Origin of the sequence: Serratia inhibens (genome assembly GCF_003591175.1) — a bacterium.
Classification (GTDB): domain Bacteria; phylum Pseudomonadota; class Gammaproteobacteria; order Enterobacterales; family Enterobacteriaceae; genus Serratia; species Serratia inhibens.
Map to the genome: position 1 here is coordinate 1 of NZ_QYYG01000003.1, position 57,671 is coordinate 57,671.

A 57,671-nucleotide genomic window follows, 5' to 3' on the forward strand; every position below is an offset into this window, starting at 1 on the left:
GTGGAAGCTGTGTTTACCAAGGTCGATACCAATCAGCGTAACGTTTTGCATGATGATCCCCTTCAGAAAGAAAAACACCCTGTCAGCGTACGCCTCACAGGGTGGGGGTGACCATCTCATTAGGGCCCGGCATGCCGGGCCCCTACGTCGTATGACGGGTATCGTTATTTGAAGCCTTTCTCGCGCTTGATCAGGTCATATGCTGCCTGAATTTCCTGCGCTTTCTGCTTGGCCATTTCCATCATTTGCGGCGGCAAACCTTTCGCCACCAGTTTATCCGGATGGTGTTCGCTCATCAGCTTGCGGTAGGCGCGCTTGATGGTGGTGGCGTCGTCACTGCTGCTGACCCCCAGCACTTTGCAGGCATCATCCAGCGTTGGCCCGCGCTGCGCTTGCTGATAGCCGCCCTGCTGACCGCCGCCAAACTGGCGCCCGCCTTCCATCATGCTGAGGAACTGATCGAACTGCGCACGCGAAATTCCCAGCTCTTCGGCGATCACATACAGCACCTGACGTTCGTTCGGATGCAACGAGCCGTCGGCAAATGCCGCCTGGATTTGAATTTCCAGAAACATCCGAATCAGGTCAAAACGGCCGAAACAGATGCTGCGGAACTGCTGCAGCGTCTCTCTCAGCGGGAACTGGCTCTGTTTGCCTTCGCGAAACGCCTGCTGCGCCGCCGTACGGGCTTCACCGTGCAGTTGCAGACGATCCATAAACAGGCTGGCGATCTGAATATCCGCCTCGGTAACGCGCCCTTTTGATTTGGTCAGGTGACCCATCACCTGAAAAGTGGTGCGGAAAAACAGCGTTTGCCGCGTTTGCTGGTCGGCGAAAAAGCCCCGGCTGCGCTTGTTGCTGCGCGCAGTGTCGATCATATGACCGACAATCAGCCCCAAAACTACACCCCAGAATCCCGCGCCAGCCCAAATGGCAACGATGACCCCGAGCAGTTTTCCCCAATACTGCATATACTCCTCAATTATCATGCCGAAAGCCGCCGGCTCCCTTCTGTCTTAGATAAGGGTTAAGGCGATTTTTCCCAGGATTTGGATTATCATACCTGTCATTTATCTTTGCGCCTAACGACGACGCAAGTAAACGGCAGGATTTAACACTAGCGCAACGCAGATGAGTGATATAGTCTCTGACCGTTTGCCGGACATGACGCCTCTGATGACGGAACACCAAAACCGCGTATGAAAAAAAGTTTCCCAACACTGCTGGCCACAATGATTTGGACGGCACTCTACAGTCAGCACGCGCTGGCTGATCTGGCCGAGCAATGCATGCTTGGCGTTCCTGTTTATGACAAACCGCTGGTCAGCGGCGACCCGAACAGCCTGCCGGTCACCATCCATGCGGATGACTCCAAAGCAGACTATCCGAAAAGCGCCCTGTTCACCGGTAACGTGAATATCGAACAAGGCAACAGCACCCTGACTGCCAAGCAAGTGGAACTGAACCAGACGCAAAATCCGGGGCAGACCGAACCGGTTCGCACCGTGACTGCAACCGGTGATGTTCACTACAGCGACAATCAGATCAAGCTAAAAGGCCCGAAAGCCTGGTCGAACCTGAACAATAAAGATACCGACGTCTATGAAGGCGACTACCAAATGGTAGGCCGTCAGGGGCGCGGCGACGCCGACAAGATGAAGATGCGCGGCGCCAACCGTTACACCATTCTGGAAAACGGCACCTTTACCTCTTGTTTGCCTGGCGACAACAGCTGGAGCGTCGTCGGTTCAGAAGTGATCCACGACCGCGAAGAGCAGGTCGCTGAAGTCTGGAACGCCCGCTTCAAAATCGGTGGCGTACCGGTGTTTTACAGCCCGTACCTGCAATTGCCGGTCGGCGACAAACGCCGTTCGGGCTTCCTGATCCCGAATGCAAAATACGGCAGCAACAATGGCTTTGAGTTCATGTTGCCGTATTACTGGAACATCGCGCCAAACTTCGACGCCACTATCACACCGCACTACATGTCCAAACGTGGCCTGCAGTGGCAGAACGAATTCCGCTATCTGTTGCAACCCGGTTTGGGCCTGATGGAGTTCGATTGGTTGCCGGACGACAAGGAATACAGCAAGGACAACCCTGACGACAGCACCCGCTGGTTGTTCTTCTGGCAGCACAACGGTGTGATGGATCAGGTGTGGCGTTTTAACGTTGACTACACCAAGGTCAGCGACTCCAAATACTTTACCGATCTGGATTCGAAATACGGCTCAACCACCGACGGTTACGCAACGCAGAAATTCAGCGTTGGCTACGCCGTTGACAACTGGGATGCCACCTTAAGCTCCAAGCAGTTCCAGGTCTACGACGACACCGATCGCGCCAGTTCCGAATCCTATAAAGTGCAACCGCAACTGGACCTGAACTACTATAAAAACGATCTCGGTCCGTTCGATTTGCGCATTTACGGCCAGGGTGCCAAGTTCACCAGCGTCAACCCGTACAGCCCGGACGCCACCCGTTTGCACCTTGAGCCAACGCTCAGCCTGCCGTTGACCAACGGCTGGGCCAGCCTGAACACCGAAACCAAACTGCTGGCCACCCATTATCAGCAGGATATTCCTGACGGCTTTGCCAACAACTACAAGAGCCGTACCGGCAACGATGCGCCAGACCTCGAGGATTCGGTCAACCGCGTGTTGCCGCAGTTCAAGGTCGACGGCAAAATGGTGTTCGACCGTAACATGAACTGGTCGGAGGGTTACACCCAAACCCTGGAGCCGCGCGTGCAGTACCTGTACGTGCCGTACCGCGATCAGAGCAACATCTATACCTACGACACCACCCTGCTGCAAACCGACTACTCCGGCCTGTTCCGCGACCGCACTTACAGCGGCCTGGATCGCATCGCTTCGCAGAACCGTGTTTCCTCCGGTTTAACCACGCGAATTTATGATGACGCGCTGGTTGAACGTTTTAACGCTTCCGTGGGTCAAATCTACTACTTCAGCCGTTCGCGCACCGGCGACCAGACAAGCGGTTACGATAACAATGACGATACCGGCAGCCTGGCATGGGCCGGCGACACTTATTGGAAGATTGATGACCACTGGGGCCTGCGTGGCGGGCTGCAGTACGATACGCGTCTTGCCAGCGTCTCATTGGGTAACGGCGTGCTGGAGTACCGTCAGGATGCAGAACGCGTTCTGCAGTTGAACTACCGCTACGCCACGCCGGAATATATCCAGACGGCGCTGAACACCGCACAGGTTCCCGCCTATCAGGACGGGATCTCTCAGGTGGGCGTAACCGGCAGTTGGCCGATTGCCGATCGCTGGTCAATCGTGGGCGCTTATTACTACGACACCCGCGCGCAGCAATCCGCCGATCAGTTGCTCGGTCTGAAGTACAACACCTGCTGCTGGGCAGTGACTCTGGGCTATGAGCGCAAGATCACCGACTGGAACAACAGCAACCAAAGCAGCGTTTATGACAACAAAGTTTCATTCAATATCGAACTGCGTGGCCTGAGCAGCGATCACAGCCTGGGCTCCGCGGAAATGCTGCGTTCCGGCATTCTGCCTTACCAGCGTGCATTTTGATACTTTGTAACACTTTGAAAACGAGAACTTTCACCCGCATTTGCGGATTACAGAATGGGAAATGTATGAAGAACTGGAGAACGCTTATTCTCGGATTGGTGGTTTGCGCCAATACCGCGTTCGCAGCACCCCAAGAAGTGGATAAAGTCGCCGCCGTCGTGGATAACGGCGTAGTGCTTGAGAGCGACGTGAACAGTCTGTTGCAGTCGGTGAAACTCAATGCGCAACAGGCCGGCCAGCAATTGCCGGATGACAATACGCTGCGTCACCAGATCCTTGAGCGTCTGATTACGGATAACATCCAGTTGCAGATGGCCAAGAAAATGGGGATCACCGTTTCCGACGCCGATCTGGACAAAGCCATCGGCAATATCGCCGCACAGAACAAAATGAGCATCGATCAGATGCGCAGCCGTCTGGCGTACGAAGGGTTGAACTACAACACCTACCGTTCCCAGATCCGCAAGGAAATGCTGATTTCTGAAGTGCGCAACAACGAAGTGCGCCGTCGCGTCACTATCCTGCCTCAGGAAGTGGACGCGCTGGCAAAACAGGTTGGCGCCCAGAACGGCAGCGATACCGAAATGAACATCAGCCACATCCTGATCCCGTTGCCGGAAAACCCGTCGCAGCAGCAGGTTGACGAAGCAGAAGCCATGGCCAAAAAGCTGATGGGTGAAATCAACGGCGGCGCCGATTTCGGCAAGCTGGCGATCTCCTATTCTGCCGACTCCCAGGCGCTGAAAGGCGGCAACATGGGTTGGGGCAAGCTGCAAGAAATCCCTACCCTGTTTGCCGAAAGACTGGTTAACGCCAAAAAAGGCGATGTGGTCGGCCCAATCCGCTCCGGTGTCGGTTTCCACATTCTGAAAGTGAATGATATCCGCGGTGCCAACCAGTCCGTATCCGTGACCGAGGTTCATGCACGCCACATTCTGCTGAAGCCTTCCGTGGTGCTGACCGACGATCAGGCGCGCGCCAAATTGCAGGCAGTAGCCGAAGCGCTCAAGAGCGGCAAGGCCAAGTTTGCTGACGAAGCCAAACAGCTGTCTCAGGATCCTGGTTCTGCACTGCAGGGCGGCGATCTGGGCTGGGCTTCTCCGGACATTTACGATCCGGCCTTCCGCGACGCATTGATGAAGCTGAGCAAAGGCGAAGTCAGCCAACCCGTTCACTCTTCCTTCGGCTGGCACCTGATTCAGTTGCTGGATACGCGTCAGGTGGACAAAACCGACGCGGCGCAGAAAGATCGCGCTTACCGCATGCTGTTCAACCGCAAGTTTGCTGAAGAAGCGCAGACCTGGATGCAGGAACAACGTGCTCAGGCTTACGTGAAGATCCTTGACGGTAATGCACAACAATAATCGCATAGTCATCACCCCCGGCGAACCCGCCGGGGTTGGGCCGGATTTAGTGGCAGCGCTGGCGCAACAGGATTGGCCTGTTGAGCTGGTGGTGTGCGCGGATCCGGCCTTGTTGCTTGAACGCGCCCGGCAGTTGAACCTGCCGTTGCAGCTTCGCGACTATCAGGCGGGTCAACCCGCCCAGCCACAGCGTGCAGGTACCCTGACGGTGCTGCCGGTCGCCACCGCTCATGCGGTGGTGGCGGGCGAGCTGAACGTGGGCAACAGCGCCTACGTGGTGGAAACCCTGGCACGCGCCTGCGACGGTTGCCTGAACGGCGAGTTCGCCGCGCTGATCACCGGCCCGGTGAACAAAGGCGTGATCAACGACGCCGGCGTGCCCTTTATCGGCCATACCGAATTCTTTGCCGATCGCAGCGGTTGCGAGCGCGTAGTGATGATGCTGGCGACCGAAGAACTGCGCGTGGCGCTGGCGACCACTCATCTGCCGTTGTTGGCGGTGCCTGGTGCCATCACACGTCAAAGCTTGTTCGAAGTCATTCGCATCCTCGACAACGATTTGAAAACCAAATTTGGCATCGCCCAGCCGCAGATTTATGTCTGCGGACTGAACCCGCACGCAGGGGAAGGCGGCCATATGGGGCGCGAAGAGATCGATACCATCATCCCGGCGCTCGATGCGTTGCGCGAGGAGGGCATCGGTCTTATCGGCCCGCTGCCGGCGGACACCCTGTTCCAGCCCAAGTATCTGCAACATGCCGATGCGGTGCTGGCGATGTATCACGATCAGGGTCTGCCGGTGCTAAAATACCAAGGGTTCGGCCGGGCGGTAAATATCACCCTCGGTTTGCCTTTTATTCGTACCTCGGTCGACCACGGTACCGCTCTGGAACTGGCCGGCACCGGCACCGCCGATGCAGGCAGTTTCAAAACGGCCTTGAATCTCGCCATTAAAATGATAATTAATTGTAATGAATAATAAAGTCCACCAAGGGCACTTTGCCCGCAAACGCTTTGGACAAAACTTTTTAACCGATCAGTTTGTCATCGATAGCATTGTCTCCGCCATTCACCCGCAGCCGGGCGAAGCGGTGGTTGAGATCGGCCCCGGTCTGGGCGCACTGACCGAGCCGGTCGGCGCACGCATGGACCGCATGACGGTGATTGAGCTGGACCGCGATCTGGCGGCCCGCCTGGCAAACCACCCGCAGCTGAAAGACAAACTGACCATTCACCAGCAAGATGCCATGACGGTGAATTTCGCCGAGATGGCCGAGCAGGCCGGCCAACCGCTGCGCGTGTTTGGCAACCTGCCGTATAACATTTCGACGCCGCTGATGTTCCACCTTTTCAGCTATACTCAGGCCATTCGCGACATGCACTTTATGTTGCAAAAAGAGGTAGTCAACCGTCTGGTTGCCGGCCCGAACAGCAAAGCCTACGGGCGCTTGACCGTGATGGCGCAGTACTACTGCAACGTGATCCCGGTGCTGGAAGTGCCACCAACCTCGTTCACTCCGGCGCCGAAAGTGGACTCCGCAGTGGTACGTCTGGTGCCGCACCAGGTGAACCCTAACCCGGTGGGCGACGTGCGTATGCTGAGCCGCATTACGACTCAGGCATTCAACCAACGCCGGAAAACCGTTCGCAACAGCCTGGGCGATCTGTTCACCCCAGAGCAGTTGACGGAATTGGGTGTCGATCCGACGTTAAGAGCAGAGAATATTTCTGTGGCGCAATACTGTAAGCTGGCTAACTGGCTTTCAGCCAATCCCACGCCGCAGCAATAAGGAGTAGTGGTCATGATTGATTCGCCCCGTGTATGTATTCAGGTACAAAGTATCTACGTGGAATCACAGTCGATACCTGAGGAAGAACGTTACGTCTTCGCTTATACCATCACCATCCGCAATCTGGGGCGTTTCAACGTACAGCTGCTGGGCCGTTATTGGTTAATTACCAACAGCAATGGCCGCCAAACCGAAGTTCAGGGCGAAGGCGTGATCGGCGAACAACCGCTCATCCAGCCCGGCGGCGAATTCCAATACACCAGCGGTGCGGTCCTTGAAACGCCGCTGGGCACCATGGAAGGCCATTACGAGATGGTTGATCATCAAGGTCAACCGTTCCGCACCGCTATTCCCGTGTTCCGCTTAGCTATCCCAACGCTGATTCACTAACTATGTCGACATATCTTATCGGCGACGTTCATGGCTGTTTTGATGAACTGCAGTCGCTATTGGCTCAGGCTGCCTTCGATCCACAAAATGACAGGCTGTGGCTGACCGGCGATCTGGTCGCCCGTGGCCCCGGTTCGCTGGACGTGTTGCGCTACGTACGTTCGCTCGGCCCCGCGGTGCGCATGGTGTTGGGCAACCACGATCTGCATCTGCTGGCCGTCTATGCCGGCATTAGCCGCAACAAACCCAAAGATCGCATCACTCCGCTGCTGGAGGCCCCGGATGCCGATGAGCTGATCAACTGGCTGCGCCGCCAACCGGTGCTGCAGGTGGATGAAGAGCTCAAACTGGTGATGGCGCATGCCGGCATCACCCCACAGTGGGACATCGAAACCGCCCAACTGTGCGCCCGCGAAGTAGAAGCGGTACTGAGCAGCGACAGCTATCCGTTGTTCCTGGATGCCATGTACGGCGATATGCCGAACAACTGGACCCCGGAACTGAGCGGATTGGCGCGCCTGCGTTTCAGCACCAATGCACTGACGCGCATGCGTTACTGTTTCCCGAACGGCCAGCTCGACATGATCTGTAAAGATGCGCCGGGCACCGCCCCTGCGCCGCTGAAACCCTGGTTTGAATTGCCGCGTTTAGTGGATCCTGAATACAGCATTATTTTTGGTCATTGGGCATCGCTGGAAGGTAAAGGCACGCCAGAGGGTATTGTGGGTCTTGATACCGGCTGTTGTTGGGGAGGCGATCTGACCATGTTGCGCTGGGAAGACCAACAGTACTTCACTCAGCCTTCGAACCGCCGCGACATACTCGACGGCGCGAATACGCTGGCAGCGTCATAATAAAACCGGGGCGGTTCGACGCTGCCCCGGCCTGTTCTGCTGTTAAACTCAAGCGCCAATCACCCCGCCATCCTCACGCGTAATCATCAATACTGACGAACGCGGACGCGGACTGTTGTTCGGGAAATGAGAATCGCCTTCTTCACCCGGGTGCTGCACGTTGACGAACATCGTCTTGTAATCCGGCGTAAAGGTGATGCCGGTCAGCTCGCACGACTTCGGCCCAACCATAAAGCGACGGATTTCACCGCTCAGCGGGTCCCCCACCAGCATTTGGTTATTCCCCTGCCCGGCATAATCGCCCTTGTTGCTGTACTTGCCGTCGGTGAGGATCCACAGGCGCCCTGCCTTATCAAAACCTAACCCGTCCGGGCTGTTAAAGGTGTTATCTGCGGTGATGTTCGGCGTACCGCGATTGACCCCCTCCGGGTGCGCGATCGGATTGCCGCACAGCGCATAAATATCCCAGGTAAAAGAGGCTGCGGTGGCGTCGCCGCCCTCATCCCAGCGGATAATCTGGCCGTAAACATTGTTCGGTCGCGGATTGGCGGCGTTCAGCGGCATTCCTTCTTCACCGCGCTTGCTGTTATTGGTCAGCGTGCAATAGGCACGCCCGTCATGAGGGTTCACGGCGATCCATTCAGGGCGATCCATCCTGGTTGCCCCCACCTGCGCCGCTGCCTTGCGCGCGAAGATCAACACCTCCGCCTCATCGCGGAAGCCGTTTTCCGGCGTCAGGCCGTTTTTGCCGAACTCCAGCGCAATCCAGCGCCCTGTCCCCTTCAGCGGCGTGCCGCCGGCGTCACCGTCAAACTGCGCCACATACAGTGTGCCTTCATCCAGCAGGCTGCGGTTATTGGCCGGATTGGCGATATCGACCAAGCCTTTGGAGACGTACTTATAGATATGTTCGCCACGCTCGTCGTCACCCATGTACACCACCAGACGCCCGTCCTTGGCGACGGTCACGGCGGCATTTTCGTGCTTGAAACGGCCCAGTGCGGTGTGTTTGATTGGCGTTGACGTAGGGTTCATCGGGTCGATTTCGACGATCCAACCGTGACGGTTGAATTCATTCGGGTTCTTCGCCACGTCAAAGCGATCATCATAGTCCGGCCAGTTGCGCTCCGGTTCGCTGACCTTCAACGTATAGCGCTTCTGTTCAGCCGTGGTCTGGTAATCGGCCTGGTGGGTACCGAAATAGGTATCGAAATTCTCTTCGCAGGTCAGATAGGTGCCCCAGGGGGTTTTGCCGTTAGCGCAGTTGCCGAAAGTGCCCAGCACCTTGCGTCCGGTGGGATCGGCCGCGGTTTGCAGCAGCGGATGGCCGGCAGCCGGGCCGCTGAACTGCATCTCGGTGTTGGCGGTGATACGGCGGTTATAGCGCGAAGGACGTTCCACTGCCCAGCGTTGGCTATCCCCGGCGCGCTTTACCGCCACGATGGACACGCCATGCGCCGCCTGGGATTTACGTACGTCCTCCAGGCTGGTGGCCTTGCTGCCACCGTGGGCGAACAGATACTGCTCGTTAACGTATTCGTTGTTGATGGCCATCACGCCGTGATTGTCATCAATCGGGAAGAAACTCATGCCGTCATTGTTGTCGCCAAACTGCTTTTCCTGATCGGCGGCGCTGTTGTTGCCCTGGGCGTCAAATGCGGCGGCGCCCTCCACCAGCGGCTCCCCCCAGGAGATCAACACCTCGGCGCGATACCCCGGCGCGATCACCACCTCATCCGCGGTGGAGGCCGCAATGCCTTTAAAACCCAACAGCTTGTTCGGTGGCAAATCCTCGGCCAGCGCCTCGGCGGAAACCGTCCAGATGCCGCCGCCAAGGAAACCCGCCAGGCCCACAGCGCCTGCGCTGCCGAGCAGCAGTTTGCGACGGGTAGGATCGGTCAGGCGGTCGGCGTCTAATTGCTCAATTTTGCTCGTCATGGTTTCATTTCCTTTTTTAATGGCGCCGCGATCAAAATTCACCAGAGTTGCCGGGCGCTCGAAGTTGAGCTTCATACTAATCAGGAAGTGTGACGAAAATGTTACAACCGAAGGGGGGGCAGAAACGACAAAGGGCACAATCTCTTGTGCCCTTTGGGAAGAGGTGACTAACGCCCGAAAATCAACGGCGTTCTAAAATCTCAAAGCAGTAGCTGTGGGAGTTCAGTTCGTCAGCGTCATGGAATTCGCTGAACGAAGTTTCCCACTCGTCCGGCTCATAGTCCGGAAAATGGGTGTCGCCACCGACTTCGGCGTCGATATGCGTCAGATACATGCGGTTAGCACGCGCCAGGAACTGGGTATAGATATGCCCGCCCCCCATTACCATCACTTCTTCGACATCACCGGCCGCAGCCAGCGCTTCGTCCAGAGACGTAGCCCAGGTCACCCCGGTTTCACTGCCGGGACGGCTGCTTAAAACGATGTTATGGCGGCCCGGCAGCGGACGACCAATGGACTCGAACGTTTTACGGCCCATAATAACCGGTTTATTCAGCGTGTTACGTTTAAACCACGCTAAGTCCGCCGGCAGGTGCCACGGCATGGCGTTTTCCATGCCAATAACGCGATCCGCCGCCAAGGCAGCGATCAGGCTGATAATCATTGTTAAACCCTGTGTAGGCAGCAAAATTGCTCACACTATACGTAAAGGCCTATCTGCCGTCGATAGGCTAATCAAGCAAGATGAATATATAAGATAGCTCTTATCAGCATACCTAATAACCAGCGTTTACGGCCGCCGGATTTCATACCCCGGGACGTTTTCGATACAGCCACAACCCCGGCAATGACAGCCCTATCGATAACGCACCAACGATAAAACACGCCTTGAGAAAATGGGTCATCATGGTGGCCATCAGCGCCTCGCTGTAACCCAGGTGTGAAATCTCCACTACGGTGATCATCGCGGTATAAGCGGAGATGCCCGGAAACATCGGGATCACCGCCGCCACGGTAAACACCTTCGGGTGCGCCAACAGCCAGCGCGACCAGTAAATGCCAATCATGCCGATCAAAATCGCCGCCAGAAACGACGCCCATTCGATGTTCATGCCTGCATGGATCATCAGCATGCGCGAACCCCGGCCGACTGCGCCGAGCAGGGCGCAGTAGCGTAGCGCGCGCAGCGGTACATTGAACAACATGGCGAACCCCAACGCCGGTACCGCCGCCAGCAGCATCTCTTGCAGCAAAGCCCACAACAGACTCATGACCACCCCCGTAAATCCCACAACGACATCGCCATCACCACGCCGATACAGGTAGCCAGCGTCAGCAGACTGGCCATCGCCCAACGTGCCAGGCCGGTATTGACGTGGCCTTTGAACATATCCGCTACCGCGTTAATCAGCGGGAATCCCGGCACCAGCAACAGCACGCTGGCGGCCATCGCCACGGTGGAGGTTTCGCTGAACGCCGGTAGCCGCAATAACAGGCCGGAAACCGAGGTGGCGACAAACGCCGTGAGGCAAAAGTTGATCAGCGGATTCATATGGCGGGCGGTGAGCATCTGGCGCACCCACATCGCCAGGCCGCTGGCGATGAAGGTCACGGCGAACGCCTTGTTGTCGCCGCCATTCAGCATGCTGAAACAGCCACACGACAGCGCCACCATCAATACCACCAGCCAGCGCGGATAGCGCAGTGGGTGAATTTTCGCGAAGCGCCGGGCAACATCGTGCGCATCCGCCAGCCGATGCTCCGCCAGAATGACGATATGCTGCACCTCGGTCACCATCTGCATATTGATGCCGCGATCGATATTCTTGCGCGTGGTGGTCAGGCATTCGCCATGGCTGATGGTGGTCAGCACCACCGCGTTGGCCGAAATGGAGCTTTCCACGCTGTCCATACCCAGCGCCATGCCCAGCCGGGTCGATAACTGTTCCACTACCATGCTTTCGGCGCCGTGCTGCAACAACAGCAAAGCGCATTGAATGCACAGGCGGGTAATTTCACGTTGTTGCCGGTGCGGCTCCGGCATTTCGATCGTTGTGGTTTGATTCATAGTGTCCCGTGGTGCGCCCTGAATAAAAGTTCATCATATTGCCTAACGGGACCCCAATGGGTTGATGCTAATCAGGGGAAGCGGCGTTATTATCAGCGCAATTACGTTTTTTGTGCAGAGACGCCAACCATGCTTGAAACTTCGCTGTTCGTCGCCGGCCTTGCCGCGCTGGGTATGCTGTCGCCCGGCCCGGATTTTTTCCTGGTGATCAAGAATGCCACCCGCTATCCGCGCCCGGCGGCCATGATGACCGCCTTCGGCGTAACCTGCGGCGTCGCCACCCACATGTCTTACTGCGTAGCCGGGTTAGCGGTGGTGATCACCACCACGCCGTGGCTGTTCAACGTGCTGAAATATGCCGGTGCGATCTACCTGATCTGGGTGGGCATTCAGGCGCTGCTGTCGCGCGGGGGCGGCAAGTTGAACGTCAGTAACCTGCCGCAGCAGCAGGTGAGCCTGACCAGCGCTTTTGTACAGGGCTATCTGTGCAACCTGCTAAACCCCAAAGCCACGCTGTTCTTCCTGGCGGTATTCACGCAGGTGCTGCAGATCGACTCCGGGCTGGGCGAAAAACTGTGGTACGCGGGAATTATCCTGGGCCTGTCCGCCGTCTGGTGGCCGGTGCTGGTGTTATTGTTTCAAAGCGTGCCGGTACGTCGCGGATTGGAAAAAACGCAGAAGGTGGTCGACAAACTACTGGGCGGTATGCTGATCGCGCTGGGTATCAAGGTTGCGCTGAGCTGATGCACAAAAAGGGCGCAGTTCACTGAACTGCGCCCCCGGCGTTAACCTTTGGCTTCCACCACTTCGTCTTCCGGTGCCTTGCCGTCAATACTGCCGCGCCAGCCGGTTTGCTGCACCCGCGCCAACCGATTCTGATCCTGTTCGATAGCCGCGCTGAGCATTTCCTTAGCCCGCTGCAGGCTGGCAATGCGGAACTCGGTATCCTGGTAATTCTCCAGCGTGTTTTCCAGCATCTTCAGGTTGTAACGCCGGAAAGTATCCGCTTTCTCACGCGCCTCGTAGGCGTCCAGCCCCAGCAGCTCCAGCGCCTCACGGCCAATGCGCAGCGAACTTTCGAAGGTTTCGCGTTCCGGGCTTTCCACCCCTAACTGCCGCAGCTGATACCAGTGATCGACATCGCGCGCGCGCGCCACGATTTTCAGGTGCGGGAAGTGCCGCTTGGCCAGTTCAGTCAGTTGCAGGTTGGCTTCCACATCGTCGATGGCGTTAATCAGTACCTTGGCGTGCGCGGCACCCGCCGCTTCCAGCAGATCGGCACGAGTTGCGTCGCCGTAAAACACTTTGGTACCGAATTTTCGCAGCGTTTCAATGTGGTCAGGATCGTGATCCAACACCACGGTGTGTACACCGTTGGCCAACAGCAAACGGCCGGCAATCTGGCCGAAACGGCCGAAGCCGGCGATGATCACGCTGGCGTTTTCTTCATCAATCACATCCGCCGGGCGTTCGTCCTTCGGCGCATTTTTCTCCAGCCTTGTGGCCACCACCAGTAACAGCGGCGTCGCCGCCATCGACAAGGCTACCGCCAGCGTCAGCGATTTGGCCCAGTCCGGTGGTAACACGCCGGCCAGCTGTGCGGCGCCAAAGATCACGAAGGCAAACTCACTGCCCTGCCCCAGCAAAATGGCAAACATGCCGCGCTGGCGTTTTGGTACGCCCAGCCACGGCCCAATCAGCCACAGCAACGCCGCCTTGATCAGCATAAAGCCCAGCAACAGCGAGGCAATCAGTAACGGATGATGGAACAGGGTGCCGAAGTCGATCGACATACCGACACCGATAAAGAACAGCCCAAGCAACAGGCCCTTGAACGGTTGAATGTCGCTTTCCAGCGCATGACGATATTCCGAACTCGCCAGCAGTACCCCGGCGAGGAAAGCGCCCATCGCCATCGACAGCCCGGCCATTTCCAGCAGGATGCCAAAACCGAACACCAGGAACAGCGCCACGGCGCTGAACACTTCACGCATGCCTGAACGAGCGACAAAGTGCAGCAACGGACGGGTGACATAGCGCCCAAGCAGCACCACGATCGCCAGCGCACCTACTACCTTCGCCGCCGACAGCGCGAACGCGCCCAGGGTAGTGGTCGCGCCGCTGCTGGCCAACAGGGGGATCATCGCCACCAGAGGGATCGCCGCAATATCCTGGAACAACAGCGCCGCGAACGAGCTGCGGCCAATCGGTGCCGGCATCAGATTACGCTCGCTCATCGCCTGCATGGCGATGGCGGTTGAAGACAGCGCCAGCGTCAGACCAATCAGCAACGCCACCTTCCAGTCCAGCCCGAGGAAATAACAGAACGCGCTCAGCGCCAGCCCACAACCCACCATCTGGATACTGCCGCCGCCAAATACCGAGGCGCGCAGCGTCCACAGCCGTTTAGGATCCAGCTCCAGACCGATGATAAACAGCATCAGCACCACGCCAATCTCGGCGAAGGTCAGAATAGACTCTGCGTCGGAGACCAGCTTCAGCCCCCAGGGGCCGATAATGCAGCCGGCGATCAGGTAGCCGAGCACCGAGCCCAGTCCGAGACGCACTGCAATAGGTACGAACAGCGCGGCCGATCCGAGATAGATCAGCCCCTCAATCATCATGTTGTGATTATCCATGGCCGACTCCCTGATCCGCAGGCTCACTGTGTTCCATCAGATACTCTACCAAACGCTGGCGGTAGGCCTCGCCGGCTGCAACCAGCGCCGGCTCGTTGCAGGTAAAGGTATTATGCACGGCAAAGTAGGGTTGCCAGTTCATGCCGCAATAGATCGCGGTTGCCTGCAGCGGCTGTGCCAGCACGGCGAAGTTCGGGAAGTCTCCCAGTTCGAAGTGATGCTCATCACCGCCGCTGGTCACCGCCCACAGGCAGTCCTTGCCCACCAGCGCATCGCCGTCATGGCCGTAGGCCCAGCCGTGCTCCAGCACCTTGTCGATCCACAGTTTCAGCAGCGGCGGCAGGCTGTACCACTGCATGGGATGCTGGAACACCACCATGTCGGCGCGCGCCAGCGCACGCTGCTCGGCGTTGATGTCGATGTTGAAGTCAGGATACAGCTCATACAGCGAGCGGACTTCCACGTCAGGAATGTCTTTTACCGCCTGCAGCAGACGGTGATTGGCATGCGAATGCCGGGGATACGGGTGGGCGTAAATAATCAGAATCATGGGGGTCGTCGTTCCTTCGTTCCGTGCCAATACATCAAGCATATACCAATCATACAGCGTGACAGTTTGCTGAATGATTGATAGCGGAAATTTCTAATTCAAGGCAACAAATTTGCTGAACAAGATAAAAAATAAGGGCGCTGCATATGCAGCGCCCTCAGGCATTACGGCATCACTGAATTACTTGGTGATACGAGCGTGCAGCTCCTGCACCGAGGTAACCTGCTCGGTCGGATCCGCCTTCAGCGCCATCGCGGTGGCAAAACCGCCGTTCAGGGTGGTGTCGTAATGCACCTTGTACTGCAACGCGCTGCGGCGAATCAGCTTGGAATCTTCAATCGCCTGGCGACCGGCCGTGGTGTTCACGATGTAGGTGTACTCGCCATTCTTGATACGGTCCTGAATGTGCGGACGGCCTTCATGCACCTTGTTGACCAGACGCGGGTTAATGCCCGCCTCGCCCAGCACGACCGCAGTGCCGTGGGTCGCGTCCAGCTCGAAGCCCTGTTTCAGCAGGCTTGCCGCCAGATCCACCACGCGGGCCTTATCGCCTTCACGCACCGACAGCAGCGCACGGCCTTGTTTCTTCATGCCTGACTGGCTGCCGAGCATCGCCTTGGAGAAGGCTTCCGCGAAGGTGCGGCCAACGCCCATCACTTCCCCGGTAGAGCGCATTTCCGGCCCCAAAATCGGGTCGACGCCAGGGAACTTGTTGAACGGCAGCACCACTTCTTTCACTGAATAGTAAGGCGGGATAACTTCTTCCGTTACGCCCTGCTCGGCCAGCGTTTTGCCCGCCATGACCCGTGCGGCAACCTTGGCCAGCGGCACGCCGGTGGCTTTGGAAACGAACGGCACGGTACGCGCGGCACGCGGGTTGACTTCAATCAGGTAGACTTCGTTGTTCTTCACCGCGAACTGTACGTTCATCAGACCGCGCACCTGCAGTTCGAACGCCAGTTTTTCAACCTGTTGACGCATCACGTCCTGAATCTCTTTGCTCAGGGTGTAGGCCGGCAGTGAGCAGGCGGAGTCACCGGAGTGCACGCCCGCCTGTTCGATATGCTCCATGATGCCGCCAATCAGCACGCGCTCACCGTCGCAAATGGCATCGACGTCCACTTCTACCGCATCATCCAGGAAGCGGTCCAGCAGCACTGGCGCGTCGTTGGATACGCTGACGGCGTTCTGGAAGTAACGGCGCAGGTCGATTTCGTCGTAAACGATCTCCATCGCACGGCCGCCCAGCACGTAGGAAGGACGCACCACCAGCGGGTAACCGATACCGGCCGCTTTTTCTACCGCCTGTTCGATGGTGGCAACGGTGGCATTGGCCGGCTGTTTCAGGCCCAGACGGTGTACCGCCTGCTGGAAACGCTCACGGTCTTCGGCACGGTCAATCGCATCCGGGCTGGTGCCGATAATCGGCACGCCGGCGGCTTCCAGCTCACGCGCCAGTTTCAGCGGAGTCTGGCCGCCGTACTGCACGATCACGCCTTTCGGCTTCTCGATGCGCACGATTTCCAGCACGTCTTCCAGCGTCACCGGCTCGAAATACAGGCGGTCGGAGGTGTCGTAGTCGGTGGAGACGGTTTCCGGGTTGCAGTTGACCATGATGGTCTCATACCCGTCTTCACGCAGCGCCAGCGAGGCGTGTACGCAGCAGTAGTCGAATTCGATGCCCTGGCCGATACGGTTCGGGCCGCCACCCAGCACCATCACTTTCGGACGGTCGTTGGTCGGGTTGGACTCGCACTCTTCTTCATAAGTGGAGTACATGTAGGCGGTGTCGGTGGCGAATTCCGCCGCACAGGTATCCACACGCTTGTAAACCGGGTGCAGGCCATAACCGTGGCGCAGCTTGCGGATTTCGCTTTCGGCTACGCCGGCCAACGTGGCCAGGCGCGCATCGGCGAAGCCTTTACGCTTCAGGGTACGCAGGAATTCCTGGGTCAGGCCGTTGATGCCGGATTCGGCAACCTGCTCTTCCAGGCGCACCAGCTCTTCAATCTGCACCAGGAACCAGCGATCGACGTTGGTCAGGTTAAACACGCCGTCTACCGACATGCCGGCACGGAACGCATCCGCGATGTACCAGATACGGTCACAACCGGCATCTTTCAGTTCGCGACGGATTTTGGTCAGCGCTTCCGGATCGTCCAGGCTCACTTTCGGGTCGAAGCCGGTGGCACCCACTTCCAGACCGCGCAGCGCTTTCTGCAGCGATTCTTGCTGAGTGCGGCCAATCGCCATCACTTCGCCGACGGATTTCATTTGGGTGGTCAGGCGGTCGTTGGCGCCGGCAAATTTCTCGAAGTTAAAGCGAGGAATTTTGGTAACCACGTAGTCGATGGACGGCTCAAACGACGCCGGAGTGCGGCCGCCGGTGATGTCGTTCATCAGTTCGTCCAGGGTATAACCCACCGCCAGCTTGGCGGCGATTTTGGCAATCGGGAAGCCGGTGGCTTTTGAGGCCAGCGCAGAAGAACGGGACACGCGCGGGTTCATTTCGATGACGATCAGGCGACCGTTTTTCGGGTTAACCGAGAACTGCACGTTGGAACCGCCGGTTTCCACGCCGATTTCACGCAGCACCGCCATCGAGGCGTTACGCATGATTTGGTATTCTTTGTCGGTCAGCGTTTGCGCCGGTGCCACGGTGATGGAGTCACCGGTATGGATGCCCATGGCGTCGAAGTTTTCGATAGAGCAGACGATGATGCAGTTATCGTTCTTATCGCGCACCACCTCCATCTCGTACTCTTTCCAGCCGATCAGCGATTCGTCGATCAACAGCTCTTTGGTTGGCGACAGATCCAGTCCGCGCTCGCAGATCTCTTCGAACTCTTCGCGGTTGTAAGCGATGCCGCCACCGGTGCCGCCCATGGTAAAGGAAGGACGGATGATGCACGGGAAACCAACGTCGGCGGCAACCGCCAGCGCTTCTTCCATATTATGTGCGATGCCGGAACGCGCAGTATCCAGGCCGATTTTCTTCATCGCCACGTCGAAACGGCGGCGGTCTTCGGCTTTATCGATAGCATCGGCCGTGGCGCCAATCATGGTCACGCCGAACTCGGCCAGCACACCCTGACGCTCCAGCTCCAGCGCACAGTTCAGCGCGGTCTGGCCCCCCATGGTCGGCAATACCGCATCCGGGCGCTCTTTTTCGATGATTTTGCGCACAACTTCCCAGTGAATCGGCTCGATGTAGGTCGCATCGGCCATTTCCGGGTCGGTCATGATGGTGGCCGGGTTGGAGTTCACCAGAATGACCCGGTAACCCTCTTCGCGCAGCGCTTTACACGCCTGGGCACCCGAATAGTCGAACTCACACGCCTGGCCGATGACAATCGGGCCAGCGCCGAGGATCAGGATGCTTTTTATGTCTGTACGTTTTGGCATTTTTTTACTGCTCCTGATTATTTGGCGTTAGAACGGTAAGTCTCGATCAGTTCGATAAAGTGGTCGAACAGCGGCGCGGCGTCGTGCGGGCCCGGGCTGGCTTCCGGGTGGCCCTGGAAGCTGAACGCCGCTTTGTCGGTACGGTGAATGCCCTGCACCGTATGGTCGAACAGCGATTTGTGCGTTACGCGCAGTTCGGCCGGCAGGTTATTTTCGTCAACCGCAAAACCGTGGTTCTGTGCGGTGATCATCACGCAGTCGTTATCCAGATCTTTCACCGGGTGGTTGCCGCCGTGGTGGCCCAGCTTCATCTTCACGGTTTTCGCACCGCTGGCCAACGCCAGCAACTGGTGGCCGAGGCAGATGCCGAACACCGGAATGTCGGTTTCCAGGAACTGTTTGATGGCGGTGATGGCGTAATCGCAAGGCTCCGGGTCGCCCGGGCCGTTGGACAGGAAAATGCCGTCCGGATTCATCTTCAAGACTTCATCTGCCGGAGTCTGCGCCGGCACTACCGTCAGGCGGCAGCCGCGATCCACCAACATGCGCAGGATGTTGCGCTTGGCGCCGTAGTCGTAAGCCACCACGTGGAACGGCAGATCGGAGGCCGGCTTGGCTTCCGGCAGGTCGCCTTCAAGCGTCCAGCTACCCTGCTGCCAGCTGTAGGCTTCTTTGGTAGTCACTTCTTTCGCCAGATCCATGCCTTTCAAGCCCGGGAAACCCTGCGCCTTGGCCAGCGCCAGCGCGGCGTCCGGCGAGTCGGCGGCGATGATGCAGCCGTTCTGTGCGCCTTTCTCGCGCAGCAGGCGGGTCAGCTTGCGGGTATCGATATCGGCAATCGCCACGATGTTGTGACGCTTCAGGTATTCAGACAGGCCTTCTTCGTTGCGGTAGTTGCTGGCAATCAAAGGGAGATCACGAATGACAAGGCCTTGGGCGTGTACCGCGGAGGATTCTGCGTCGGAAGCATTGGTGCCGACATTGCCGATATGAGGATAAGTAAGAGTAACGATCTGGCGAGAGTAGGAAGGATCAGTGAGGATTTCTTGATAGCCGGTCATCGACGTATTGAAGACCACTTCCCCCACTGCCGTACCCTCTGCCCCGATGGCCCGACCGTGGAATTGGGTTCCGTCTTCCAGAACCAATAGCGCTGACTTAATCAAAACACCCTCCGAGGAATAATCAATCACAATATTTGCATATTAATTCAGATATCGCGATCTAAATCAATGCAAAAACCGCCCTCAAGGCCAATTTTTGGCAAATTGGGCGCATTTTAATGATGAGTGCTCCTCTTGTCTACCCAAAGCGCCATTTTTTCTCTTATTTTCGCACTTCTCAACGTTTAATAGGGTCAGCAGCCATAAAAACCCAGCTAAACTCGGGTGAGTAAACGGTTGCGAGGAATAATGACGAAAAAGTGCGTTTCCAAAGGCTCATTCCTGATTGAAAAACATCGAAAAGGGAAATTCATGACAAAAAAACGCAAGAAAACCATAAAAAACAAGCAACACAATAATAAAATCGAAAAAATGAATCATTTTTAATGTTAAAAAAAAGGACAATAAAATTATTGTCCGTTAATCATAGCGTTATGATCAATACAACCACATCACGATGGTATTCAAATCGATTATAACCGGTCCAGACCGAGCACGTCGCGCATATCAAACAGGCCTTTATCGTGACTATGCAGCCAAGAAGCGGCCCGAACCGCACCACTGGCAAAAGTCATGCGGCTGGAGGCTTTATGGGTGATTTCCACCCGCTCTCCGATGTCGGCAAACATGGCGGTATGCTCCCCGACGATATCGCCGGCACGAATGGTGGCAAAACCTATGCTCTTGGGATCGCGCTCGCCGGTATACCCTTCGCGCGCATAGACGGCGCACTCTTTCAGATCACGCCCCAGCGCACCGGCAATCGCTTCGCCCATCGCCAACGCAGTGCCCGAAGGTGCATCCACTTTATGGCGGTGGTGCGCTTCAATAATCTCAATGTCGGTGTAGTCGCCCATCACCTGAGCGGCCTTTTCCAACAGTTTCAGGACCAGGTTGACGCCCACGCTGAAATTGGCGGCGAACACGATGCCAATCTGCTGAGCGGCGGCGCGGATGGCCGCTTTGCCTGCATCGTCAAAACCGGTGGTGCCGATCACCACCGCCTTGTTATGTTCGACACAGAAAGCCAGGTACGCCAGCGTGCTTTCCGGGCGGGTGAAATCGATCAGAATATCGAAGTCATCGACCACCTTTTCCAGGCTGTCGCTGACGGTAACGCCCAGCGCGCCCACACCCGCCAGTTCACCGGCATCGGTGCCGATCAGGCTTGAGCCCGGGCGCGACACCGCAGCCCCCAGCACGACGCCCTGCGCCTGATGTACCGCCTGGATCAATTGGCGCCCCATGCGGCCGCCGGAACCCGCAATCGCAATGCGGATTTGTGAATCAGTCATGCTTGCTCTCTTCTTGATTAGACGCCTACTCCATAGGCTATAGGTTTAGGGTAACTGCCCCACAGGATCACCGCCAGAAGATTCATTTCATAATTAGAAAATTATGATATCCCCCGCTTTTCATCAGTAATGTTGTCAATAGGTTAACAACCGGTCAAATAAAACCCATTTTTCAAATGTACATAATCATGCAAATTTGATGAGAAAAACCTGCATAAAAAAGGCGCCGCAGAGGGCGCCCAAAGGAACTCGATTACGGCTTTCAGCCGGTTAAGGCTGCCACCTCTTCGGCAATCGCCGCCAATGCATCATGGCGGGCATAGTCGGCCTGTACCAGCGCCGCGCGCTGCCGATAAACCGGCTGCGACAGGATCTGCTGCACGGCCTGCCGCAGTTGCGCCTCATCCGGTTCGCTGGTGTGCAGGTTAATGCCGCAGCCCGCAGCCACCACCCGAGAAGCCGCCTCGAGCTTATCCTCACCGGTACCGGCGACAATCAAGGGCACGCCATGATCCAGCGCGTAGTTGATCGAGCCATAACCGCCATTGGTGATCAACAGCGCCGCCTGCGGCAGCCAGTGCTCGAAAGAGATAAACTGCCGTACTCTGGCGTTGTCCGGCAGTTGCGCCGGCACTCCGTCAACCGAGCGGCCACCGGTAGTCGCCAGCACCCGCACCGGTAACCCGGCCAATGCTTTTAGCGTCGGAACAATCAACTGGCGCAGATCGACATTCGCCAACGTCCCCTGCGTCACGATAACCAGCGGCCGAGGATCCGCTTCATCCCACTCGCACCCGCCTTGCCGTGCCGCCACGGCACCGCGCAACGGGCCGATAAATCGCACACCTGCGGGCAGATCCTCGCGCGGATACTCCAGCGCCGTGGTTGCCAGTTGCAAAAAGCGATCGCAGCCGCCTATCAACGCATCCGTGAACGGCTGTTGCAACGGCCCGCCACCGGATTGCACCATCGCGGCATTGAAACTCTGCTGTACCTCATCGATCAACACGCGAGTGGCTTCGTCCACCAGCTGTTCACGCGGCAGTTCGAGCGGCAACAGCGCCGGGGGAATGCGCGGACCGTAGAAGATGGCATCGCGTGAAGAATACGACAACGGCGTCACGCCAATACCGATCACCGGCAGACGGTCAGTGGCCTGCAACAACGGCAATACCCCGTAAAAGCAATTTTCCACTATCAGCAGATCCGTCGCCTCGGCGGCTATCGCCGCCCTGAGTTGCCGGTCCAGCAACGGGATCGGCGCAGCGAAGAAATCTTTCAGCGCCAACGCCATCTGCGCATTGCCCGGCGGCAGCGCGGCGCGTTCGGGAAAATGCCGCTCCAGATAGCGATAGTCGAAATCCACCTGCGCATCGAAGGGTACAAACTGCGCACCCACCGCTTCGGCGCGTTCTCGGAACAGCGCACCGGTCATCACCCGCACCCGGTGGCCCTGCGCAATCAGGTAGCGGGCAATCCCCAGCATCGGGTAAACATGTCCTGGGGTGGCGACCGCTGCCATCAGTATCCTTGCCATAATGTTCCGTTATGCCTCTGCGTTGGCCGGCTTCAGCGCCAGGTTGGCGCACACCGGGTTGCTCTGAATATGCACGCGCTGCAGATGACGAGCGGAGCGGGCGGTGAAACCTTCACGTCCGTGCAGCAGCGAGAAGTTATCCGCCACCACCACATCGCCCTGCTGCCACTGGTGGGCGTAATAATGGCGGGGATCGTAGAGATGCTGCTGCAGAGTCTGATGGAAAGCCTCTTGCTCTTCTTGCGGCACGCCATGATATTCAAGCGCATGCTGGTTAAGGAACTTCTTGCCCTCCGTCGGCGGTTCGTTGTAGCGCATGATCAACCCGCTGCCGCTCGGATGCGTCACCACCAGCGGCGAACAGACCTCGCCGCCATAGTGAACCACTTGCTTGATTCGATAAGAAATGGACACCTTCAGCCACTGCGCCAGCAGCGACTCATCGGCATTGGCCAGTAGCCGCGTAGTATCGACAAAGGTGGTGCGGCCACCTTCATCCTGCGACGGTGCCGCCACGCAGTGGAATAACTGAAACTCCGGAATGGTCGGTTTGTACATGCCATCCCAGTGCAACGGGACGTAGCTGCTGTCGAAGATATGATCTTTGGCGTCCGGGTGCTCCTTCACGTCCAGCACCGCACCGAACGGCCACATCATGATCTCTCCCCAACCGCCGGCATAGCGGGCCAACACCTGAGGATCGGTAAAGCCGGAGTCGAAACCGCGCAGCACCAGCAGATGGTGCCTTTGCGCCAACGTCCGCAGCGCCGCTACCGGCAGTTCGCCGATCTGTTGCCCGGGGTGTTGCGGGGTCAGCACTGCGCCAAACGGGGTATTCAGTTCAATGCGGCAATTCAGTTGTTGATTATCCATCGGTGACTCTCCTTGAAGCGAATTTGCTGCTCACACGGCAACCGTGCCGTTAAAACACGCCCGCCAACATTGCGGGCGTAACCTGGCGAGTTACGCCACCTGAGGCGGTTCGATCAGGTAATGGCTTGGCGTGCCGCGGATCGCCACCAGCTCACCCGCCAATTGCTGAGCGTCTTTGCGCTTCATCAGCACGAACTGGCCGTTGACGTTTGCCGCCACACCGTGCCACGGCGTCAGCCAGTCGTCTTTGGTCGGCATCATATGGATGCCCATTTTCAGGCTGTCAGCGGGTTGCGGGTGGATCGACAGGCGTATCGCCGCCGGGAAATGTTGAGCCAGCAGGTTGCCCCAGGCCCAACTGCGCTGTATCACGCCGCAGGCGCGCTGTTTGGCGTCTTTCTGCAACGCTGCGTTGGAGCCGCTGTACCCCGGCAACTGGCTGTCTTCATACAGAAAACGGGTAATGGCGCGATACAGCTGCAGCCCCTGTTCGTCCTGCATCAGTTGCTGCTTGATGACCTCCTCAGGCTCGGCATAGCCGTCGACCAGCAGTTGACGCAGCAGGTCGTAGTCGTCGGTATGTTCCGCCAGCCCTTCGACGTCACCCAGGTTGAACACGCTCAGGTGCGTCGCCCCCACCTCGTGCAGCAGGTTTTCAATTTCGCGCTGATAATGGTTGATGGCATCGTCGCTGACGCGGATCAAATCGCCGAACACATGGCCATCGGAGCAGATCACGATATGCGCTCCCGGTGGGTAATAAAGCTGGATACGCTGACAGAGAGAATTGAGGAATATCAGCGATAGCCGTTCCGCCATATCGGGAACCGCGCCGATCACTTTATTGGTATTGGGCGATTTTGTCGGGAAGGCCGGCAGCACAAATTCGAGACGCTGATTGTTTGCAATGAATGCCCGAATACGCGGCAATTGCACCTGAGAAACAACTCGCTCCTCCTCAGTATTTGACGCTTCCAGGCCGGGAAAACGACGCCGATATTGTAATAGCTCATGCAAAATTTTTAATGACACGGTTTCAATATGGGCATTATCCACAATTAACTCCTGTTCAGATGTGGCGTAAGAAACTTATTCGCAAACGCAATAAGACTTATCAAAAAGAGGAATGACGCACCGGCAATAAGTCTCACCGTGACGTTTATCTGCTTCAGGAAATATAGAAGAGATAATGCTATATTATTAGCCCTTATAATTTGCAATCTTGGTTAAGTTGTACTTAACAAACTATGAGTAATATTCTAAAACGCATGGCTATTTTTTCTAAAGTTGTCGATTGCGGCGCGTTCAGCATGGCAGCCAAAGAATTAGGCATTACCACCTCAGCCGTCAGCCAGCATATCCGCCAGCTGGAAAACGAGCTGGGCATTCAATTACTTCTGCGCTCGACCCGTTCACTGAGCCTGACCGAGGCCGGTCTGTGTTTTTATGAGGATTGCGTGTTGATGATCCATGCCGCCGAGCGGGGTCAACAGCGTATTGCCGCACTGCGCGGCGAACTGGCCGGTGAACTGCGCGTCGCCACCTCCACGGAGTTCGCCACCCATTATCTGGTGCCGGCGTTGCAAAGTTTCCTGGATGAACACCCGCGCATCACGCTACGCCTGGAAATCCATGACGAAAAAATCGACCTGATAGGTCAGCGGATAGATTTGGCGATCCGCGGCGGTGTGCTGGCCGATTCCAGCTACGTCTCCACCCGCCTGGCGCGCTTTCGCGAAGTGTTGTGCGCCTCTCCAGCCTACCTAGCCGGCCACGGCGTTCCGGAGACGCCACAGGCGCTCACCCGCCATCAATGGGTCACTTTCACCCCTTTGGGAAACCCGCAATTTGTCAGGCTGATCCACGCGAACGGTGACGAACACCGGTTACGCATGACCGGGCGCTTATTTACCAACAACGGTATGGCGATGAAAGAATTGGCGCTGGCCGGCAAGGGGATTATCCGTAATTTCTTTGTCAATGTTGAACGTGAATTGCGCAGCGGTGATTTGGTGGAAGTGTTGCCTGAATGGCGATTGCCGGAGATTAATTGCTATGCGATTATGCCACGCCGGGACAGCCAACCATTAAAGGTTCGCCGTTTACTGGAGCATATGAAAATCCATTTAAAAGAGAAAGAGAAAGAGAAAAATTCCGTAGACCAGCTACGTACTTAATTAAATAAGAAGTATCTGTAACGCTAATTAATTTAGTTTTTTAACTTTTCAGCCGATTGCTGACCAGCACCAGCGCGTTTTTTAGATTGCAGCCTAATGATATCATCTTTAATAACTTTATTTCCGCCAATATAAGCGTTTATCCAAGAATAATTCAAATAGTCAGAACGAATATGGCTTTAAGTAACAGAAAATTTGAATCAACTTATCTCTATTTCCAAACTCTGCTATTTTCCCGCTGCTTATCCCCTAAATGCAAAACGGGGAGCTGATAGCTCCCCGTGGTAACACTTTTGCCAAAGGGCTTATTCGACCTGTCTGATATCAACACGCAGCTCTTTCGGCACTTCGAAGACGATATTCTCTTCACGGCCGCTGACTTCATGCACATCCACACCGCCCATCGCTCTCAGGCGGCTGATGACATCCTGAACCAGCACGTCCGGCGCCGAAGCCCCGGCGGTCACGCCGATGTTGCTGGCGTTTTTCAGCCAGGCTTCCTGAATATCCGCCGCGGAGTCGATCAGGTACGCCGGCTTGCCGACGCGCTGAGCCAACTCGGCCAGACGGTTGGAGTTGGAAGAGTTCTTCGACCCGACCACCAGCACCACATCCGCATCGCCGGCCAGGTTGCGCACCGCTTCCTGACGGTTAGTCGTGGCATAGCAGATATCGTCCTTGCGCGGCCCGATGATGCTCGGAAAACGCTGGCGCAAGGCATCGATCACTTCTGAGGTGTCATCCACCGACAGCGTGGTCTGCGTCATAAAGCACAGGTTGCTTTCGTTCTTCACCTGCAGCTTCCACACGTCTTCCGGCGACTCCACCAAATACATGCCGCCTTTCGGGTTGCTGTACTGGCCCATGGTGCCTTCCACTTCCGGATGGCCGGCATGGCCAATCAGGATCGCCTCGGTACCCCGGCGGCTGGCTCGCGCCACCTCCATATGCACCTTGGTCACCAGCGGGCAGGTCGCGTCAAACAACATGGTCAGATCACGGGCTTTGGCTTCTGCCCGCACCGCCTGGGAAACCCCGTGCGCCGAGAAGATCAGAATCGACCCGTCCGGCACTTCGGCAATCTCTTCGATGAACACCGCCCCACGCTCGCGCAGGCTGTCCACCACGTAGCGGTTATGTACCACTTCGTGACGCACGTAGATAGGCGCGCCGTAAATCTCCAGCGCGCGCTCAACGATACTGATCGCACGATCAACCCCGGCGCAAAAGCCCCGTGGGTTAGCCAGCAATATTTGCATGCGTCTCCTCCTGTTGCGGGTCAATCTCCAGCACTTCGATATCGAAGCTCACCGGATGGCCCGCCAACGGATGGTTGAAATCAACGGTAATCGAATCTTCCGCTACTTCACGCACCACACCCGGCATTTCGCTGCCGTCGATGGCGGTAAACAGCATGATGGTGCCTACGTCCGGTACCCCGGTTTCCGTGAAATCACGGCGTGAGAAAAACTGGACCAGATCCGGATTCTCTTCGCCGAACGCCGCTTCCGGCTGCAGGGTAAAGGCGCATTTGTCGCCCGCGCGCAGGCCGAGCAGCTGCTCTTCCAAGGGTGCCGACAAACTGCCGTCACCCAGGCGGAACAACGCCGGTTTACCGTTACCGCGGGTCGACTCTGCCGTTGAGCCGTCTTCCAGTTTCAGCGTGAAATGAACCAGTACGGCGCTGTCACCGTTAACCTGAGCCGTCATATTACTCACCTTTACTCTTTGCGCCTTTGCTCGCCGGCGACAGGAAACCTTCCAGCACAATCATCGCCGCCCCCACGCAGATAAAGCTATCCGCCAGGTTGAAGGTCGGGTAATGCCAGTTGCCCACATAGAAATCGATAAAATCGACCACGAAACCGTGCCAAAGACGATCAAACAGGTTGCCGAGCGCACCGCCGATGATAAAAGCATAGGCGATGTTGTTCAGCTTCTGTTGCGCCTGGCTGCGATACATCATCACCAGCAGCACCGCCACGATGGCAATGGCGATGCCGGCGAAGAACCAGCGCTGCCAGCCGCCGTGATCGGCGAGGAAGCTGAATGCGGCACCGTAGTTGCGCGCATAGAACAGATTGAACGACGGGATCAACGGCTGGGACTGGCCCAGCACGAAGTTACCGAGGATCCACTGCTTGCTGGCAAAATCCAGCACCAGCACCACTACCATCACCCATAGCCAACGCAGGCCGGTCGAACAGATTGGTTTACTCATCAGGCACTTGTTCTCAGGCGTAGTTACGCTTTTCGCCGTCGCCGGCTACGTTGATCACACAGCGGCCGCAGATGTCTGCGTGATCCGCCACCAGGCCGATGTCAGTAGTGTAATGCCAACAACGCGGGCATTTCTCGCCTTCTGCAGTGCTGAAGGCAATTTTCAGACCTTTCACCAGTTCCGATTCCTGCGCGTCCGCCGGTGCATCCACCAGAGGTGCAACCTGTGCCGCCGAGGTCAGCAGCACGAAGCGCAGCTCGTCTTGCAGGCTATTAAGGCGCTCGGCCAGCTCGCTGTCGGCATACAGCGTTACCGCCGCCTCCAGAGAACCGCCAAGGCGTTTATCGGCTCGCGCCTGCTCCAGAACCTTGTTCACTTCGCCACGCACTTTCAGCAGCTCGGCCCAGAAGGCATCGTTCATGCTCTCGCCTTCGGCCAGGCCGAACAAGCCGTCATACCACTCTTCAGTGAACACGTACTGCGCACGTTTACCCGGCAGGAAACCCCAGATTTCGTCAGCGGTGAACGACATGATCGGTGCCATCCAGCGCACCAGCGCTTCTGCGATGTGGAACAACGCGGTCTGGCAACTGCGGCGGGCGACGCTGTCGCTCTTCGCGGTGTACTGACGATCCTTGATGATGTCCAGGTAGAAGGAGCCCATCTCGACCGAACAGAACTGCATCAGACGCTGCACCACTTCATGGAAATCGTAGTTGGCGTAAGCCTGCTCGATATCCTGCTGCGCCGCCAGCGCACGGCCGACCGCCCAGCGATCCAGCACCACCATGTCTTCCGGTGCCACGCAGTCGGTGCTCGGCTCGAACCCGTTCAGGTTGGCCAGCAGGAAGCGCGCGGTGTTGCGGATACGGCGGTAAGAATCGGCGGAGCGCTTCAGAATTTCATCGGAAACCGCAATCTCGCCGGTGTAATCGGTCGAGGCCACCCACAGGCGCAGAATGTCGCCACCCAGCTTGTTCATCACGTCCTGCGGACTGACGGTGTTGCCGATCGACTTGGACATCTTGCGGCCTTGGCCGTCAACGGTGAAACCGTGAGTCAGCACTTCTTTATAAGGCGCCTTGCCCTTCATGGCGGTGGAGATCATCAGTGACGACATGAACCAGCCGCGATGCTGATCCGAACCTTCCAGATACATGTCGGCGCCGTGGCCGTTAAACTCAGGGCGTACGTCCACGACCGAAGAGTGGGTTGAACCTGAGTCGAACCACACGTCCAGGGTATCAGGTACTTTCACGTAGTCGGCAGCGTCGGCACCGAGGATATCGGCCGCGTCCAGATCCCACCAGGCCTGAATGCCGTCCTGCTCAACGCGCTTGGCGACTTCTTCCATCAGCTCTACGCTGCGCGGGTGCAGTTGCTCAGTGTCTTTGTGCACGAACAGCGACATCGGCACGCCCCAGGTACGCTGACGCGAAATGCACCAGTCCGGACGGTTCGCCACCATCATTTCAATGCGCGCCTGGCCCCATTCAGGGATCCACTGCACGCCCTTGATCTCTTCCAGCGACTGCTGACGCAGGCCTTTCTGATCCATGCTGATGAACCATTGCGGGGTAGCGCGGAAAATGATCGGCGTCTTGTGGCGCCAGCAGCATGGGTAGCTGTGAACCAGTTTCTCCACGTGCAGCAGCGCACCTTTCTCACGCAACAGTTCGACGATCAGATCATTGGCCTTGAACACGAACTTGCCATCCAGCAGCGGGTAGGTGCCGGTCAGGTAGCAGCCGTTCGGCCCCACCGGGTTGGCCACTTCCAGGCCGTATTTCTGGCCAATCACGAAGTCGTCCGGGCCGTGGCCAGGCGCGGTATGCACCGCACCGGTACCGGCGTCCAGCGTGACGTGTTCGCCGAGGATTGCCGGCACGTCGAAGCCCATGAACGGGTGTTCGAAGCGCAGCAGCTCCAGATCGGCACCTTTGCAGTTGCCCAACACGGTCCATTCGCTGATGCCGGCGCGTTTCATCACGCTCTCGACCAGTTCGGCCGCCAGGATCAGGCACTGACCTTCAACCTGCACCAGTTGATAAGCAAAATCAGGGTGCAGCGAGATAGCGCGGTTAGCCGGCAGCGTCCACGGCGTCGTGGTCCAGATCACCAGAGAAACCGGGCCGTTAAACTGGGTCACGCCAAATTTGGCCGCTACGGCAGCCGCGTCAACCGCGTGGAAAGCCACATCGATAGACGGCGAGGTTTTGTCGTAATACTCAACTTCCGCTTCCGCCAGCGAAGAGCCGCAGTCGGTACACCAATGCACCGGCTTCGCGCCTTTCAGCAGATGGCCGTTGCTGATGATTTTGCCCAGCGCGCGGATGATGTTGGCTTCGGTTTTGAAGTCCATGGTCAGGTACGGGTGATCCCAATCGCCCAGCACGCCCAGACGAATGAAGTCTTTCTTCTGACCTTCAACCTGCTCGGCGGCATACTCGCGGCATTTCTGACGGAATTCCGCCGGGGTAAGCTTCTCGCCCGGCTTGCCGTACAGCTGCTCTACTTTCAGTTCGATCGGCAGGCCATGGCAGTCCCAACCCGGAATATAAGGCGAGTCGAAACCGGACATCCCTTTAGACTTGATAATAATGTCTTTGAGAATCTTGTTAACCGAGTGACCAATGTGAATGCTGCCGTTCGCATACGGAGGGCCGTCATGCAGAATGAAGGATTTTTTGCCCTTTTTGGCAGTACGAATCATCCCGTACAGATCCTGCTCATACCAACGTTGCAGCATGCCAGGTTCACGCTTGGCGAGATCGCCGCGCATCGGGAACCCTGTTTCCGGCAAGTTCAGGGTATTCTTGTAGTCACTCATTAGATTCTCGGTTCCGTTTTCGGCTATAGAGATTAAACCGGTGTCTGTAGCCCGAAGAACTTTCGGGCCGTCACCACATCATTGGCGATTTGCTGCTTCAGCGCATCGAGCGAAGCAAAACGCTGTTCATTGCGCAATTTCGCGCGGAGCACCACGTCAATATGGCGCCCGTAAAGATCCATCGTGACATCCAGCAGGTGGACTTCCAGCTGCTGTCGCACGCCGGCAACGGTTGGGCGCGTGCCAATATTGGCCACGCCCGGGAGCGGTTCAGGGCCCAGGCCATAAACATCCACTGCGTAAACCCCTTTCACCGGCGCAACCAGGCGCTTCAGCGGCAGGTTGGCGGTCGGGAAGCCAATGGTGCGGCCCAGTTCATCGCCGTGCACCACCCGGCCAGAAATGCTGTACGGATGGCCCAGCAGCGTTTCTGCCTGCGCCAGGTCGTCATCGCGCAGCGCATTGCGAATGACCGTGCTGCTGATGCGTTGATCGCCTTCACGGAAGGTCGGCGTGCTGATCACCTCGAAGCCGTATTCTTCCCCGGCTTTCTGCAATAGCGGAAAATCGCCCTGGCGAGCTGCGCCAAAGCGAAAATCATCCCCGACCATCAGGAATTTTACGCCAAGCTTTTCCACCAGCAGTTCGGCGACGAACGCCTGGGCGGTGTTGGCGGCGAAACGCGGGTCAAACTTGACGCACAGCAGGTAATCAACCCCCGCCTGCGCCAGGTATTTGGCCTTGTCACGCAAACGCGTGAGGCGGGCCGGCGCCTTGTCCGCTGCAAACATTTCCAGCGGCTGCGGCTCAAAGATCATGACCATCACTGGCAGCCCGAGGCGCTGCCCTTCTTGTTTCAGCTGCTCCAGCAACGCCTGGTGACCGCGGTGTACGCCGTCAAAGTTGCCGATGGTGAGCACGCAACCATGGTGACGTGCCCGGATATTGTGAACGCCGCGAATTAGCTGCATAGCTGGCTCAAAACAGTGGAAATCGCCGGATTATACCTTGTACAGCGGTTAAGGTTAACCCGCGATTGGTGCCTTTATGTAATAGACATACCATACCGGAGATAATCGGCAGGTGAAACGCCCCGGCCGCAGTTTATCCGGCGCCATAAACGCGATTACCGACTACGGCCAATGGCTTGCGACCACGGCGACAAATCATTGGCGAATTTTCTCGCGAAAGACTGTATTCCCATGACCGAAGCTGGTAAAATCCTGCGCCATCACAACGTAGCAAGTGCCGCCCGTACAAACGGCGCTTATTTGCACAAATTCATTGACAAACGCAGGCCAAAAGGGCATATTCCTCGGCCTTCGAATTGTCCTCAATAGAATATATTTGGGAGTTGGACCTTGGCTAATATCAAATCAGCTAAGAAACGCGCCGTACAGTCTGAGAAACGCCGCAAGCATAACGCTAGTGGTCGTTCAATGATGCGTACCTACATCAAGAAAGTAGAAGCGGCAATCGTAGCTGGCGACAAAGAAGTAGCACAAAACGCATTCAACGTAATGCAACCAATCGTGGACCGCAAGGCTGCTAAAGGCCTGATCCACAAAAACAAAGCAGCACGCCATAAGTCAAACCTGTCGGCGCGCATCAACGCAATGCAATAAGCATCGTGTTGTCTGCTTGATAAAAAAAACCGGCTCAGGCCGGTTTTTTTACGTCCGCAATCCCCGGTCTAGTAAGCAAACAGCGCCGAGAAATCCTTGTTGCACACCCTTTGTACCGCCGGATGCTGGATCATTCGCTCGGCAAAGATGATGTAGTACTCTTCCTGTACGCTATCAATACGCCCAATCTCCACCACGTCATCATCGTTATAAGTGTCCTGCGCATACAGAGTCGGCGCAACGAAGATCGCGTTGTGGTACATGCCAAATGTCTTCATCAGTGCGGCATCATCAAACTCGCCCAGAATCTCCACCTGAATGCCCTGGGTGTTAAACCAGTTGAGCAGTTTACGCCCCAGCATCGAACGACGGCCGGGTATCAGCAGCTTGCGCTGCTCCAGACAGGCGGGAAACGGCAGATCCGGTGCCGGCTGGCGACAAAAGAAGCTAATGCCGCACTCACCCAGCTTGAGCGAAAATAACCCTTCCTGCTGGCTGGAATCCACCGGGCAGTCTGACAGGATCATATCCAGCTTGTGCTGGCTGAGCTGTTCCAACAGCATCTCATGCGTTGATTCAAAGCAACGCAGGTGAATTTGCTCGTTATCCACCACCACCGCCGTTTCCAGCACCTGGCTCACCAGGCGTTTGGAAAGCGCATCCGCTACACCCACGTCGAACAGCAGGTTAGATTCTTTGCGGTAATTGACGATATCCAGCATTTCCTGGCTGAGCATAAACATCTTGTCGGCGTAACGGAAAACCAGTTGCCCCAGCTCTGAAGGCACCAGCCCACGCCCCTGACGCTTGAACAGCTTGCCGTCCAAACGTTCTTCCAGCGCTTTGATCTGGCCAGTAATGGTCTGTGGCGTCAGAAACAACGCTTCGGCGGCGCCGACCACCGAACCTTCTTTGCAGACCTGCCAGAAGTAGTAAAGGTGATTAAAGTTGATATGCGACATCCTCACGAGGTGCTCTCCTTAACGTTTCGCATCGGCAAAAGGTCTGCCGTGATGAGCGATTAATATCCTTGCTTTGTTTCAGACAACCTGTTGCTGCATTCGTCCCAAACAGAATGGTCGAAGCTGAACATATTTTATACTGAACAGCTCCGACCAGCTATTGTAGTGTGTCCCCGTCAACAGGGGATCCCCTGAAGGAGTTATCTGACTCGCGGTAACGACAGGCGCAACAGACCGTATCCCACTACCGCCGCGGTGGTGGAACCAATCAGGATCCCAAGCCGCGAGTAGGTGCTTAATGCAACATCGGCATCGCCAAAGGCCAGCGAAGCGATGAAGATCGACATGGTGAAACCAATACCACAGAGCACGGAAACAGCAAACACCTGTTTGAAACCAATTCCTTCAGGCAGACGGGCGATACCCAGCTTCACCGCCAGCAGGCTAAAAGTGAAGATGCCCAAGGGCTTACCGATAAACAGGCCCGCTGCAATTCCCATTGGCAACAGCGAGGTCAGCCCGCTCAGCGACACGCCCTGCAATGAAACGCCGGCGTTGGCAAAAGCAAACAGCGGCAGTATCAGGAACGCCACCCAGGGGTGCAGTCCATGCTCCAGCGTCTCTGACGGCGACGGCCCCTTCTTCACATGCAGCGGTATCATAAAGCCGACGATCACCCCGGCCAACGTGGCATGCACCCCGGACTTCAGGATCGCCACCCACAACACCAGACCGACAAGCATATAGAGCGAGGTTTTCCCCACGCCGCGCCAGTTCATCAACGCCAGTGCGGCAATGGAAGCTGCCGCCACGCCCAGCGCCGCCATCGACACTTCATGGGTATAGAACAGCGCGATAATCACAATCACGCCCAGGTCGTCGATAATCGCCAACGCCAACAGGAACACCTTCAGGCTGGTGGGTACCCGGTTACCCAACAACGCCATGACCCCAAGGGCGAACGCAATGTCGGTAGCCGCCGGGATAGCCCAGCCCTGACGGGTGACCTCATCCGCGCCGTTGAACATCAAATAAATCAGCGCCGGCGCCAGCATACCGCCCAACGCGGCGATCGCCGGGAATACCGCCTTGTCACGCCCGGCCAACGAGCCTTCCATCAACTCGCGTTTAACTTCCAGCCCGACCACCAGGAAAAAGATCGCCATCAGGCCATCGTTAATCCACAACAGCAAGGGTTTGCCAATCTCCAGCGAGGAGATTTTCACCATGACGGGTAAATTGAGAAAAGCGTGATAAATCCCCTGAACCGGGGTATTGGCCATGATCAACGCGATAATCGCGGCCACAATCAGGATAATGCCGCCTGCGGCTTCCTGACGTAAAAACTGACGAATAATGTTGGTCACACTACGTCTCTCCACAGAATTGCGGGACAGAAAAAACACCCCCGCAGACAAAGTAATGGAATGAGTATAGACGCCGTTTCAGCTCGAAAAAACACGTTTATAAATGCTATAAAGATCGCAAAAACCGAGTAATTGAAGATGTGAATCACATTTAAATCAGGGGTCAGAGAAAGGCCTGAGGCAATAAAAAAACCCCGGATTCGATACCGGGGTTTCATGCAACAGGCTAATGAAAACAGTAAATTAACGCGTCAAATCGTCAAAAAACTTTTTCACGCCGTCGAAGAAGCTCTTCGAACGCGGGCTGTTTTTGTCGCCGGATGGGCCACCAAGGCTCTCTTCCAGCTCTTTCAACAACTGCTTCTGCTTGTCGTTCAGGTTAACCGGAGTCTCCACCACCACGCGGCACAGCAGGTCACCCTGGCTGCCGCCACGCACAGATTTTACACCCTTGCCGCGCATGCGGAACAGTTTGCCGGTCTGGGTTTCTGCCGGTACCTTCAGCTTCACGCGGCCATCCAGCGTCGGCACTTCAATCTCGCCGCCCAATGCCGCCATCGCGAAGTTAATCGGCACTTCACAGTACAGGTTATTGCCTTCACGCTCGAAGATCGGGTGCGCTTTCACCTGAACCTGAACGTACAAATCCCCCGCCGGTGCACCATGCTCACCCGCTTCACCCTCACCCGCCAGGCGGATGCGGTCACCGGTATCTACGCCGGCCGGGATTTTCACCGACAGCGTTTTGGCTTTCTCTACCCGGCCGTGGCCGTGGCAGCTGTTGCAAGGGTCTTTGATGATCTGACCGCGGCCATGGCAGTGCGGACAGGCCTGCTGTACGGTAAAGAAGCCCTGGCGCATTTGCACCTGGCCCTGGCCATGACAGGTCGGACAGGTGACCGGCGAGCTGCCGGGCTTCGCGCCGCTGCCGTGGCAAACGCCACACTCTTCCAGCGTCGGGATACGGATCTCTTTGGTAACGCCACGAACCGCTTCCTCGAGGGAAAGCTCCATGTTGTAGCGCAGATCGGAACCGCGGCTGGCACGCTGACGGCGGCCACCACCGAAGATATCGCCGAATACGTCGCCAAAGATATCGCTGAAGTCGGCACCACCGCCGCCAAACCCGCCGCCGCCGCCCATGCCACCCTGTTCAAAGGCGGCATGGCCGTATTGATCGTAGGCCGCACGCTTTTGCGCGTCGGTCAGGACCTCGTAGGCTTCCTTGACCTCTTTAAATTGGGCTTCGGCGTCTTTCTCCTGGTTGCGGTCAGGATGGTATTTCATCGCCAGGCGCTTGTACGCCTTTTTTATCTCACGCTCTTCCGCCGTCTTGGAGACGCCGAGAATCTCGTAATAGTCTTTCTTCGCCATTATTTCTCTTACCCTTAACATGCGTGCACGGGCGTAGAGTTGCCTCGACGCCCGTGCTGGTTTCCGGTAACGGCCTGGCGGCCGTTCCGTGCCCGCTTAAGGGCGATTATTTCTTGTCTTTGACTTCTTCGAACTCAGCGTCAACCACGTCGTCGTCTTTCTGCGCCGCGTTGTCAGCACCGGCATCAGCACCTTGCTGCGCCTGAGCCATTTCCAGCAGCTTGCCGGAAACCTGCACCAGCGCCTGGGTCTTGGCTTCGATCTCGGCTTTATCTTCGCCTTTAACCGCCACTTCCAGATCTTTCAGCGCCGCTTCGATAGCCGTTTTGTCTTCCGCCGGCAGTTTGTCGCCTGCTTCTTCCAACTGCTTACGGGTGCCGTGGATCAGGTGATCGGCCTGGTTACGGGTCTGCACCAGCTCTTCGAACTTACGGTCAGCTTCAGCGTTCAGTTCGGCATCGCGCACCATTTTCTGGATTTCTTCTTCGTTCAGACCAGAAGAAGCCTTGATGGTGATTTTCTGCTCACGGCCGGTATTCTTGTCTTTGGCGGACACGTGCAAAATACCGTCGGCGTCGATATCGAAGGTCACTTCGATCTGCGCCATACCGCGTGGAGCAGCCTGGATGCCGTCCAGGTTGAACTGGCCCAGCGACTTGTTATCGTTAGCTCGTTTGCGCTCACCCTGCAGCACATGGATGGTTACCGCAGACTGGTTGTCTTCAGCGGTAGAGAACACCTGGCTGTGCTTGGTCGGGATGGTGGTGTTTTTGGTGATCAGCGGGGTCATCACGCTGCCCATGGTTTCGATACCCAGCGACAGCGGGGTAACGTCCAGCAGCAGAACGTCCTTCACATCACCGGCCAACACGCCGCCCTGTACCGCAGCACCCACCGCAACGGCTTCGTCCGGGTTAACGTCTTTACGCGGTTCTTTACCGAAGAAGTCAGCGACTTTCTTCTGAACCATTGGCATACGGGTCTGGCCGCCCACCAGGATCACGTCCTGAATGTCGGAAACCGACAGGCCTGCGTCTTTCAGCGCAACTTTCAGCGGCTCGATGGAACGCGCAACCAGATCTTCGACCAGCGACTCGAGTTTGGCGCGGGTCACTTTGATGTTCATGTGTTTCGGGCCGCTCGCGTCTGCCGTGATGTACGGCAGGTTGACGTCGGTCTGCTGAGCGGAAGACAGCTCAATCTTCGCTTTCTCTGCGGCTTCTTTCAGACGCTGCATCGCCAGCGGATCTTTACGCAGATCCATGCCCTGTTCTTTCTTGAATTCTTCAACCAGGTAGTTGATCAGACGGCTGTCGAAGTCTTCGCCACCCAGGTGGGTATCACCGTTGGTTGCCAGAACTTCGAAGGTTTTTTCGCCGTCAACGTCGTCGATTTCGATAATGGAAATATCGAAAGTACCGCCGCCCAGGTCATAAACCGCGATGGTGCGGTTACCGACTTCTTTGTCCAGGCCATAAGCCAGAGCTGCAGCAGTCGGTTCGTTGATGATGCGTTTTACTTCCAGACCTGCGATACGGCCGGCGTCTTTGGTCGCCTGACGCTGTGCGTCGTTGAAGTAGGCAGGTACGGTGATAACCGCTTCAGTTACCGGTTCGCCCAGGTAATCTTCCGCCGTTTTCTTCATTTTCTTCAGCACTTCAGCAGAAATCTGCGGAGGCGCGATTTTCTGGCCTTTCACTTCGATCCAGGCGTCGCCGTTATCCGCGGCTACAATTTGGTACGGCATGATGTCTTTATCACGCTGTGCTTCTTCGTCCTGGAAACGACGGCCAATCAGGCGCTTGATCGCAAACAGGGTATTTTGTGGGTTAGTCACAGCCTGACGCTTAGCCGGCTGACCAACCAGAATCTCACCGTCTTGGGTGTAGGCGATAATAGAAGGAGTTGTGCGGTCGCCCTCGGCGTTTTCCAGCACGCGCGCCTTACCACCATCCATAATTGCTACGCAGGAGTTGGTAGTCCCCAGGTCGATACCAATAATTTTGCCCATCTAAACGTCTCCACTAATAAATTCATAATCGGTCAGGTTGCTAACCTATATGCGGGCGATTTTTTGCTTTTCAACTGCCCGCTATCTCAGTCTTTCCCGCGGTCAGCAACTGCGGTTGCAAATAAGATGGGGCCATCCGACTCAGCATCAAGGGGCAAGGTGAAAAAAATTTCTTTTTTATCGACACTCAGATCATTGTTTCCTGCTCAGGGGATCATTATGATGCCGCGCGCTCTGATGGAAGTTACGGGTTTTTCGGCCATTCAGACCATTTATGAATTTACTTAGCTATTTCCGTTAATTTTCTGTTATCGCAGAGGACATATGCACACCAACAAGTTGGCAAATCCCGGCCCTCTCGGCCTGATGGGCTTCGGGATGACCACCGTCTTGCTGAACCTGCACAACGCGGGCTTTTTCCCACTGACTTCCGTCATCATCAGCATGGGGATTTTCTTCGGTGGCCTGGCCCAGATTATGGCCGGCCTGCTGGAATACAAGAAAGGCAACACCTTCGGTATGACTGCCTTTATTTCCTACGGCAGCTTCTGGCTGAGCCTGGTCGGCATTCTGCTGCTGCCGCGCCTGGGCCTGGCCGAACCGACCGACGCTACCGTATTGGGCGTTTATCTGGCGCTGTGGGGCGTTTTCACCCTGTTTATGTTCTTCGGCACGCTGTGCGCCAACCGTGCGCTGCAGTTCGTATTTGCCAGCCTGACGCTGCTGTTCGCCCTGCTGGCGATTGGCAACATCACCGGCAACCACGCGCTGCTGACCTTTGCCGGTTATGAAGGGGTGATCTGCGGCGCCAGCGCCATTTACCTGGCAATGGCGGAAGTGCTCAACGAGCAGTTCGGCCGTACGGTGCTGCCGATTGGCGAAGTGACGACCAAACGTGCGGAGCCCGCTCTGGCAACGGCGTAATTGCCTTTGGCCTGAAACAAAAAACCCTGCATCGCAGGGTTTTTTGTTAGCTGTAGGAACCGGCGCGCCGCACCTTGGTTTCACTGTTTAAATCGCGGTGCAGGTAGATGCCCAGCAACAGGCCGATGCCGGACAACGCCAGCACGTAGTAAGCAGGCGCTAACGGGGTTAACTTCATGATCAACGTGACAAATATTGGGGTTAAACCGCCAAAAACAGCGTATGCAACATTGTATGAGAACGAAATCCCGGTAAAACGCACTTCCGCCGGAAAAGCCCGCACCATCACGTAAGGCACTGCGCCTACGACCCCAACGCTGAAGCCCACCAGAGCGTAACAGGCAAACAGCATTTCCGGGTGTACCCCCACCGTCCGATAGAACAGCCAACTGCAGCCGGCCAGCAATAAGCTGCCGACGATAAAGGTTTTACTGGCGCCAAAGCGATCCGCCGACAGCCCGGCGGCAATGCATCCGGCAATCAGCATGATGGTGGCAATGCTGTTGGCCTGCAGCGACAGCGCCGGGGCAATGCCAAACTGCTTTTGCAGATAGGTTGGCGTCATCAGAATGACCACCACGATACCGGCGGACAGTAGCCAGGTGAGCAGCATAGAGACCGCCACTTCCTTGCGATGATTAAGCACCACGGATTTTAGCGGCAGTTCCTTCGCCAGCGCTTTGCGCGCCTGCATCTCGACGAAGATGGGCGTTTCTTGCAGCCAGCGGCGCAAATACATCGCCACCAGCCCGAAGATGCCACCGAGCAGGAACGGGATGCGCCAGCCGCCGCCGAGAATGGTTTGTTGGCTCAATGTGGTGTTGAGCACCGTCGCGACCAGCGATCCCAGCAGGATGCCGACGGTCAGGCCGGCGGTCAGCGTGCCGCAGGCGAAGCCGATACGGCGGCGCGGCACATGCTCGGCGACGAATACCCAGGCGCCCGGCACTTCACCGCCAATCGCCGCCCCTTGCAACACACGCATCAGCAACAGCAGCAGCGGTGCGGCAATGCCGATATTGGCGTAGGTGGGCAACAGGCCCATCGCCAGGGTCGGCAACGCCATCAGCAGAATACTCAGGCTGAACATTTTCTTGCGGCCAACCCGATCGCCGAAATGCGCCATCACGATGCCGCCCAGCGGCCGGGCCAGATAACCGGCGGCGAAGATACCGAAGGTCTGCACCTGTCGCAGCCATTCCGGCATGTCCGCCGGGAAAAACAGCTCGCCCATCACCGCGGCAAAGAAGACGAAAATGATGAAGTCATAAAACTCCAGCGCACCGCCGAGGGCTGCCAACGTCAGAGTTTTGTAGTCTTGCCGGTTTAACCGGCGATTATTATCGTGAGGCATAGGGTACCGTCGGAAAAGGCTGTAGAAGTAAAAGCCGCAGGCTTTCTGTAAACGAATTCTTACTATAGCGGCAAATTATTTTCACACCAGACGGACTGAAGCTAATCTCACAGATTGCTGAAATTTAGAGGTTTATCTCGCGGCGCGCGTTCTTCGGGCGAAATGCTGCTACCACCGCCTCCTGCGTCTCCACATAAGGCCCTTCGAGCAGTTGAATGCAATAAGGCACGCTGGCGAAAATGCCGTGCACCACCGTCTTGCCCTGCTCATCCTTCACCCCTTCCAGCGTTTCCTTGATCGACTTCGGCTGCCCGGGCAGGTTGATGATCAGCGCCTGTTTGCGGATCGCCCCCACCTGGCGTGAAAGAATTGCCGTTGGCACATAGTGTAGGCTGATTTGCCGCATTTGCTCGCCGAAGCCGGGCATCACGCGATCGGCTATCGCCAGAGTGGCGTCAGGCGTCACGTCGCGTCGCGCCGGGCCGGTACCGCCGGTGGTCAGCACCAGATGGCACCCCATCTCGTCCACCAGCTCACACAGGGTCTGTTCGATAAGCGTCTGCTCATCGGGGATCAGGCGGGTTTCCACTTTAAAGGGTGAGACAAGTGCGGCGGTCAGCCACTCTTCCAATGCCGGAATGCCTTTATCCTGGTAAACGCCGCCGGAAGCGCGGTCGGAAATAGAAACCAAACCAATACGTAATATGTCCATGCGTAACCTCTACAGCCTGATGGGTTCACTTCCCATCCTGTTATTAATCCTGAGAGTATAAAGTGTCTGCCCTCCGCCGGGCGTGGCGGGCATAAAAAAAGGTGGCCTGAGCCACCTTTTTCGCGCTGATTGCGGTAATTACAGCAGATCGGCGATCATTTTTTCCAGCTTGCCCTGGTCTACGGCAAACTTGCGGATGCCGTCGGTCAGTTTCTCAACCGCCATTGGATCCTGGTTGTGCTGCCAGTAGAACTCAGGCTCGGTCAGCGCAGCAGGGCGCGCTTTCACTTCGCCGGTGTAAGCCAGTTTACGCTCCAGTGCGCCTTCGCTCTCTGCCAGCTCTTTCAGCAGCGCAGGGGCGATGGTCAGACGGTCACAGCCGGCCAGTTCGATGATTTCGCCCACGTTACGGAAGCTGGCGCCCATCACCACGGTGTTGTAACCGTGCTCTTTGTAGTACTGGTAGATCTCGGTAACGGAAACCACACCCGGATCTTCGTTTGGCGCGAACTCTTTCTTGTCGCCATTGGCTTTGTACCAGTCGAGGATACGGCCAACGAACGGAGAAATCAGGAACACGCCGGCTTCAGCGCAGGCACGCGCCTGAGCGAAGGAGAACAGCAGGGTCAGGTTACAGTTGATGCCTTCTTTTTCCAGCTGTTCCGCTGCGCGGATGCCCTGCCAGGTAGAAGCCAGTTTGATCAGGATGCGATCGTTGCTGATGCCGGCATCGTTGTACAGTTTGATCAGGCGCTTGGCCTTGGCAACGCTGGCTACGGTGTCGTAGGACAGGCGTGCGTCCACTTCCGTGGAGATACGGCCCGGAACCAGTTTAAGGATTTCCAGACCAATGTTGACGGCCAGCTTGTCGGCGGCATCGGCGATCTGCTGTTCGCGATCGCTGCTCTGCTCGCGCGCCCAGGCAACGGCTTCGTCAATCAGTTTACGGTATTCAGGAATTTGCGCTGCATTGAGGATCAGCGAAGGATTGGTTGTGGCGTCTTGCGGTTGATACAGCTTCATTGCCGCGATATCGCCCGTGTCCGCAACCACAGTAGTGAGCTGGCGCAGGGAAGTTAATTTATCGGTCATGTTGGCATTATCTCATCGTTTGTGCATGAACTTTTGGCATCGTTCAACCATGCCCTGCCTTGATAATAACATGCGCAAGGCCCGGTGCAAGGCTGGAAAATCGCGGCCAGACGGCGTTGGTTTTTTCCTTGGGCGAGCAACCGTTTACGCAGATATCTTTCGTTATTTCCGAACCAATGAAAAGGCAATAACGTGCTATCGATGAAATGAATTATGTTAAATTCGCGCGAAATCAGGCGATAGAACCGAAGAGATGAGAAAAATCTCAATTCATCTGAACCCGACGATGCTCAGCTAAGCTCTTGTAAAAACTCGCCCAAGGTATTTTCATCCGCAGCGGATGCGGTGCGGTGCGCAATAAATTTCAACGAGGAGGGATCCGTGACGGACCTGATAGACTTTATAAACGCCGTTTTGTGGGGGTCGGTACTGATTTATTTGCTGCTGGGTACGGGCATTTATTTCACCCTGCGTACCCGCTTTATTCAGGTCCGCCATTTCAGCCACATGTTTTCGGTACTGAAGCACAGCAACAAAAGCGACAGCGCAGGCATCTCTTCTTTTCAGGCGTTGTGTACCACTCTGGCGGCGCGCGTCGGTACCGGTAACCTGACCGGCGTCGCGATAGCCCTCACCGCCGGCGGCCCAGGGGCTATCTTCTGGATGTGGGTTGTGGCGTTTATCGGCATGGCAACCTCGTTCGTTGAAAGCAGTCTCGCCCAGCTCTACAAAACCAAAGACGATCAAGGTAATTACCGCGGTGGCCCGGCCTACTATATGGAAAAGGGTCTGGGCATGCGCTGGATGGGCGTACTGTTCTCCCTTTTCCTGATCATCGCCTTCGGTCTGGTGTTCAATGCCGTCCAGGCCAACTCCATCGCCCAAGCCTCCGCCGTCGCTTTCAACGCGAAGCCGCTGCATGTGGGGATCGGTCTGGTGTTGCTGAGCGGTATCGTGATCTTCGGTGGCATCCGTTCCGTCGCGCGCGTGGCCGAACGGGTGGTGCCGCTGATGGCCGGCGCCTATCTGCTGCTGGCTTTCTGGGTGATTGGCCACAATATTGAGCAGATGTCGGCGATCCTCACGCTGGTGGTCAAGAGCGCCTTCGGGCTGCAGGAAGCGGCGGCCGGAGCCGTCGGCTATGGCATTTCGCAGGCAATGACCCAAGGCGTTCAGCGCGGTCTGTTCTCCAATGAGGCCGGCATGGGCTCCGCGCCCAATGCGGCGGCCTCCGCGTCACCTTATCCGCCGCATCCCGCCTCGCAGGGTTACGTGCAAATGCTCGGGGTATTCATCGATACCATCGTTATTTGCAGCGCCACGGCCGCGATCATTCTCTCCTCCGGCGTGCTGGATCAGCCGGTAGCCAACATCAGCGGCATCGATATGACCCAGCGGGCCCTCTCCGCCGCCGTCGGCAGTTGGGGCGCACCGTTTGTCGCCGTCGCCATTTTCTTTTTCGCTTTCACCTCGATCATTGCCAACTACGCTTACGCCGAGAGCAATCTGGTGTTCCTTGAGCACAACCACCCGGTCGGGTTGACGATTTTCCGCTGCGCGGCGCTGGGTATGGTGATGTTTGGCGCTCTGGCCGAGCTGCCGGTGGTGTGGAAAATGGCCGACACTTCGATGGCGCTGATGGCGATCACCAACCTGACGGCGATCCTGCTGCTGTCGCGCGTGGCGCTGAAACTGGCCAACGACTACCACCGTCAACACAAATTGGGGCAATTGCCCACTTTCGACGCGAACCGTTTTCCCGAGCTGAAATCCCAGCTTGAACCTGGCGTATGGGATAAAGGTTAACTTTTGCGGGCGCGTTTCGCCTATCAGACCCATTGCCCCTTTTTCTCGCGCTTTTTGCTACAGTACCCGTTCTTGGATAAACAGGATTTGGCCATGCTCGTTATTATTTCACCTGCAAAAACCCTTGATTACGAAAGCCCGCTGGCGACAGAACGTTTCACGCAGCCCGAATTGCTGGACAAGTCGAAGCAACTGATCAAAATCTGCCGCGAACTGACGCCGGCACAAATATCCAGCCTGATGGGCATCAGCGATAAATTGGCCGGTCTGAATGCCGCTCGCTTCAGCGACTGGCAGCCTAAATTCACCCCAGACACCGCCCGCCAGGCGTTATTGGCTTTTAAAGGCGATGTGTATACCGGCCTGCAGGCGCAGGACTTCAGCGAAGAGGACTTTGATTTCGCTCAGCAGCACCTGCGGATGCTGTCCGGCTTATATGGCGTGCTGCGCCCGCTCGATCTGATGATGCCTTACCGGCTTGAGATGGGCATCAGGCTGGAGAATCCGAAGGGCAAGGATTTGTACGGTTTCTGGGGCGAGCAAATCACCAAAAAGTTGAACGAAGCGCTGGAACAACAGGGTGACGACGTGGTGGTCAATCTGGCTTCAGACGAGTACTTCAAGTCGGTGAAACCGGCCAAACTGCACGGCACGCTGATCAAACCGGTATTTCTCGACGAGAAAAACGGTAAATATAAGGTGATCAGTTTTTACGCCAAAAAGGCGCGTGGGTTGATGAGCCGCTTTATCATCAAAAATCGCCTGACGCAGCGCGAGCAATTGGTTGATTTTAATCTGGAAGGCTATGTCTTTGACGAAGCCGTTTCCCAGGGCAATGAACTGGTGTTCAAACGCCCCGAACAGTAAAAAAGAACGCAAAAAAAAGCCGTCGCAATGACGGCTTTCGTTTTTTAGGCTGAGCGGTTTCAGGCCGGCAGAGCCATCAGGAATTTACGCAGCTCGGCGAAACCGGCCGGCAGGCTGTGGGACAGCAGCGGCAAATCGGCACGCAGCGCCAGCGCCTTCGGCAGCGGCAGCTCCTGGCCGAGGATCTCTTCTACGCTCTCCTTGAACTTCGCCGGATGCGCAGTGCCGAGGAATAGACCAAACTCCCCTTCTTGCAACTGATCGCGCAGAGCGCGGTAAGCAATCGCAGCATGCGGTTCTGAGAGATACCCCAATTGCGCCAGTTCCCGCATGGTGTCTTTGGTGGTTTCATCGCTCACCGCTGCACGGCCCAGCTCTTTCAACTGCCAGATTTTACGGCGGAACAGCTCCTCCACGCGCGGCCAGTTGTTCGGCTGGCTTACGTCCATCGCATTCGACAGCGTAGCGACCGTAGCGTGCGGCTGCCACTGACCATTGGTCAGGAAGCGCGGCACGGTGTCGTTGGCATTGGTGGCAGCGATAAAACGCTTCACCGGCAGGCCCAGCGACTTGGCCAGCAGGCCGGCGGTCAGATCGCCGAAGTTACCGCTTGGCACCGAGATCACCAGTTGATTGCGCGCTTCCTGCGGCAATTGCGCCACCGCTTCGAAGTAGTAGCAAATCTGCGCCAGCAGCCGGCTGATATTGATGGAGTTTGCCGAGTTCAGGTGCAGCGCCTCTTTCAACTCCTGATCGTCAAAGGCCTGTTTCACCAGCGCCTGGCAAGCATCGAAGTCACCGTCGATCGCCACGGTGTGGATATTGCCACCCAGGGTGCAGAACAGTTTTTCCTGCAGCGGGCTGATTTTGCCCTGCGGATACAAGATGACCACGCGTACGTTCTTCAGGCCGTAGAAAGCGTGCGCCACGGCGGCACCGGTATCGCCGGAGGTCGCCGTCAGGATAGTCACCGGCTGATCGCCCGCCACTTCCGCCAGCATCTGCGCCATAAAGCGACCGCCGAAGTCTTTGAACGCCAGCGTCGGACCGTGGAACAGCTCCAGACAGGCAATGTCGTCTTCTACTTGCGCAACTGGCGCAGGGAATTCAAACGCCGCCGCCACGCGCTTATACAGCGCCTCTTCCGACACTTCATCGCCGATAAACGCCGACAGGATGCGGGTGCTGCGGGTGACGAAGTCCTGCTCCAGCAGGTGATCGATTTCGGTCAGTTCGAACTCCGGCAGTTCCAGCGGGAAAAACAGCCCTTGCTGTTTGCCCAGGCCCTGTTTGATCGCCTGTGCGAAGCTGACCTGCTCGTTGTGATCCTTAAGGTTATACAGTTTCATGCGTTATCCCAGTAGTCGTGCGCCTGCGGTATCCAGACGGCAAATATGAACAAAACCTTCGTCGTTTTGCAGATAGTGATTGGTCAGCCAGTCGGCCATGCGTTGTGCGGTGGCACCGTCGTCACAGACGGCGAACAGCGTCGGGCCGGAGCCGGAAATGCCGCAAGCCAGCGCACCGATGTCCTGCGCGGCCTTGCGCGCGTCGGCAAAGCCCGGCAGCAGGCGAGTGCGGTACGGCTCGGCAATCACGTCCTGCATCAGTTTGGCTGCCAAACGCGGCTGCTGAGTGTGGCAGGCATGGATAAAGCCCGCCAGATAGCGACCATGGCTGATGCAGTCCTGACGGCGGTACTGCGCGGGCAGGATAGCGCGCGCTTCGGCGGTGGACACCTTGATGCCGGGGTAGGCCATCACCCACAACCAGTCTTTAAAGCAGGGCACTTCCTGGCTGATGAAACCTTCTTCTTCCAGCATCAGTTGCAGGCCGCCCAGGTAGCATGGCGCTACGTTGTCGTAATGCACGCTGCCGGAGATACGGCCTTCCAGCTCGCCCATCAGGCTCAGCAGCGTCATTTTGTCCAGCGGACGATTGCAGAATTCATTCATCGCCATCAACCCGGCGACCACCGAACAGGCGCTGGAGCCCAGCCCTGACCCGATCGGCATGTTTTTCTCAAGCCGCATCGCCACCGGGATCTGCCGGCCTATCTCCTGGCAAAAACGCTCCCAGCATTGATAGACGATATTTTCTTTCGGATCGTCGGGCAACTTGCTGACAAAGCGGCCGGCGTTCTGCAGGCTGAACGTTTCGGCGGCTTCCACGCTGACGCAGTCGCCCAACAAGGTGCCGTCGATTGGCGACACCGCCGCACCCAGAACGTCGAAGCCGACGCTTACGTTGCCAATTGAGGCCGGTGCATACACCTTAACCATATTAAACTCCCAACTTCCATGACAGTGTGCGCAACAGGTCGGCAAATACCCCCGCCGCAGTCACATCATTACCGGCGCCGTAGCCGCGCAGCACCAAGGGTAATGGTTGATAATAACGGCTGTAGAAGGCCAGGGCGTTCTCACCGTTCTTCACTTTATACAACGGATCGTTGCCGTCTACCGCATCAATGCGAACCTGACAGCGGCCATCTTCGATCACGCCGACATAGCGCAACACCTTACCCTGCTCGGCGGCGTTAGCCACGTTGCGGGCATATTCTTTATCCAGCTCCGGCAGGCGTGCCAGGAAGGTTTCCACATCGCCGGAAGCGTCAAAGGACGGCGGCAGTGCCGACTCGACCTCAATGTCCTCCAACTCCAGTTTGTGACCCGCTTCGCGGGCCAGGATCAAAAGCTTGCGGGCAACGTCCATACCGGACAGATCGTCGCGCGGATCCGGCTCGGTGTACCCTTTGGCTCTGGCCTCCAGGGTCGCTGCCGACAGCGACATGCCTTCGTCCAGCTTACCGAAAATAAACGACAGCGAACCGGACAGGATGCCGGAGAAACGCGTCAGCTCATCGCCGGCGTTCAGCAGATTTTGCAGGTTCTCAATCACCGGCAAGCCCGCACCGACGTTGGTGTCGTACAGGAACTTGCGACGTGAACCGGCAGCAGCGGTGCGCAGCTGTTGATAGTAGTTCATCGACGAAGTGTTGGCCTTCTTGTTCGGCGTCACCACGTGGAAACCATCGGCCAGGAAATCCGCGTACTGGTCGGCAACCGCCTGGCTGGAGGTGCAGTCGACAATTACCGGGTTCAGCAGGTGGTACTCCTTCACCAGACGGATCAGGCGGCCAAGATTGAACGGTTCTTTAGCCGCGGCCAGTTCCTCGTTCCAGCTGTCCAGAGCAATGCCGTGCACATTGGTCAACATGGCTCGGGAATTGGCGATACCGCAGATGCGCAGATCGATATGCTTTTGCTTCAGCCATGGCTGCTGGCGATAAATCTGCTCGATCAACGCACCGCCGACGCCACCGACGCCGATGACAAACACTTCAATCACCTGATCGGTATTGAACAGCATCTGGTGGCAGACGCGAACGCCGGTGGTGGCGGAATCGTTGCTGACCACCACCGAGATGGAACGCTCCGACGAGCCCTGAGCGATGGCGACAATGTTGATATTGGCGCGCGCCAGCGCGGAGAAGAAGCGGGCCGAGATGCCGCGCAGGGTGCGCATGCCGTCGCCCACGACCGAGATAATCGCCAGCTTTTCCATCACGTCCAGCGGCTCGAGCAAGCCGTCTTTCAGCTCAAGGTAGAATTCGTCTTCCAGCGCACGGCGCGCACGCTGCAATTCGCTCTGCGGCACGCAGAAGCTGATGCTGTACTCGGAAGAGGATTGGGTAATCAGCACCACCGAAATACCGGTGCGCGACATCACGGCGAACACCCGCGCGGCCATGCCGACCATCCCCTTCATCCCCGGCCCGGAAACGTTGATCATCGCCATGTTGTTCAGATTGGTGATGCCCTTTACCGGGGTATCGCTATCCACATTTTCACCGCCGATCAGCGTGCCGGGGGCCTGCGGATTGGACGTGTTTTTGATCAGGCAAGGGATTTGGAACTGGGCAATCGGGGCGATAGTACGGGGGTGAAGCACGCTGGCGCCGAAATAGGAAAGCTCCATCGCCTCCTGGTACGACATCGATTTCAGCAACCTGGCGTCCGGTACGGTGCGCGGGTCGCAGGTATAAACGCCATCGACGTCGGTCCAGATCTCGCAACAGTCTGCACGCAGACAAGCGGCCAGCACCGCGGCAGAGTAGTCGGAACCGTTACGGCCCAGCACCACCAGCTCACCTTTGTCATTACCGGCGGTGAAACCGGCCATCAGCACGATATGATCCGCCGGGATAGCCGCTGCGGCGATGCGCAACGTGGATTCGGTGATATCTACAGTCGACTCCAGATAATGCCCTTGAGCCAACAGCTTCTCTACCGGGTTGATCACCGTCACCGGGAAACCTTTGGCGCGGAATACGCCTTCCATGATGGCGATGGAGAGTTTCTCGCCACGGCAGATAATCGCCGCGTTCACACTGTCCGGGCACTGCCCCAGCAGCGCTACGCCGTGCAGCACCTGCTTCAGTTGGGCGAACTCCTGATCGACCAGGGTCTTCAGGCGATCGTATTCAAAACCTGGCAGAGCCTGCGCCAGGCCGCTCAGCAGATCTGCGAAGATACGCTCCGCATCGCTCATATTTGGCAGAATGTCTTGCCCGGCCACCGTTTTTTCAATCATCGCCACCAAGTGATTGGTGATCTTTGCAGGCGCGGACAGTACCGTGGCTACCTGTCCCTGACGTGCGTTACTTTCCATGATGTCGGCAACGCGCAGAAAACGTTCTGCATTCGCTACCGAGGTTCCGCCAAATTTCAGCACTCGCATTTCTGATCTCTCCCGAATTTAAGCCGAAAAAAAAGCCCGCACTGGTTAGGTGCGGGCTTTTTTCTTTTGTTTCCTGTACGCGTCAGCCCGCCCCGTTACCTGTGGTTTCGGTGGTGGTAATAATTGTGATAATCAGGCTGATGTTTCGCATTTTTCTGTCTGTCTCATTAAATACTCTGTCCCCTCTATTGGTTAAAGCAATCGCTTTCCCAAGTCAAATTATTTCTTGTTTTTGCTCATTGGCCGCCCCACCTGGCGGGTGAGGAATGCGATAGCAGAAAAACCAAATGACAGAACAAAAAAATAACCTGAAGGCACTTTTGTAGTGGATCATACTGCTTAATGGCCAGCACTTGCGGGTATCACTTTGTGAGCTTTTTTTCGATGTCATGCAGCAAAGTATGCAACATCGCCGTATCCCGTTGTGGCAGCGCACCCAGCCGCTGATGCAGCCAATCGCGCAATTTTTGGTCATCACTGACCCCCAGCGCGCCCAATAATCCTTCGGCGCGCTGACGTAACGCGCGCAATTGCCCCTCATTGGCCATCGTCTCCTGCGGCGCGCTGACGTTCATCAGTTCCGACAACTGGTAGCAATACACCATTACCGCCTGACCGAGATTCAGCGAAGGGTAGTCCGCCTGCATAGGTACGCCGGTCAGCAGATCGGCCAGTTCCAGCTCTTCATTGGTCAGGCCAGAATCTTCGCGACCAAACACCAGCGCCGCCTGGTTCACCCACTGGCTGCGCTCGCCCAACTGCCCCAACAGTTGTTGCGGTGTACAGTAATAATGGAAACGCGCGCGGCTGCGGGCAGTGGTGGCTACGGTGAAGTCCACGTCCGCTAACGCCTGTGCCAGGGTGGGATAAGTTTGCACGCCGTCGAGGATATCCCCCGCCCCATGAGCGACCCAGCGCGCTGCAGGTTGCAGGTGCGCTTCGCTGTCGACGATGCGCAACGAGGTGAATCCCATGGTTTTCATCGCCCGCGCCGCTGCGCCGACATTTTCCGGCCGTGCCGGAGCCACTAAAACAATATGAAGCTGCATCAATACTCCACAGAAAGAGGAATCGCGAGTTTTTGACTGTTCGGGCTAGTCTGATTATATTTACAACTGCGCAACAAAAATCCCGGCAATTGCTACAGAAATGTGTAAATGGGTTATTGAACAGATAAATTGGGTGTAATAGATATTATTACTACTTATGTTTTACTGTTCTTATTAATCAATATGTTAAAATAACGACCTCATCAATAAGCGCATAATTGTAACCCATTAAGCGTAACAATGCTGAATCGTAGACAGAATTTATGGTTCTGTGACTTAAGCTGGCAGTTCTGTAAGTGTTTTTCACAAAACTGTTAACGTGCTACAATTGAATTTGATATATGTCAACAAAGCGTAGTTTTGTTGGGTGATGAATTCGGCACGCACTGTTATATTGCTGTTAATAGGGTTAGGATAACCGCCGTTTTGGCACCTTTGGGGCGTAGGGAATAGCCGCTCCACCAAGCTAGCGATCTTGTTGACATTAGATGGAAAGTGCATCAAGAACGAGTTTACGTACTTTAGTCATTTGGTAAGAGGGAACGTGAGCGCTATCTCTGCCCTCGTCTAAGAAAACAAAGACTTCTGTACTTCCTATTTTCTATTTTGTTGGCAATTTTAGGTAGCAAATATGCAGACCCCGCACATTCTGATTGTCGAAGACGAGTTAGTCACTCGTAACACCCTGAAGAGCATTTTCGAGGCGGAAGGCTACGTTGTTCATGAAGCCAATGATGGTGCAGAGATGCACAACATCCTGTCTGAAAATGATATCAATCTGGTTATCATGGACATCAATCTGCCAGGCAAAAACGGCCTGCTGCTGGCGCGTGAACTGCGCGAACAGGCCAGCGTTGCGCTGATGTTCCTGACCGGCCGCGATAATGAAGTGGATAAAATCCTCGGATTGGAAATCGGCGCTGATGACTACATCACCAAGCCGTTTAATCCTCGCGAATTGACCATTCGCGCACGTAATCTGCTGTCTCGTACCATGAACCTGGGCAGCGTCGGCGAAGAACGTCGACTGGTAGAAAGCTATAAATTCAACGGTTGGGAGCTGGACATCAATAGCCGTTCACTGATCAGCCCGGCGGGCGAGCAGTACAAGCTGCCGCGCAGCGAATTCCGCGCCATGCTGCACTTCTGCGAAAACCCGGGCAAGATCCAATCCCGTGGCGAGCTGCTGAAAAAAATGACCGGCCGTGAGCTGAAACCGCATGACCGTACCGTAGACGTGACCATTCGCCGTATCCGCAAGCACTTCGAATCAACCCCGGATACGCCGGAAATCATCGCCACCATTCACGGTGAAGGCTACCGTTTCTGCGGCGATCTGGAAGAGTAATCATTCCTCCCGCTCTAAAAACATCAGGGGTTCAGTTGAACCCCTGATTTTATTTCGCCTCACCCCAAGGGATGATTGGCACCGCGCTCAACGCATTCTTCGGTGAACCATCCACCACACGGTCTGAATAGCTCAGATAAATCAGCGCATTGCGGGTAGCATCGTAAAAACGCACCACCTGCAGCTTTTTGAATACCAGCGACGTCCTTTTCTGGAACACCACCGTCCCTTCCGCCTTGCCGTTTTTAATTTTATCGGTCAGGGTAATCGGCCCCACCTGTTGGCAGGAAATAGCCGCATCCGCGGTATCTTCCGCTAATCCCAGGCCGCCTTTGATGCCGCCGGTTTTTGCCCGACTGATATAACAAGTTACATTTTTAACATCCGGATCGTCGAACGCTTCCACCACAATTTTGTGGTCCGGACCAAAGAGTTTAAATACCGTATCGACCGATCCCACCTGTTCAGCCTGCGCGCTATTTACCGTTGCGCAAACTAAACCAAACAAAAATATCCATCCTTTTTTCATTCACTTAACTCCAACAGCTACCGCCTGAAAAAACAGGCACAGCGATCAATATTGTTTATGTTTTAGGTCACAGAATCGGGATTTTTCTGGTCCGCACCGATCTTTTTAGCACAGAGCGTGAAAAAAATCTTTGAGAGTCTCGGAGGAAAAAAATTGCTATTATGCGGCGTCGTTATTTCTTTGCGCCCGTTTAAGGTGTGTCCCTGTCCAACTCTTGCGCAGCGAGCTGCAAGAAGCAAAGAGTGCTACGCAAAATGGCTCATGGATTGGTCTGATAGCGCAAGCACCTGCGTAATGAATAAACAGTTCGGGTTCCCACCCTAAAGCTCTACGAGGAAGATCTATGGATCAAGCCGGTATCATTCGTGATCTGCTTAGCTGGCTGGAAAGCCATTTGGACCAACCTTTGTCGCTGGATAACGTGGCGGCAAAAGCGGGCTACTCTAAATGGCATCTGCAACGGATGTTCAAAGATATTACCGGTAACGCCATCGGCGCTTATATCCGGGCAAGACGACTGTCTAAATCTGCGGTGGCGCTGCGTTTAACCAGCCGACCGATTTTGGATATCGCCTTGCAGTATCGCTTCGACTCGCAGCAGACCTTCACTCGCGCGTTTAAAAAACAGTTTGCGCAAACGCCGGCATTGTATCGCCGTGCCGAAGACTGGAACGCGTTCGGCATCTGCCCGCCAATCCGCCTGGGGGCCTTCACCCTGCCGCAGCCGGAATTCGTCACGCTGGCGGAACAGCACCTGATTGGCCTGACACAGAGCTATTCCTGCACGCTGGAGCAAATCTCCAATTTCCGTACCGAGCTGCGCTCACAGTTCTGGCGCCAATATCTGGGCGAAGCCGAAACCCTGCCACCGGTGCTCTACGGGTTGCACCACTCCCGCCCGAGCCAGGAAAAGGACGACGAGCAGGAAGTGCTTTACACCACGGCGCTGGAACCGCACCACGTGCCGGATAAGGTACAGGAAGGCCAGCCGCTGGTGTTGCAGGGCGGTGAGTATGCGATGTTCAGCTATGAAGGGCCGGCCTCAGGCCTGCAGGACTTTATCCTGACGCTGTATGGCACCTGCCTGCCGGCGCTCAAACTGACGCGCCGCAAAGGGCACGACATCGAGCGCTTTTATCCCAAGGGTGACCGCCGGCCACCCCAGCCGCCGACCGAGATCAACTGCGACTACCTGATCCCGATCCGCCGTTAACGCTGCAGTTCGTCCAGCGCGGGCATGTCCAGATGCGTGACATCGCCCGCCGTTTCCACGATCCAGCCGGAAGCCAACCACGGGCTCTGTTGATGATCGACGCGCGACAACGAACAGTTACGCAAACGCAGGCGGCGCTCGGCATAGGCCGGCAGACCGAGCACGGTGCTGATCAGACAACCCAGCGCAATACCGTGGCTGACAATCAGCGGCTTACTGCCTTCGGGCAGCATCAGGCAACTTTCCAGCGAGGCGCGCATGCGTTCGCCCAGCTCGCTCATGGATTCACCTTGGGGGATACGGCCGTCAGCAGTACCATCGACCATCTGCTTGCGCCACTGTTCTTCCTGCGGCGTCAGGCTTTCGATCAGGCGTTCTTCCAGCACTCCCATATGCAATTCACGCAAACGCGGATCGCTAATCACTTCGCAGCCGCAAGCTTCAGCGATGATTTGCGCGGTGCGGCGGGTACGCCCCAGATCGCTGGTAATAACGTGCGTGATGCCCTCTTTACTGACACGCCGGGCAACCAGATGCGCCTGATGTTCACCTTTGGCGGTTAACGGGCTGTCGGACTGGCCCTGGATACGGCGAGCCGCATTCCATTCCGTTTCGCCGTGGCGAACGAGGTATACCTGTAACATTTTGCTTTTCCGTTATACTGCGTGAAACCTGAGTTTATCTTCGTCAGAAGCGGCTTGCACAAGCTTCCGGCGTAATGAATAGGCTCTTAGCTTAAGGATGCCAAACCCGTTATGTATCATGTTGTCGCTGCAACTACCAACCCGGCAAAGATCAAGGCTATTCAACTGGCCTTTGATGACGCCTTTGGCGCGGACCAATGTCGCATTGAATCTGTCGACGTCGCCAGCGGCGTCTCACTGCAACCTATAGGCAACCACGAAACCCGTACCGGCGCACGCCAGCGCGTAATGGAAGCCCGTCAGGTTCGCCCGGAGGCCGACTTTTGGGTCGGCGTGGAGGCAGGCATAGAAGAGAATATGACCTTCGCCTGGATGACGGTGGAAAGCCCGCAGACTCGTGGCGAATCGCGCTCAGCCAGCCTGATGCTGCCGGAGGCAATTTTACAGGGAATTCGCGCCGGCCGCGAACTGGGCGCGGAGATGGCTGCCATCACCGGCAATAGCGACGTGAAACGCCAGGGTGGCGCTATCGGCATCTTTACCGATGGGCGATTGAGCCGCACCAGCGTTTATCATCAGGCTCTGCTGCTGGCATTGGTCCCTTTTCACAATCCTGTCTACCAAAGCCACAACGGCACGCCGAAAAAATAGCCCATACCGGGCGGGGCGCTATTGCGCATCGCCCAGTAACTGTTGCTCCAGCCACTGTTTCAGCGCCGGCGTCGCCGCTTTCAGGCTGTTCGAACCGCGAGTGATGGTGGCAATCCCCGCCCCAAGTTCATTCTTCAGCTCGCGCTGGCTCATCTCACCGCGCATCAGCTCCTGAATAATCCGTACCCGCGTGCCCAACGCCGTACGCTCATCCGGTGTCAGCAACAGTTGCATCAGCGGTTGGTGCAACTCCTGAGCGAACGAATTTTGCAGCAGCGCGACAAAGCGCAGCCAATCCTCATTACCTTGTTCTGAAAGAGCCGGATCGTTAAGCGATAATTGCGTCATGGCAAGCCACCATACTATTTAACTAGTACAGCAGCATACCATAGCGCCGTCAAAATCAATAACGTCTCTGCCACTCGGCATCGGTCAGTACCTTGGCCGGGCGGTGCATCAAATAACGGTAAAACGCGTCGTAAGCCAGCACGTTCTTCACGTAGGAACGGGTCTCCGAGAACGGGATGCTTTCAACAAAAGCCACCGCATCGACGCGCCCTTCGCTGTTGCCCAACCAGGTATTCACCCGCGATGGGCCGGCGTTATAGGCTGCCGACGACAGGATACGGTTACGGCCAAACTGCTGGTAGACGTACTCCAGGTAACTGGTGCCGATAGTAATATTGGTGCGCGGGTCAAGCAGCTGGCTCGGGCTTGAGTAACCGGGAATATTGTACATTTGCACGGTATGTTGCGCGGTCCTCGGCATCACCTGCATCAGGCCGCTGGCCCCCACCGGAGACTGGGCTTTCGGGTTCCAGGCGCTCTCCTGACGGGCAATCGCCATGGCGTAGCTCGGCGTGATGCCCTTGTCATCGGTAGCGCTGCGGAACTCTTGCGACCAGGCCACCGGGAAGCGCTCCTCGAGGTGATCCCACAGCTTGCCGACGATGGTCGCCTGCACGCTGAGATCGGCCCATTTCTGCTCGAAGGCATAACGCGCCAGCGCTTCCTGTTCAGGCCGACTGCGGCTGGCAACGAACGAAGTCCACTCGCTGCGCGCCAGGTTATCCATGTTCCAGTACATCAGTTCACGCACGCGGGCAATTTCCGGCCCGTCCACCAGTGAGGCGCGGGGTTTTGCCGCCACCGCCACCATGACCGGGTACGGCTTATTCAGTTTCTGTGCCGCCACCATAGGGTAGAAACCGCGTTCGTTCATCAGGCTGCTCAGGATCTCTTCACCCTCGCTGCGTTTGCCCTCATCCAGCAAGATACTCGCACGCCAGTAACGCCATTCGTCTTTATTGCGCGATTCTGCCGGCAGGCGCGAAAGCCAGGTCGCCACCCCCTGACGATCGCCATTGCCCAGCGCCATGCGCACACGGCGTTCCAGCAGCGTCGGAGACTGGCTGCGCAGGATGACCTTATCGCGCCACTGGGTCTGCTCGAAGGTCGCATCGCTGCCCATCAGCCGCCACGCCACCGCCTCTTCCAACCCCAACCGCTCGCTGTCGCTCATTTTCTGCAGGCGAGCGACACTCGGGATCATTGCGCGGGCATTTTCAGCATCCTGACGCGCCAGCCGTTCGAAAGCGATGCCGGTCGCCGCACGGGTAAAGTCAGTCGGCCCTACGCTGCGGGCAAAAGCCTCTACGGTAGCGGGATCGTTTTGCAGACGCACCAGCGCATCACCCATGGTCTGATATTCTGACGGCAACTGGCGATAGAGGCCGTTAACCAGGCTGCTGTTGCCCTCTTTTAACGCCAGCTTCATACGCTCCAGGGTATTCAGCGGCGTTTGCTTGCCGGCCCCCTGCCAGACGTTGAACAATTTATCGCAGGCACCCGGCAGCGTTTTACCGCTCATCCAAAGATCGTCCGCGCCGCTCCAGGCCGCCTGTTGATCGCCGGTGGCCCATTTGGCGTAATAATAATTACAGCGTGCCGCGACCGGTTTTGGGGCCTGCGGGCTGAAAGCCAACAGGGTGCGCCAGTCTTCACGACGCGCCAATTCATTGACAAAACGCGGCGCCAGCGACTTGGCGGGTGGCAACGTCGGGTGCTGCTTGATAAAGTCATTCACCTCGGAGAAGCCGGCCTGGCTGAGATCCTGCGTCAGTTCGCGGTATTCCAGATAAGGGTAAAGCGGGTAATCACGCAGCGTCGGCATCAGCTGTGCCACGACATCCATCTGATTACTGTCCCACGCCTGCTTGATTTGCAGGTAACGCTGACGCTGCGCGTCGAGAGAGTCCGCCATTGCCGCCCCCGAGAATGCCGTCAGGCACAGCCCCACGGCCAACAACCGCCACTTGTCTACCTTGACCATACTTACTCTTTCCTCGCTGGTTGTGTTGCCGGAACCCTTTCCCCCCTTGCCGCGCTGCGCCAGCGGTCAAGGCCCGGAGAAACCGGCTCTTCGCGTGTTTCGCGCCCTGAAGTGGAATACACGTCAGAGCAAAAAGATGTGCAGAGCGATAAGCTCAGGCATCTACCATAGACAGCGCAATTGCCTATCCATTCAACTACTGTAGAAGAAGAAGTTTATCGTCATGAGGGGTGACAGGTAAAAAACGTTTACCCTGGCTGACAAATTAAATAAAGGTGTCGCGTAAAGCACCGCACTGCCGCCCAACGCCGCTTTCTTTGCCGAAAACACCTGGCAAACTCCCCGTGCCGTTTTTATACTGTTAAAAAAGATAGGATAAATCCGAGAAAACGGCACATAAAGCGCGCAACA

Annotated in this window: 49 protein-coding genes and 1 other annotated feature; of the genes, 15 read left to right on the top strand and 34 right to left on the bottom strand. The window is 56.7% G+C overall.

Going from position 1 to position 57,671, the window contains the following annotated elements; all coding sequences use genetic code 11:
* Positions 1-164 precede the first annotated feature (164 nt).
* Positions 165-971: a co-chaperone DjlA gene (gene djlA, locus D4100_RS12790; protein ID WP_006317566.1), complete on the bottom strand. Its 807-nt coding sequence runs from the start codon at positions 969-971 to the stop codon at positions 165-167.
* Between the two features lie 228 nt (positions 972-1,199).
* Here djlA and lptD point away from each other — a divergent pair, with 228 nt between their 5' ends.
* From lptD to apaH, 6 genes are all read left to right on the top strand, one after another.
* Positions 1,200-3,563 (top strand): LPS assembly protein LptD, encoded by a 2,364-nt coding sequence (lptD, locus tag D4100_RS12795; RefSeq protein ID WP_119804513.1) that lies wholly within the window; start codon positions 1,200-1,202, stop codon positions 3,561-3,563.
* A gap of 65 nt (positions 3,564-3,628) precedes the next feature.
* Positions 3,629-4,927, top strand: a complete 1,299-nt coding sequence (gene surA, locus D4100_RS12800) for a peptidylprolyl isomerase SurA (protein WP_006317564.1) — start codon at positions 3,629-3,631, stop codon at positions 4,925-4,927.
* Positions 4,914-5,906, top strand: a complete 993-nt coding sequence (gene pdxA, locus D4100_RS12805) for a 4-hydroxythreonine-4-phosphate dehydrogenase PdxA (protein ID WP_006317563.1) — start codon at positions 4,914-4,916, stop codon at positions 5,904-5,906. Before surA ends, pdxA begins: the two co-directional genes overlap by 14 nt.
* Complete coding sequence (gene rsmA, locus D4100_RS12810) at positions 5,899-6,717, top strand: 16S rRNA (adenine(1518)-N(6)/adenine(1519)-N(6))-dimethyltransferase RsmA (protein ID WP_006317562.1); 819 nt, start codon at positions 5,899-5,901, stop codon at positions 6,715-6,717. Before pdxA ends, rsmA begins: the two co-directional genes overlap by 8 nt.
* A 12-nt stretch (positions 6,718-6,729) precedes the next feature.
* The gene (apaG, locus tag D4100_RS12815) at positions 6,730-7,107 is read left to right on the top strand and encodes a Co2+/Mg2+ efflux protein ApaG (protein ID WP_006317561.1); all 378 of its coding nucleotides are present in this window, start codon (positions 6,730-6,732) and stop codon (positions 7,105-7,107) included.
* 2 nt (positions 7,108-7,109) lie between these two features.
* Entirely contained in the window at positions 7,110-7,961 is an 852-nt protein-coding gene (gene apaH, locus D4100_RS12820; protein WP_006317560.1) for a bis(5'-nucleosyl)-tetraphosphatase (symmetrical) ApaH, read from the top strand.
* Positions 7,962-8,009: 48 nt separating this feature from the next.
* On the opposite strand, the gene D4100_RS12825 is transcribed toward apaH, so the two are convergent.
* From D4100_RS12825 to D4100_RS12840, 4 genes are all read right to left on the bottom strand, one after another.
* On the bottom strand, positions 8,010-9,899 hold the full coding sequence (locus D4100_RS12825; RefSeq protein WP_006317559.1) for a PhoX family protein: 1,890 nt from the start codon (positions 9,897-9,899) through the stop codon (positions 8,010-8,012).
* A 181-nt stretch (positions 9,900-10,080) separates the two neighbouring features.
* Complete coding sequence (gene folA / locus D4100_RS12830) at positions 10,081-10,563, bottom strand: type 3 dihydrofolate reductase (protein WP_006317558.1); 483 nt, start codon at positions 10,561-10,563, stop codon at positions 10,081-10,083.
* 142 nt (positions 10,564-10,705) lie between these two features.
* Positions 10,706-11,170 (bottom strand): threonine/serine exporter, encoded by a 465-nt coding sequence (locus D4100_RS12835; RefSeq protein WP_043912103.1) that lies wholly within the window; start codon positions 11,168-11,170, stop codon positions 10,706-10,708.
* Positions 11,167-11,967, bottom strand: a complete 801-nt coding sequence (locus D4100_RS12840; protein WP_006317556.1) for a threonine/serine exporter family protein — start codon at positions 11,965-11,967, stop codon at positions 11,167-11,169. Before D4100_RS12840 ends, D4100_RS12835 begins: the two co-directional genes overlap by 4 nt.
* A gap of 129 nt (positions 11,968-12,096) precedes the next feature.
* Between D4100_RS12840 and D4100_RS12845 the strand changes: the two genes are divergently transcribed.
* Entirely contained in the window at positions 12,097-12,711 is a 615-nt protein-coding gene (locus tag D4100_RS12845) for a LysE family translocator (protein WP_119804514.1), read from the top strand.
* Positions 12,712-12,752: 41 nt separating this feature from the next.
* Here the strand turns inward: D4100_RS12845 and kefC are convergent, their stop codons facing one another.
* From kefC to pvcA, 8 genes are all read right to left on the bottom strand, one after another.
* Positions 12,753-14,606 (bottom strand): glutathione-regulated potassium-efflux system protein KefC, encoded by a 1,854-nt coding sequence (gene kefC, locus D4100_RS12850; RefSeq protein ID WP_119804515.1) that lies wholly within the window; start codon positions 14,604-14,606, stop codon positions 12,753-12,755.
* Positions 14,599-15,156, bottom strand: a complete 558-nt coding sequence (gene kefF / locus D4100_RS12855; protein WP_119804516.1) for a glutathione-regulated potassium-efflux system oxidoreductase KefF — start codon at positions 15,154-15,156, stop codon at positions 14,599-14,601. The genes kefC and kefF overlap by 8 nt, the downstream gene beginning before the upstream one ends.
* Before the next feature lie 180 nt (positions 15,157-15,336).
* On the bottom strand, positions 15,337-18,561 hold the full coding sequence (carB, locus tag D4100_RS12860; RefSeq protein WP_006317552.1) for a carbamoyl-phosphate synthase large subunit: 3,225 nt from the start codon (positions 18,559-18,561) through the stop codon (positions 15,337-15,339).
* Positions 18,562-18,578: 17 nt separating this feature from the next.
* A complete protein-coding gene (carA, locus tag D4100_RS12865) occupies positions 18,579-19,727 on the bottom strand; it encodes a glutamine-hydrolyzing carbamoyl-phosphate synthase small subunit (protein ID WP_006317550.1) in 1,149 nt (382 codons plus the stop codon).
* Positions 19,728-20,197: 470 nt separating this feature from the next.
* Positions 20,198-21,019 carry a 4-hydroxy-tetrahydrodipicolinate reductase gene (dapB, locus tag D4100_RS12870; protein ID WP_119804517.1) on the bottom strand — a complete coding sequence of 274 codons (822 nt, stop codon included), beginning with the start codon at positions 21,017-21,019 and terminating at the stop codon, positions 20,198-20,200.
* Positions 21,020-21,281: 262 nt separating this feature from the next.
* On the bottom strand, positions 21,282-22,541 hold the full coding sequence (locus D4100_RS12875) for a glycosyltransferase (RefSeq protein WP_119804518.1): 1,260 nt from the start codon (positions 22,539-22,541) through the stop codon (positions 21,282-21,284).
* 24 nt (positions 22,542-22,565) lie between these two features.
* The gene (locus tag D4100_RS12880) at positions 22,566-23,429 is read right to left on the bottom strand and encodes a TauD/TfdA dioxygenase family protein (protein ID WP_006317544.1); all 864 of its coding nucleotides are present in this window, start codon (positions 23,427-23,429) and stop codon (positions 22,566-22,568) included.
* A gap of 90 nt (positions 23,430-23,519) precedes the next feature.
* Positions 23,520-24,485: an L-tyrosine isonitrile synthase gene (gene pvcA, locus D4100_RS12885; protein ID WP_006317543.1), complete on the bottom strand. Its 966-nt coding sequence runs from the start codon at positions 24,483-24,485 to the stop codon at positions 23,520-23,522.
* Between the two features lie 212 nt (positions 24,486-24,697).
* On the opposite strand from pvcA, the gene D4100_RS12890 reads away from it, so the two are divergent.
* Positions 24,698-25,606, top strand: a complete 909-nt coding sequence (locus D4100_RS12890) for a LysR family transcriptional regulator (protein ID WP_276330837.1) — start codon at positions 24,698-24,700, stop codon at positions 25,604-25,606.
* Between the two features lie 305 nt (positions 25,607-25,911).
* On the opposite strand, the gene ispH is transcribed toward D4100_RS12890, so the two are convergent.
* Genes ispH through ribF form a run of 5 tightly spaced genes read right to left on the bottom strand, consistent with a single transcriptional unit; the run spans position 25,912 to position 31,628 of the window.
* Complete coding sequence (gene ispH / locus D4100_RS12895) at positions 25,912-26,865, bottom strand: 4-hydroxy-3-methylbut-2-enyl diphosphate reductase (protein ID WP_006317540.1); 954 nt, start codon at positions 26,863-26,865, stop codon at positions 25,912-25,914.
* Positions 26,846-27,316 carry an FKBP-type peptidyl-prolyl cis-trans isomerase gene (gene fkpB, locus D4100_RS12900; RefSeq protein ID WP_006317539.1) on the bottom strand — a complete coding sequence of 157 codons (471 nt, stop codon included), beginning with the start codon at positions 27,314-27,316 and terminating at the stop codon, positions 26,846-26,848. The genes ispH and fkpB overlap by 20 nt, the downstream gene beginning before the upstream one ends.
* A 1-nt stretch (position 27,317) precedes the next feature.
* A complete protein-coding gene (gene lspA / locus D4100_RS12905) occupies positions 27,318-27,827 on the bottom strand; it encodes a signal peptidase II (RefSeq protein WP_006317538.1) in 510 nt (169 codons plus the stop codon).
* A 13-nt stretch (positions 27,828-27,840) separates the two neighbouring features.
* Positions 27,841-30,657, bottom strand: a complete 2,817-nt coding sequence (ileS, locus tag D4100_RS12910; protein ID WP_119804520.1) for an isoleucine--tRNA ligase — start codon at positions 30,655-30,657, stop codon at positions 27,841-27,843.
* 32 nt (positions 30,658-30,689) lie between these two features.
* Positions 30,690-31,628, bottom strand: coding sequence for a bifunctional riboflavin kinase/FAD synthetase (ribF, locus tag D4100_RS12915; RefSeq protein WP_006317536.1), 939 nt, complete (start codon positions 31,626-31,628; stop codon positions 30,690-30,692).
* Between the two features lie 390 nt (positions 31,629-32,018).
* On the opposite strand from ribF, the gene rpsT reads away from it, so the two are divergent.
* On the top strand, positions 32,019-32,282 hold the full coding sequence (gene rpsT / locus D4100_RS12930) for a 30S ribosomal protein S20 (protein WP_006317535.1): 264 nt from the start codon (positions 32,019-32,021) through the stop codon (positions 32,280-32,282).
* Between the two features lie 68 nt (positions 32,283-32,350).
* Here the strand turns inward: rpsT and nhaR are convergent, their stop codons facing one another.
* From nhaR to dnaK, 4 genes are all read right to left on the bottom strand, one after another.
* Positions 32,351-33,250, bottom strand: a complete 900-nt coding sequence (nhaR, locus tag D4100_RS12935; RefSeq protein ID WP_004950031.1) for a transcriptional activator NhaR — start codon at positions 33,248-33,250, stop codon at positions 32,351-32,353.
* A 194-nt stretch (positions 33,251-33,444) separates the two neighbouring features.
* Positions 33,445-34,611 carry a Na+/H+ antiporter NhaA gene (gene nhaA, locus D4100_RS12940; protein ID WP_006317533.1) on the bottom strand — a complete coding sequence of 389 codons (1,167 nt, stop codon included), beginning with the start codon at positions 34,609-34,611 and terminating at the stop codon, positions 33,445-33,447.
* Positions 34,612-34,854: 243 nt separating this feature from the next.
* On the bottom strand, positions 34,855-35,985 hold the full coding sequence (gene dnaJ / locus D4100_RS12945; RefSeq protein ID WP_006317532.1) for a molecular chaperone DnaJ: 1,131 nt from the start codon (positions 35,983-35,985) through the stop codon (positions 34,855-34,857).
* Positions 35,986-36,091: 106 nt separating this feature from the next.
* Positions 36,092-37,996 (bottom strand): molecular chaperone DnaK, encoded by a 1,905-nt coding sequence (gene dnaK, locus D4100_RS12950; protein ID WP_119804522.1) that lies wholly within the window; start codon positions 37,994-37,996, stop codon positions 36,092-36,094.
* Between the two features lie 324 nt (positions 37,997-38,320).
* On the opposite strand from dnaK, the gene satP reads away from it, so the two are divergent.
* Entirely contained in the window at positions 38,321-38,920 is a 600-nt protein-coding gene (satP, locus tag D4100_RS12955) for an acetate uptake transporter (RefSeq protein WP_119804523.1), read from the top strand.
* A 46-nt stretch (positions 38,921-38,966) separates the two neighbouring features.
* Here satP and D4100_RS12960 read toward each other — a convergent pair whose 3' ends face one another.
* From D4100_RS12960 to tal, 3 genes are all read right to left on the bottom strand, one after another.
* Complete coding sequence (locus tag D4100_RS12960) at positions 38,967-40,274, bottom strand: MFS transporter (protein WP_065505882.1); 1,308 nt, start codon at positions 40,272-40,274, stop codon at positions 38,967-38,969.
* A 124-nt stretch (positions 40,275-40,398) separates the two neighbouring features.
* Positions 40,399-40,986: a molybdopterin adenylyltransferase gene (gene mog, locus D4100_RS12965; RefSeq protein WP_119804524.1), complete on the bottom strand. Its 588-nt coding sequence runs from the start codon at positions 40,984-40,986 to the stop codon at positions 40,399-40,401.
* Between the two features lie 138 nt (positions 40,987-41,124).
* A complete protein-coding gene (tal, locus tag D4100_RS12970) occupies positions 41,125-42,078 on the bottom strand; it encodes a transaldolase (RefSeq protein WP_006320070.1) in 954 nt (317 codons plus the stop codon).
* A gap of 381 nt (positions 42,079-42,459) precedes the next feature.
* Between tal and D4100_RS12975 the strand changes: the two genes are divergently transcribed.
* Positions 42,460-43,884 (top strand): alanine/glycine:cation symporter family protein, encoded by a 1,425-nt coding sequence (locus D4100_RS12975; protein ID WP_006320068.1) that lies wholly within the window; start codon positions 42,460-42,462, stop codon positions 43,882-43,884.
* Positions 43,885-43,977: 93 nt separating this feature from the next.
* Positions 43,978-44,751, top strand: a complete 774-nt coding sequence (gene yaaA, locus D4100_RS12980) for a peroxide stress protein YaaA (protein ID WP_119804525.1) — start codon at positions 43,978-43,980, stop codon at positions 44,749-44,751.
* A 59-nt stretch (positions 44,752-44,810) separates the two neighbouring features.
* On the opposite strand, the gene thrC is transcribed toward yaaA, so the two are convergent.
* The 5 genes from thrC to D4100_RS13005 form a co-directional block, all read right to left on the bottom strand.
* On the bottom strand, positions 44,811-46,100 hold the full coding sequence (gene thrC, locus D4100_RS12985) for a threonine synthase (RefSeq protein WP_006320064.1): 1,290 nt from the start codon (positions 46,098-46,100) through the stop codon (positions 44,811-44,813).
* A gap of 3 nt (positions 46,101-46,103) precedes the next feature.
* Complete coding sequence (gene thrB, locus D4100_RS12990) at positions 46,104-47,033, bottom strand: homoserine kinase (RefSeq protein WP_006320063.1); 930 nt, start codon at positions 47,031-47,033, stop codon at positions 46,104-46,106.
* Position 47,034: 1 nt separating this feature from the next.
* Positions 47,035-49,494 (bottom strand): bifunctional aspartate kinase/homoserine dehydrogenase I, encoded by a 2,460-nt coding sequence (thrA, locus tag D4100_RS12995; RefSeq protein WP_119804526.1) that lies wholly within the window; start codon positions 49,492-49,494, stop codon positions 47,035-47,037.
* A gap of 25 nt (positions 49,495-49,519) precedes the next feature.
* Positions 49,520-49,638: a sequence feature (Thr leader region), on the bottom strand.
* The gene (gene thrL / locus D4100_RS13000) at positions 49,577-49,645 is read right to left on the bottom strand and encodes a thr operon leader peptide (RefSeq protein ID WP_071919942.1); all 69 of its coding nucleotides are present in this window, start codon (positions 49,643-49,645) and stop codon (positions 49,577-49,579) included. Its footprint overlaps the feature before it by 62 nt.
* A gap of 211 nt (positions 49,646-49,856) precedes the next feature.
* A complete protein-coding gene (locus D4100_RS13005; RefSeq protein WP_006320060.1) occupies positions 49,857-50,543 on the bottom strand; it encodes a tRNA/rRNA methyltransferase in 687 nt (228 codons plus the stop codon).
* A gap of 631 nt (positions 50,544-51,174) precedes the next feature.
* On the opposite strand from D4100_RS13005, the gene arcA reads away from it, so the two are divergent.
* Positions 51,175-51,891, top strand: coding sequence for a two-component system response regulator ArcA (gene arcA, locus D4100_RS13010; protein ID WP_004949989.1), 717 nt, complete (start codon positions 51,175-51,177; stop codon positions 51,889-51,891).
* 49 nt (positions 51,892-51,940) lie between these two features.
* On the opposite strand, the gene creA is transcribed toward arcA, so the two are convergent.
* A complete protein-coding gene (gene creA, locus D4100_RS13015; protein ID WP_006320058.1) occupies positions 51,941-52,420 on the bottom strand; it encodes a protein CreA in 480 nt (159 codons plus the stop codon).
* A gap of 343 nt (positions 52,421-52,763) precedes the next feature.
* Between creA and robA the strand changes: the two genes are divergently transcribed.
* Positions 52,764-53,633 carry an MDR efflux pump AcrAB transcriptional activator RobA gene (robA, locus tag D4100_RS13020; RefSeq protein WP_006320056.1) on the top strand — a complete coding sequence of 290 codons (870 nt, stop codon included), beginning with the start codon at positions 52,764-52,766 and terminating at the stop codon, positions 53,631-53,633.
* Here the strand turns inward: robA and gpmB are convergent.
* Positions 53,630-54,277 (bottom strand): 2,3-diphosphoglycerate-dependent phosphoglycerate mutase GpmB, encoded by a 648-nt coding sequence (gpmB, locus tag D4100_RS13025; RefSeq protein WP_119804527.1) that lies wholly within the window; start codon positions 54,275-54,277, stop codon positions 53,630-53,632. The two genes, robA and gpmB, sit on opposite strands and share 4 nt — an antisense overlap.
* Before the next feature lie 111 nt (positions 54,278-54,388).
* Here gpmB and yjjX point away from each other — a divergent pair, with 111 nt between their 5' ends.
* Positions 54,389-54,928 carry an inosine/xanthosine triphosphatase gene (gene yjjX, locus D4100_RS13030; protein ID WP_006320052.1) on the top strand — a complete coding sequence of 180 codons (540 nt, stop codon included), beginning with the start codon at positions 54,389-54,391 and terminating at the stop codon, positions 54,926-54,928.
* 18 nt (positions 54,929-54,946) lie between these two features.
* On the opposite strand, the gene trpR is transcribed toward yjjX, so the two are convergent.
* Positions 54,947-55,276 (bottom strand): trp operon repressor, encoded by a 330-nt coding sequence (gene trpR / locus D4100_RS13035; protein WP_004949979.1) that lies wholly within the window; start codon positions 55,274-55,276, stop codon positions 54,947-54,949.
* 55 nt (positions 55,277-55,331) lie between these two features.
* The gene (gene sltY, locus D4100_RS13040; RefSeq protein ID WP_006320050.1) at positions 55,332-57,260 is read right to left on the bottom strand and encodes a murein transglycosylase; all 1,929 of its coding nucleotides are present in this window, start codon (positions 57,258-57,260) and stop codon (positions 55,332-55,334) included.
* Between the last annotated feature and the right edge of the window lie 411 nt (positions 57,261-57,671).

Bases quoted from the DNA above. Each gene is read 5' to 3' on its own strand.
- djlA (WP_006317566.1), bottom strand. From the start codon at position 971: ATGCAGTATTGGGGAAAACTGCTCGGGGTCATCGTTGCCATTTGGGCT.
- lptD (WP_119804513.1), top strand. From the start codon at position 1,200: ATGAAAAAAAGTTTCCCAACACTGCTGGCCACAATGATTTGGACGGCA.
- surA (WP_006317564.1), top strand. From the start codon at position 3,629: ATGAAGAACTGGAGAACGCTTATTCTCGGATTGGTGGTTTGCGCCAAT.
- pdxA (WP_006317563.1), top strand. From the start codon at position 4,914: ATGCACAACAATAATCGCATAGTCATCACCCCCGGCGAACCCGCCGGG.
- rsmA (WP_006317562.1), top strand. From the start codon at position 5,899: ATGAATAATAAAGTCCACCAAGGGCACTTTGCCCGCAAACGCTTTGGA.
- apaG (WP_006317561.1), top strand. From the start codon at position 6,730: ATGATTGATTCGCCCCGTGTATGTATTCAGGTACAAAGTATCTACGTG.
- apaH (WP_006317560.1), top strand. From the start codon at position 7,110: ATGTCGACATATCTTATCGGCGACGTTCATGGCTGTTTTGATGAACTG.
- D4100_RS12825 (WP_006317559.1), bottom strand. From the start codon at position 9,899: ATGACGAGCAAAATTGAGCAATTAGACGCCGACCGCCTGACCGATCCT.
- folA (WP_006317558.1), bottom strand. From the start codon at position 10,563: ATGATTATCAGCCTGATCGCTGCCTTGGCGGCGGATCGCGTTATTGGC.
- D4100_RS12835 (WP_043912103.1), bottom strand. From the start codon at position 11,170: ATGAGTCTGTTGTGGGCTTTGCTGCAAGAGATGCTGCTGGCGGCGGTA.
- D4100_RS12840 (WP_006317556.1), bottom strand. From the start codon at position 11,967: ATGAATCAAACCACAACGATCGAAATGCCGGAGCCGCACCGGCAACAA.
- D4100_RS12845 (WP_119804514.1), top strand. From the start codon at position 12,097: ATGCTTGAAACTTCGCTGTTCGTCGCCGGCCTTGCCGCGCTGGGTATG.
- kefC (WP_119804515.1), bottom strand. From the start codon at position 14,606: ATGGATAATCACAACATGATGATTGAGGGGCTGATCTATCTCGGATCG.
- kefF (WP_119804516.1), bottom strand. From the start codon at position 15,156: ATGATTCTGATTATTTACGCCCACCCGTATCCCCGGCATTCGCATGCC.
- carB (WP_006317552.1), bottom strand. From the start codon at position 18,561: ATGCCAAAACGTACAGACATAAAAAGCATCCTGATCCTCGGCGCTGGC.
- dapB (WP_119804517.1), bottom strand. From the start codon at position 21,019: ATGACTGATTCACAAATCCGCATTGCGATTGCGGGTTCCGGCGGCCGC.
- D4100_RS12875 (WP_119804518.1), bottom strand. From the start codon at position 22,541: ATGGCAGCGGTCGCCACCCCAGGACATGTTTACCCGATGCTGGGGATT.
- D4100_RS12880 (WP_006317544.1), bottom strand. From the start codon at position 23,429: ATGGATAATCAACAACTGAATTGCCGCATTGAACTGAATACCCCGTTT.
- D4100_RS12890 (WP_276330837.1), top strand. From the start codon at position 24,698: ATGGCTATTTTTTCTAAAGTTGTCGATTGCGGCGCGTTCAGCATGGCA.
- ispH (WP_006317540.1), bottom strand. From the start codon at position 26,865: ATGCAAATATTGCTGGCTAACCCACGGGGCTTTTGCGCCGGGGTTGAT.
- fkpB (WP_006317539.1), bottom strand. From the start codon at position 27,316: ATGACGGCTCAGGTTAACGGTGACAGCGCCGTACTGGTTCATTTCACG.
- lspA (WP_006317538.1), bottom strand. From the start codon at position 27,827: ATGAGTAAACCAATCTGTTCGACCGGCCTGCGTTGGCTATGGGTGATG.
- ileS (WP_119804520.1), bottom strand. From the start codon at position 30,657: ATGAGTGACTACAAGAATACCCTGAACTTGCCGGAAACAGGGTTCCCG.
- ribF (WP_006317536.1), bottom strand. From the start codon at position 31,628: ATGCAGCTAATTCGCGGCGTTCACAATATCCGGGCACGTCACCATGGT.
- dnaJ (WP_006317532.1), bottom strand. From the start codon at position 35,985: ATGGCGAAGAAAGACTATTACGAGATTCTCGGCGTCTCCAAGACGGCG.
- dnaK (WP_119804522.1), bottom strand. From the start codon at position 37,996: ATGGGCAAAATTATTGGTATCGACCTGGGGACTACCAACTCCTGCGTA.
- satP (WP_119804523.1), top strand. From the start codon at position 38,321: ATGCACACCAACAAGTTGGCAAATCCCGGCCCTCTCGGCCTGATGGGC.
- D4100_RS12960 (WP_065505882.1), bottom strand. From the start codon at position 40,274: ATGCCTCACGATAATAATCGCCGGTTAAACCGGCAAGACTACAAAACT.
- mog (WP_119804524.1), bottom strand. From the start codon at position 40,986: ATGGACATATTACGTATTGGTTTGGTTTCTATTTCCGACCGCGCTTCC.
- tal (WP_006320070.1), bottom strand. From the start codon at position 42,078: ATGACCGATAAATTAACTTCCCTGCGCCAGCTCACTACTGTGGTTGCG.
- yaaA (WP_119804525.1), top strand. From the start codon at position 43,978: ATGCTCGTTATTATTTCACCTGCAAAAACCCTTGATTACGAAAGCCCG.
- thrC (WP_006320064.1), bottom strand. From the start codon at position 46,100: ATGAAACTGTATAACCTTAAGGATCACAACGAGCAGGTCAGCTTCGCA.
- thrB (WP_006320063.1), bottom strand. From the start codon at position 47,033: ATGGTTAAGGTGTATGCACCGGCCTCAATTGGCAACGTAAGCGTCGGC.
- thrA (WP_119804526.1), bottom strand. From the start codon at position 49,494: ATGCGAGTGCTGAAATTTGGCGGAACCTCGGTAGCGAATGCAGAACGT.
- D4100_RS13005 (WP_006320060.1), bottom strand. From the start codon at position 50,543: ATGCAGCTTCATATTGTTTTAGTGGCTCCGGCACGGCCGGAAAATGTC.
- arcA (WP_004949989.1), top strand. From the start codon at position 51,175: ATGCAGACCCCGCACATTCTGATTGTCGAAGACGAGTTAGTCACTCGT.
- creA (WP_006320058.1), bottom strand. From the start codon at position 52,420: ATGAAAAAAGGATGGATATTTTTGTTTGGTTTAGTTTGCGCAACGGTA.
- robA (WP_006320056.1), top strand. From the start codon at position 52,764: ATGGATCAAGCCGGTATCATTCGTGATCTGCTTAGCTGGCTGGAAAGC.
- gpmB (WP_119804527.1), bottom strand. From the start codon at position 54,277: ATGTTACAGGTATACCTCGTTCGCCACGGCGAAACGGAATGGAATGCG.
- yjjX (WP_006320052.1), top strand. From the start codon at position 54,389: ATGTATCATGTTGTCGCTGCAACTACCAACCCGGCAAAGATCAAGGCT.
- trpR (WP_004949979.1), bottom strand. From the start codon at position 55,276: ATGACGCAATTATCGCTTAACGATCCGGCTCTTTCAGAACAAGGTAAT.
- sltY (WP_006320050.1), bottom strand. From the start codon at position 57,260: ATGGTCAAGGTAGACAAGTGGCGGTTGTTGGCCGTGGGGCTGTGCCTG.